Annotated in this window: 37 protein-coding genes and 1 riboswitch; of the genes, 24 read left to right on the plus strand and 13 right to left on the minus strand. The window is 37.5% G+C overall.

Going from position 1 to position 49,136, the window contains the following annotated elements:
* The first annotated feature begins 196 nt into the window (after positions 1–196).
* Positions 197–310: riboswitch (SAM riboswitch) on the plus strand.
* Positions 311–407: 97 nt separating this feature from the next.
* Genes I215_RS12550 through I215_RS12570 form a run of 5 tightly spaced genes read left to right on the plus strand, consistent with a single transcriptional unit; the run spans position 408 to position 7,095 of the window.
* On the plus strand, positions 408–1,421 hold the full coding sequence (locus I215_RS12550; RefSeq protein WP_008992351.1) for a homocysteine S-methyltransferase family protein: 1,014 nt from the start codon (positions 408–410) through the stop codon (positions 1,419–1,421).
* Between the two features lie 43 nt (positions 1,422–1,464).
* Positions 1,465–4,167: a methionine synthase gene (gene metH, locus I215_RS12555; RefSeq protein WP_008992352.1), complete on the plus strand. Its 2,703-nt coding sequence runs from the start codon at positions 1,465–1,467 to the stop codon at positions 4,165–4,167.
* Between the two features lie 38 nt (positions 4,168–4,205).
* Positions 4,206–5,159 (plus strand): methylenetetrahydrofolate reductase [NAD(P)H], encoded by a 954-nt coding sequence (metF, locus tag I215_RS12560; RefSeq protein WP_008992353.1) that lies wholly within the window; start codon positions 4,206–4,208, stop codon positions 5,157–5,159.
* A gap of 60 nt (positions 5,160–5,219) precedes the next feature.
* Positions 5,220–6,302 (plus strand): acyloxyacyl hydrolase, encoded by a 1,083-nt coding sequence (locus I215_RS12565; RefSeq protein WP_237738965.1) that lies wholly within the window; start codon positions 5,220–5,222, stop codon positions 6,300–6,302.
* 1 nt (position 6,303) lies between these two features.
* The gene (locus I215_RS12570) at positions 6,304–7,095 is read left to right on the plus strand and encodes a head GIN domain-containing protein (RefSeq protein ID WP_008992355.1); all 792 of its coding nucleotides are present in this window, start codon (positions 6,304–6,306) and stop codon (positions 7,093–7,095) included.
* A 34-nt stretch (positions 7,096–7,129) separates the two neighbouring features.
* Here the strand turns inward: I215_RS12570 and I215_RS12575 are convergent, their stop codons facing one another.
* The 7 genes from I215_RS12575 to I215_RS12605 all read right to left on the minus strand — a co-directional run bounded on the left by I215_RS12575 (position 7,130) and on the right by I215_RS12605 (position 15,477).
* On the minus strand, positions 7,130–9,199 hold the full coding sequence (locus tag I215_RS12575; RefSeq protein ID WP_040460401.1) for an amino acid carrier protein: 2,070 nt from the start codon (positions 9,197–9,199) through the stop codon (positions 7,130–7,132).
* Between the two features lie 356 nt (positions 9,200–9,555).
* Positions 9,556–9,996: a universal stress protein gene (locus I215_RS12580; RefSeq protein ID WP_008992357.1), complete on the minus strand. Its 441-nt coding sequence runs from the start codon at positions 9,994–9,996 to the stop codon at positions 9,556–9,558.
* A gap of 101 nt (positions 9,997–10,097) precedes the next feature.
* Positions 10,098–10,994, minus strand: a complete 897-nt coding sequence (gldA, locus tag I215_RS12585) for a gliding motility-associated ABC transporter ATP-binding subunit GldA (protein ID WP_008992358.1) — start codon at positions 10,992–10,994, stop codon at positions 10,098–10,100.
* A 183-nt stretch (positions 10,995–11,177) separates the two neighbouring features.
* A complete protein-coding gene (locus I215_RS12590; protein WP_008992359.1) occupies positions 11,178–12,092 on the minus strand; it encodes a helix-turn-helix domain-containing protein in 915 nt (304 codons plus the stop codon).
* Between the two features lie 74 nt (positions 12,093–12,166).
* On the minus strand, positions 12,167–12,910 hold the full coding sequence (locus I215_RS12595; protein WP_008992360.1) for an SDR family oxidoreductase: 744 nt from the start codon (positions 12,908–12,910) through the stop codon (positions 12,167–12,169).
* A gap of 166 nt (positions 12,911–13,076) precedes the next feature.
* Positions 13,077–14,264, minus strand: a complete 1,188-nt coding sequence (gene pncB, locus I215_RS12600; RefSeq protein ID WP_008992361.1) for a nicotinate phosphoribosyltransferase — start codon at positions 14,262–14,264, stop codon at positions 13,077–13,079.
* Between the two features lie 346 nt (positions 14,265–14,610).
* Positions 14,611–15,477 (minus strand): DUF4412 domain-containing protein, encoded by an 867-nt coding sequence (locus I215_RS12605; protein ID WP_008992362.1) that lies wholly within the window; start codon positions 15,475–15,477, stop codon positions 14,611–14,613.
* A gap of 506 nt (positions 15,478–15,983) precedes the next feature.
* Between I215_RS12605 and I215_RS12610 the strand changes: the two genes are divergently transcribed.
* The 12 genes from I215_RS12610 (at position 15,984) to dnaG (ending at position 28,948) form a co-directional block, all read left to right on the plus strand.
* Complete coding sequence (locus I215_RS12610) at positions 15,984–16,811, plus strand: prephenate dehydratase (RefSeq protein ID WP_008992363.1); 828 nt, start codon at positions 15,984–15,986, stop codon at positions 16,809–16,811.
* Entirely contained in the window at positions 16,808–17,959 is a 1,152-nt protein-coding gene (locus I215_RS12615) for a pyridoxal phosphate-dependent aminotransferase (RefSeq protein WP_008992364.1), read from the plus strand. The genes I215_RS12610 and I215_RS12615 overlap by 4 nt, the downstream gene beginning before the upstream one ends.
* A 34-nt stretch (positions 17,960–17,993) precedes the next feature.
* Positions 17,994–18,854 (plus strand): prephenate dehydrogenase, encoded by an 861-nt coding sequence (locus I215_RS12620; protein ID WP_008992365.1) that lies wholly within the window; start codon positions 17,994–17,996, stop codon positions 18,852–18,854.
* A gap of 10 nt (positions 18,855–18,864) precedes the next feature.
* Complete coding sequence (locus I215_RS12625; protein WP_008992366.1) at positions 18,865–19,947, plus strand: bifunctional 3-deoxy-7-phosphoheptulonate synthase/chorismate mutase type II; 1,083 nt, start codon at positions 18,865–18,867, stop codon at positions 19,945–19,947.
* 78 nt (positions 19,948–20,025) lie between these two features.
* Positions 20,026–20,973, plus strand: a complete 948-nt coding sequence (rsgA, locus tag I215_RS12630) for a ribosome small subunit-dependent GTPase A (RefSeq protein ID WP_008992367.1) — start codon at positions 20,026–20,028, stop codon at positions 20,971–20,973.
* 31 nt (positions 20,974–21,004) lie between these two features.
* Positions 21,005–21,457 (plus strand): D-aminoacyl-tRNA deacylase, encoded by a 453-nt coding sequence (gene dtd, locus I215_RS12635; protein WP_008992368.1) that lies wholly within the window; start codon positions 21,005–21,007, stop codon positions 21,455–21,457.
* A gap of 89 nt (positions 21,458–21,546) precedes the next feature.
* Positions 21,547–21,876 (plus strand): nucleotide pyrophosphohydrolase, encoded by a 330-nt coding sequence (locus I215_RS12640; protein WP_008992369.1) that lies wholly within the window; start codon positions 21,547–21,549, stop codon positions 21,874–21,876.
* Between the two features lie 26 nt (positions 21,877–21,902).
* Positions 21,903–23,132 (plus strand): 3-phosphoshikimate 1-carboxyvinyltransferase, encoded by a 1,230-nt coding sequence (locus I215_RS12645; protein ID WP_008992370.1) that lies wholly within the window; start codon positions 21,903–21,905, stop codon positions 23,130–23,132.
* Between the two features lie 446 nt (positions 23,133–23,578).
* Complete coding sequence (queA, locus tag I215_RS12650; RefSeq protein WP_008992371.1) at positions 23,579–24,628, plus strand: tRNA preQ1(34) S-adenosylmethionine ribosyltransferase-isomerase QueA; 1,050 nt, start codon at positions 23,579–23,581, stop codon at positions 24,626–24,628.
* Positions 24,629–24,780: 152 nt separating this feature from the next.
* The gene (gene rlmN, locus I215_RS12655; protein ID WP_008992372.1) at positions 24,781–25,824 is read left to right on the plus strand and encodes a 23S rRNA (adenine(2503)-C(2))-methyltransferase RlmN; all 1,044 of its coding nucleotides are present in this window, start codon (positions 24,781–24,783) and stop codon (positions 25,822–25,824) included.
* An 82-nt stretch (positions 25,825–25,906) separates the two neighbouring features.
* Entirely contained in the window at positions 25,907–26,884 is a 978-nt protein-coding gene (locus I215_RS12660; RefSeq protein ID WP_008992373.1) for a polyprenyl synthetase family protein, read from the plus strand.
* 60 nt (positions 26,885–26,944) lie between these two features.
* On the plus strand, positions 26,945–28,948 hold the full coding sequence (dnaG, locus tag I215_RS12665) for a DNA primase (RefSeq protein ID WP_008992374.1): 2,004 nt from the start codon (positions 26,945–26,947) through the stop codon (positions 28,946–28,948).
* Positions 28,949–29,452: 504 nt separating this feature from the next.
* Here dnaG and I215_RS12670 read toward each other — a convergent pair.
* From I215_RS12670 to I215_RS12690, 5 genes are all read right to left on the minus strand, one after another.
* Positions 29,453–30,523, minus strand: coding sequence for an alkaline phosphatase family protein (locus tag I215_RS12670; RefSeq protein WP_008992375.1), 1,071 nt, complete (start codon positions 30,521–30,523; stop codon positions 29,453–29,455).
* A 45-nt stretch (positions 30,524–30,568) separates the two neighbouring features.
* Complete coding sequence (locus I215_RS12675; RefSeq protein WP_008992376.1) at positions 30,569–32,053, minus strand: SusD/RagB family nutrient-binding outer membrane lipoprotein; 1,485 nt, start codon at positions 32,051–32,053, stop codon at positions 30,569–30,571.
* Between the two features lie 20 nt (positions 32,054–32,073).
* The gene (locus I215_RS12680; RefSeq protein WP_008992377.1) at positions 32,074–35,496 is read right to left on the minus strand and encodes a SusC/RagA family TonB-linked outer membrane protein; all 3,423 of its coding nucleotides are present in this window, start codon (positions 35,494–35,496) and stop codon (positions 32,074–32,076) included.
* A 72-nt stretch (positions 35,497–35,568) separates the two neighbouring features.
* Positions 35,569–36,492, minus strand: a complete 924-nt coding sequence (locus I215_RS12685) for a FecR family protein (protein ID WP_040460395.1) — start codon at positions 36,490–36,492, stop codon at positions 35,569–35,571.
* Between the two features lie 99 nt (positions 36,493–36,591).
* Entirely contained in the window at positions 36,592–37,167 is a 576-nt protein-coding gene (locus I215_RS12690) for an RNA polymerase sigma factor (protein WP_008992379.1), read from the minus strand.
* 639 nt (positions 37,168–37,806) lie between these two features.
* Here I215_RS12690 and I215_RS12695 point away from each other — a divergent pair.
* From I215_RS12695 to I215_RS12720, 6 genes are all read left to right on the plus strand, one after another.
* Positions 37,807–41,121, plus strand: coding sequence for a SusC/RagA family TonB-linked outer membrane protein (locus I215_RS12695; RefSeq protein WP_008992380.1), 3,315 nt, complete (start codon positions 37,807–37,809; stop codon positions 41,119–41,121).
* A gap of 18 nt (positions 41,122–41,139) precedes the next feature.
* Positions 41,140–42,876, plus strand: coding sequence for a RagB/SusD family nutrient uptake outer membrane protein (locus I215_RS12700; protein ID WP_008992381.1), 1,737 nt, complete (start codon positions 41,140–41,142; stop codon positions 42,874–42,876).
* Positions 42,864–43,862: a sugar phosphate isomerase/epimerase family protein gene (locus I215_RS12705; RefSeq protein ID WP_008992382.1), complete on the plus strand. Its 999-nt coding sequence runs from the start codon at positions 42,864–42,866 to the stop codon at positions 43,860–43,862. Before I215_RS12700 ends, I215_RS12705 begins: the two co-directional genes overlap by 13 nt.
* A gap of 24 nt (positions 43,863–43,886) precedes the next feature.
* On the plus strand, positions 43,887–44,972 hold the full coding sequence (locus tag I215_RS12710) for an SGNH/GDSL hydrolase family protein (protein WP_008992383.1): 1,086 nt from the start codon (positions 43,887–43,889) through the stop codon (positions 44,970–44,972).
* A gap of 24 nt (positions 44,973–44,996) precedes the next feature.
* Positions 44,997–46,172, plus strand: coding sequence for an Sb-PDE family phosphodiesterase (locus I215_RS12715; protein WP_008992384.1), 1,176 nt, complete (start codon positions 44,997–44,999; stop codon positions 46,170–46,172).
* Between the two features lie 64 nt (positions 46,173–46,236).
* Complete coding sequence (locus I215_RS12720; RefSeq protein ID WP_008992385.1) at positions 46,237–47,091, plus strand: phosphodiester glycosidase family protein; 855 nt, start codon at positions 46,237–46,239, stop codon at positions 47,089–47,091.
* Between the two features lie 106 nt (positions 47,092–47,197).
* Here I215_RS12720 and I215_RS12725 read toward each other — a convergent pair whose 3' ends face one another.
* Positions 47,198–47,446: a hypothetical protein gene (locus I215_RS12725; protein ID WP_008992386.1), complete on the minus strand. Its 249-nt coding sequence runs from the start codon at positions 47,444–47,446 to the stop codon at positions 47,198–47,200.
* Between the two features lie 141 nt (positions 47,447–47,587).
* Here I215_RS12725 and I215_RS12730 point away from each other — a divergent pair, with 141 nt between their 5' ends.
* A complete protein-coding gene (locus I215_RS12730; protein WP_008992387.1) occupies positions 47,588–48,934 on the plus strand; it encodes an FAD-dependent oxidoreductase in 1,347 nt (448 codons plus the stop codon).
* Positions 48,935–49,136: the final 202 nt, after the last annotated feature.

The raw sequence follows: 49,136 nt of genomic DNA on the forward strand, positions 1-49,136 counted from the left end.
AAAAAAGAAGTGGTTAAAAGTATCGTTTAACCCAACAATACATTTATAAATTTATAGGGTATATTAAGGTTGTTATTCTTGATATACCCTATAAATTTTATAGCGGTTAAGGCTAGGGGGTTTTAAATCAAACTCAGCTTGGTTACCACTAAAATCTGCGTTATATTTGCACCTCATAAGTTCCTAATTGTACTGTGTGTTATCAAGAAAGGTGAAGGGATAGACCCGTAGAAGCCTTAGCAACCCTTTGTTTTTCCAACGAAAAATTAGAGAAGGTGCTACATTCTACCACATAGTGGAAAGATAACTAAAAGACTTCTGTTTTTTTCTTGATACTTACCGCGTAATTTACAATAACATTTTAAAGGGACTCTTAAGCTTAAAAGACAATTTTTAACAGAAATGATATGGAAAAGGATATTGAAAAGGCGTTAGAAAAACGAATCTTGGTATTAGATGGGGCGATGGGAACCATGCTGCAACGTTATAAATTTACCGAGGAAGATTTTCGTGGCGAGCGATTTAAAACCTTTGAGTATCCACTACAAGGAAACAACGACCTCCTATCTATTACCCAACCTGAAGCAATTGCAGAAGTACACGCCAAATATTTTGAAGTGGGTGCTGATATTGTTGAAACCAATACATTCTCCAGTACCCGTATTGGTATGGCCGATTATCACATGGAGGATTTGGTATATGAACTAAATTTTGAGTCTGCAAAAATTGCCAGAAAGGTGGCCGATGAGTTTACAGCTAAACAACCAGAAAAACCTCGTTTTGTCGCTGGTGCAATGGGTCCGACGAATCGTACTGCGAGTATGTCACCTGATGTCAATGACCCAGGGTTTAGAGCTGTTACCTTTGATGAATTACGTCTAGCTTATACCGAGCAAATCGAAGGGTTGATCGATGGAGGTGTTGATCTGTTACTAGTTGAAACCATATTTGATACCCTAAATGCTAAGGCAGCATTATTTGCCATAGAAGAAGTTAAAGCAGCACGTGGTTTAGATATTCCTATTATGGTTAGCGGAACAATTACTGATGCCTCTGGGAGAACACTTTCGGGTCAAACTGCGGAAGCATTTTTAATTAGTATCTCCCATATACCTCTACTGAGTGTCGGGTTTAACTGTGCGCTCGGTGCAGATCAATTATTGCCTTATGTAAAACGATTGTCCAATCAATCGCCTTTTTACATTTCAGCTTATCCTAATGCAGGTTTGCCGAATCACTTTGGGGAATACGACCAAACTGCAGAAGAAATGCAAGATTTGATTCGAAATTACCTAGAAGAGCATGTGGTAAATATCATAGGCGGTTGCTGTGGGACAACACCCGAACATATTGGCTTAATAGCAGAAATCGCCGCTGAGTATACCCCTAGGAAGGTGCTAGATTCAAGCCTAGCGAATTAAAAAATATCACCCCGAGCATTAATGATCTTTGAAGTAGAAAAAAATGATTGACCAACAAGATATAGAAGAGCGAAGTAAACGATTGCCATTGGCCTTATCTGGATTAGAGCCACTAATTATTGATGAGAATACAAACTTTGTAAATATTGGAGAGCGTACCAATGTAACGGGATCTCGAAAATTTCTTCGACTCATTAAAGAAGAAAATTACGACCAAGCTTTAGAAGTTGCCAGAGCCCAAGTAGAAGGAGGTGCCCAAATCATCGATGTAAACATGGATGAAGGGATGCTTGATGGTAAGTATGCAATGGTGAAGTTTTTAAATTTAATCGCAGCTGAGCCTGATATTGCGAGAGTTCCTATAATGATAGATAGCTCCAAATGGGAAATCATTGAAGCGGGATTAAAAGTCGTTCAAGGGAAAGGAATTGTGAATTCGATCAGTTTAAAAGAAGGGGAGGCTGAATTTATACATCACGCTAGACTTATTAAACGGTACGGGGCAGCAGTCATTGTTATGGCCTTCGATGAAACAGGCCAAGCTGATAATTATCAACGAAGAATCGATATATGTAAACGCTCCTATGACATTCTTGTCAATCAGGTGAAGTTTGCACCACAGGATATTATATTTGATCCTAATATTTTCCCGGTGGGAACAGGTATGGAAGAACACCGTCAAAATGCGGTTGATTTTTTCCGTGCCACAAAGTGGATTCGCGAGAACTTACCCCATGCACAAATTAGTGGTGGCGTCAGTAATGTATCGTTCTCCTTCCGTGGGAACAATACAGTACGCGAGGCCATGAATGCCGCATTTTTATACCATGGAATTAAAAATGGTATGACCATGGGTATAGTCAATCCAGAAATGCTGGAGGTGTATGATCAAATCGATAAAGAGCTTCTTATATATATAGAAGATGTACTTTTGGATCGTAGGGACGATGCTACAGAACGCCTCTTGGATTATGCTGAGACCGTACAAGGAAATTCCAAAGAGAACCTGAAACAACAACAGCAGTGGAGAAGTGGAAGTCTACAAGATCGAATCACTCATGCGCTGGTTAAAGGTATCTTAGAATTTATCGAAGAAGATGTAGAGCAGGCCCGTCAATTAGCAGAGAAACCTATTGAAGTCATAGAGGTTAACTTGATGAACGGAATGAATGTGGTAGGTGATTTGTTTGGAAGCGGTAAGATGTTTTTACCCCAAGTGGTAAAATCTGCCCGAGTCATGAAAAAGGCCGTTGCTTATCTACTTCCTTTCATTGAGGCTACTAAAGAGGATGATTCCAGATCTGCAGGTAAAATTGTAATGGCCACAGTTAAGGGTGATGTGCACGATATTGGTAAAAATATTGTCGGTGTGGTATTGGCATGTAATAATTATGAAATCATTGACCTTGGGGTAATGGTTCCACCCGAGAAAATTATTCAAACTGCTTTGGATGAAAAGGCGGATATTATAGGGCTGAGCGGATTGATTACACCTTCTTTGGATGAAATGGTTTATCTGACCAAGGAATTAGAAAAGCTCAATTTAAGTATCCCTGTGATGATTGGTGGTGCCACTACTTCAAGAGCGCATACAGCTGTGAAGATAGCCCCGGTTTATTCCAAGACAGTGGTCTATGTTAGTGATGCTTCCAGATCCGTTAGCGTTGCTGGGAATCTATTAAATCCAAAGGTAAATCAGCAGTATGAAGCTGAATTAAAACAGGAGTATGACACTGTAAGAGCTGGGTTTTTAAAACGAACTCGTATAAAAAATTATTTAACCATCGATCAAGCCAGAGCCAATAAGATGCAACTTGATTGGGATCAGTACTCTGCGCCCAAACCTAGTTTTATTGGGGTTAAACAAATCGAACTCGATTTAAAAGAGCTATTGCCTTATATCGATTGGACCCCATTTTTTAGATCCTGGGAGCTTCATGGAAAGTATCCTAAGATTTTGACTGATGAACTAGTAGGTGAAGCCGCAACTAAACTCTTTGAAGAAGCTACTCAAATGCTCAATCAGATCATTAAACAGAAATGGCTTACTGCTAAAGGTATATTAGGTATTTTCCCTGCAAACCAAGTAAATGACGATGATATTCAACTCTATTCAAAGAGTGGAGAGGAGCTTGAAAAATTCCTAACTCTGCGTCAACAATCACAAAAAACCAAAGGAGCACCAAATATTGCCTTGGCTGATTTTATTGCTCCTAAAGATAGTGGGCAACAGGATTATATGGGCGCTTTTTGCGTCTCCACAGGATTTGGTGTGGATGAGATCTCTGAAAAATTTGTCAAAAATTTAGATGATTATAACTCTATTATGATCAAAGCCTTAGCAGATCGATTAGCAGAAGCGTTCGCGGAGTATCTTCACAAAAAAGTACGTACCGAAATATGGGGGTATGACCAAAGCGAACAACTCACCAACGAAGAATTGATTAAAGAGTCTTATAAAGGAATTCGACCAGCGCCTGGATATCCAGCATGTCCAGATCACCTAGAGAAACGAACCATTTGGAGTTTGTTAAAAGTCGAAGAGCGAATAGGAGTTAAACTAACCGATAGCCTTGCCATGTGGCCAGCCTCATCCGTATCTGGTTATTATTTTGCCAATCCTAAAAGCCGATATTTTGGATTAGGTAAAATAAAAGAAGATCAAGTGGCAGATTATGCAAAACGTAGAGGAATTCCTGTAGAGGAGGCCGCTAAATGGTTGAGTCCGAACATTGCAGATTCTTAAAATTCCATTTCTTGTAAACAAAACCAACAAAAAGTCTCATGAAAGTAACAGAACATATCGAAGCTGCTCAAAATAAAACCTTATTCTCTTTTGAAATCGTTCCACCTCAAAAGGGTAAAAATATTCAAGAACTCTACGATAACATTGATCCATTGATGGAATTTAATCCACCCTTTATTGATGTTACCACCTCAAGAGAGGAGTTTGTGTATCTAGAAAAGGATGGGTTATATGATCGAAAAGTAACTCGAACAAGGCCTGGAACTGTCGGTATTTGCGCTGCCATAAAGCACAAATATAAAGTAGATACAGTCCCTCATGTTTTATGTGGTGGGTTTACTAAAGAAGAAACGGAGTATATGCTTGTGGATTGTCAGTATCTAGGTATTCAAAACGTGATGGCCCTACGCGGTGACGCCATGAAGCATCAACGATATTTTGAAGCAACCAATGGGGGACATACCTATGCCTACGAATTGGTCGAGCAAATTAGAAATATGTGTCAGGGAAAGTACTTACACGAAACCCTAGAGAATAGCAATACAGACGATTTTTGTATTGGGGTGGCAGGATATCCTGAAAAACACCTTGAGGCGCCTTCTTTGGAGTTTGATCTGAAAAAACTCAAGCAAAAGATTGATGCGGGAGCAGATTATATTGTGACTCAGATGTTTTTTAATAACAGCAAATACTTTGAGTTTGTTGAAAAAGCACGTCAGGCAGGTATTACAGTGCCTATTATTCCAGGAATTAAACCTATAGCTGTTAAAAAGCACTTACAATTACTGCCTCAGGTGTTTAAAATTGATCTTCCAGAAGATTTAATTTCTGCGGTAGATGCATGTAAGAACAACAAGGAAGTACGTCAAGTCGGAGTAGAGTGGTGTATTGCTCAATCCAAAGAACTAAAGGAAGCTGGTGTACCTGTATTACATTATTATTCTATGGGTAAATCCGATAACATTAAGAATATTGCTCAAGCGCTATTTTAAATTATTAAGTTTACTTTAGCATTTGAAAAATAACCGATGCGAAACCTAATTATAGTATTGATGTCGATATTTTGTTTGGGGTTAAGCGCCCAACAAAACGACAAGGCACATACTTCTTATATTGATCTGAGCTACTTTTATGGTAATATAAGTAAGCACAATAATGACATTTTACATTTAGTTACGGATCATCCAGAGGGTTATCTACTTAGTTGGAATAGAAAAACCTATGGGCATAAAGAATGGGAACAATTGTATAATTATCCTGACTACGGTGCCTCTATGATTTATCACAACTTCAAGAATCCATATATGGGAAGTAATACGGCCTTTTACGGGCATTATAACTTCTACTTTTTCAATAGAAACTTGATGTTTAGAGTAGGACAGGGGGTTGCCTTTGCAGAAAAGCCATATGATAAAGAGGACAATTATCGAAATGTTGCTTTTGGGTCTACTCTTTTAAGCAGTACCTATCTGATGTTAAACTATAAAAAGGAGCGAATTTTCAATAGATTTGGACTGCAGGCTGGACTAACTCTTATCCATTATTCCAATGGAAATACCAAAGCGCCAAACACAAGTATTAATACCGTTAACTTTAATATTGGTTTGAATTATAATCTGGAAGCTACCCAGCCAGAGTATATCAGAACAGCAGGACTTAGCAGCGCCTTTACCGAGCCAGTACGTTTTAATTTTGTATTTAGAACAGGGATAAACGAAAGTGATGTGATTGGAAGTGGACAATTTCCATTTTACGTATTTTCGGTATATGCCGATAAACGACTCTCTAAAAAGAGTGCTATTCAACTGGGAACCGATGTCTTCTATTCTAATTTTTTAAAAGAATACATACGCTATAGTAGCATTTCCTATCCAGAGCGAGGGATTGATGGATCAGAAGATTTTAAAAGAGCAGGTGTATTTATCGGACATGAACTTTTTTTGAACCAACTCTCAGTGGTTGCTCAAGCTGGATATTATCTATATTACCCAGTAGATTATGAGGGGGAAGTTTATTTAAGAGGTGGATTAAAAGGCTATCTTACAAAGAGTAAAAAACTCTTCGCCGTGATTACTGTAAAGGCACATGCAGCTCAAGCAGAAGGGGTTGAAATTGGAATTGGTTATAGATTGTAGTATGAGACACTTGGATTTATTACGGCTAAAAAAATATATAATTGCTTTGCGCTATTGGACTGCATTGGTCTGTTTTTTCTTCCTTATAGGGTGTGATGATAAGAGTGTGAATGATTGTATACAATCCGCTGGAACGACTATTGAGCAGCAGGTAGAAGTAGCTCCGTTTGATCGTATACTTATAGAGCGGAATCTCCATATGGTTTTTACTCAGGAGAATGAAGCTAAGGTGGTGATTAAAACGGGTGAAAATTTGTTGCCAGATATTAAGGTTCAGGTTGTTGATGGACAATTACAATTAAGAAATGAAAACCAGTGCAATTTTTTTAGAGATTATGGACTAACGACCATCTATGTATCTAGTCCGGATATCTCAGAAATCCGTAGCTCTACACAGGGAGATGTTCGCTCACAAGGAATTATTACCGTAGATAAATTAAGAGTGTATTCCGAAAACTTTAGAAACAATGAGTACCTAACAAGTGGAGAATTTTACTTAAATGTACACGCCAATGATTTTCAGTTAGTATTCAACGGAGTATCAAATATGTATATTCAAGGGCAGTCTAAGCAATTGAATATCACGATGGCCTCTGGAAATGGGAGATTTGAAGGGCGAGATTTCGAGGTTGAAAACGCCAACATCTATCACCGAAGTTCCAATGATGTCATCGTAAATGTTACCGGTCACTTAAAGGCGGATCTCTATGGAACGGGAGACCTTATAGCAGTGAAGCCTCCTGCGAGCAAAGAGGTGAATCAGCACTATAAAGGCCAATATATACTCGAATAATAAGGTTAGGATATAGCAGCCTTAGCTAAAAAAATTACTTTTTATCGGGACGGGTATAAAGTTCTCCGTTTTTCAATTTTCTATTGTACTCCTTAAGGTCTTTTTTCACTTCCCCTATTAGAATATACATACCGATCATATTTGGAAATGCCATGGTAATAATCATCATGTCTGCGAAATCCAATACAGCACCAAGCCCAACTGATGAGCCTACCACAACAAAGAATAAAAACATGACCTTATAGACCAGTTCTACAGTATTGCTTTTTCCAAATAGGAAAGTCCAGGCTCTCATGCCGTAATAGGACCAAGATATCATGGTGGAAAATGCGAATAATAAAACCACTATTGTTAGTACATATGGAAACCATGAGATTATCGTTGAGAAAGCAGCCGAGGTGAGTTGAACACCACCAACTCCTTGAACTTCGTGCATACCTGTAAAAATAAGCACAAGGGCCGTTAATGTGCAAACCACTACTGTATCGATAAATGGTTCGATTAAGGCTGCATACCCCTCCGATACTGGATGATTTGTCTTTCCAGCACTATGCGCAATGGCTGCAGATCCAACTCCTGATTCACTTGAAAATGCTGCTCTTTGAAATCCTACAATCATAACACCTATAATACCTCCTTTTAGGGCTGATGCATTAAATGCTCCATCGATAATAGCGGATACTGCCGCGCCTAGATTTTCGATATTTACTCCGATAATAATAATAGCCGCGAGAGCATAAATTCCTGCCATTACCGGTACAATACGACCAGTAACTTTTCCAATACTCTCAATACCTCCAATAATCACTGCCCCGACTAGAAATGCTAAAAAGAGACCAAAATAAAGCCCTTTCCCTTGCATAAATTCAAATTGACTGGCTAAAATTTCAAAAGACTGATTGGCTTGGAACATGTTTCCCCCACCCAAAGTGGCTCCCACACAAAGTACTGCAAAGAGCACTGCTAAAACTTTACCTAACTTCTTGGCATTTCTTTTCTCTAGACCATGTTTAAGATAATACATTGGCCCACCAAAAATCTTACCATCAGAATTGATTGTTCTGTATTTGATCCCTAGGGTACATTCAGTGAATTTAGAGGCCATTCCAAGAAGACCAGCAAGAATCATCCAAAATGTAGCTCCAGCACCTCCAACTGAAATTGCAATGGCAACACCAGCGATATTTCCAAGTCCAACAGTTGCCGACACGGCCGTGGTCATGGTTTGGAAATGGGTGATTTTACCTGGAGCATTAGGATCATCATATTTTCCTTTTGCTAGATCAAATGAATGCCGAACTCCTTTAAAGTTTATAAAACCTAATCGAATGGTAAAGAAGAAAGCGCCAAAAATAAGCCAAATTACAATTAAGGGTATGTTACTAGTTTTGGGATCACCATTAAGGTGTCTCACTAGCACAGGTTGGTCAAGCTTGATCTCTGCAAGATTATGAGCTCCAATCTCTATTACATGTGCCTTATTGTCAGCATTGTAAATAACCTCGTTCGGATCGTTTAGATGTTTGAGTGTTCCTGCGGCATTTGCATAAACATTTAAATCCCCTTTTTGGTAAGAACTCACCACTGCGATAAGGTCACCTGATTCCACGTGCTTACCTTCTTCAACCTCCCACTGTTTAAGTACAAAATGATCATCAATACCTGCTGTCCATCCTGGAATAGGAACCTTCTTAATGTCTGCGTAAACCTTTGGATCATAAAGTCCAAAGGCAGTAAAAGGGTCCCAAAATAATACTTTGTACATTTGATTTACCAAGGGTACAGCAGTACCGTTAAGAAACTCTGGAATATTCTCCGATTTAATCTTATAGCTATGTTGAACACTTTTTCCCTGACTATCTGTGATGGTCACCGTATAGGGAATCCCCTCGGTAAGTCCTATTGCGGTATCAGAATCTAAAGGTGTATTTTGATTAGACCACTTATAAGTATAGGGAGGAAGACCACCTTGGACCTCTAAGGAGATATATCCATCATTGATAATCTTTGATTTATTACCTAAGGTTTCTTTTACCACTAAATCCTGGCTCTGAAGAGAAAGAAATGAAATGGTGAATAGTAGGGTAAAAAGATATTTAATCATAATGTTTGCTATCGTTTCCACTTTTGGATAGGAATGTTTTAAAACCAAATGCATATCTACAGTATTTCAAGACTACTTTAAAGAGCAGCCCTTCTGTTAAATTATAACAACTAGTAAATTTACTAAAGTGAATAAATCAGCTTTAGCATAAAAAGCTGTTAGGTCATACCCTTTAAGCTATAAGTAAATTTAATCGAAATGTGAAGATAAAGCATATAAAGCTCCCGTAACCGCCGAGAAGAAAAATAATTTAGTTTATAGAACCATCCTATTTTTAAAATCCGTTAAAAATTAAGCAACAAATATAATAGATTTATCTAGCATGACCAGTGATCTTCTAATTAATTTGCTTGTAATTAGTGTAATGGAACGGCAAGAAGAGGGACATTTAATTCGTCCACAAGGTCCTTTTTGTTATTAGCGGTAAAGAGATTGTATAAAAAATCCTTTCTTCGATGTCCTGCTATAACTAAATCGATATTAAACTTATCGACCTTTTCCCTGATAACTTTTGAGACAGCACCCTGAACCAAAATGCTTTCGGCTTCGATATTGTGGTTTTGAGTGATCGCTTGTGCTAAATTTTGAATAAAAGCTGCCTCTTTTTTGCGATTCTCCGCTCTTTGATCATAGATGAATTGTGGTCCAGATTCTCTGCCAATTAACGAATCAGGATCTGGTGTAGCCACGTGAATAATCCAGATTTTTCCGTTTGAATAGCTTGCGAATTTAACAGCTTGAGCAATAAGTTTTTCTGCATCTTTAGTTTGACCAATGGCCACAAGAATATTTTTCATATTTGTCTTTCGGTTTAATATAGGATTAAGATACAAATATTAGTTGAACTAAGAAATCCCTCAGTCATTAAACTTTGTTCAATCAGGGCCTTGCCTGAATTCTATGACTTAGTCAGTTCGATAAATAGGCTTTCTAAATCTTTATTCTTTTGATTTAATTGTAGTGTTTTAAGTCCGTTATCATGAGCAAAATCAAACAGGGAGCCTCGCATATCTTTATCGGTATCAAAGGTGATTTGGTATACAAATCCAACCGTGTTTTTAACCTCCAATACCCGTGGTAACTGTTCTAGTAAGATGTTTTCTACGCGATAGTCAAATTCTACCTCGATCACCTGTTTTTTTGAAGAACGAAGATCTTGAAGAATTTTATCAGCGACAATCTGCCCGTCTTTTATAATGATAACGCGATCACAAATAGCTTCAACTTCTTGCATGATATGAGTGGATAAAAGAATGGTTTTTTCCCTACCTGCTTCCCGTATTAGATTTCGGATTTCGATAAGCTGGTTTGGATCTAGTCCAGTAGTTGGCTCATCTAGAATAAGAACCTCTGGATTACTAACCAGGGCCGCGGCCAGGCCAACCCTTTGCCTGTATCCTTTTGATAATGATCCTATTTTTTTGTTAGCATGATCACCCAGACCACAGTCTTGCAATACGGGTTCTATTTGATCTTTACTTACCTTATAAATCGAAGTGATGTATCTTAAGTACTCACGCACATACATCTCTAGATGTAAAGGATTGTGTTCTGGTAGGTAGCCAATGCTTCCCTTGACCTGCATGGGCTGAGTTGAGGCAGAATAATTATTTACCATCACACTTCCCTTATCTGGAGAAAGGTAGGTGGTTAGAATTTTCATTAAGGTAGATTTACCAGCTCCATTTGGACCTAATAAACCTACGATTTCTCCTTTTTTAATAGAAAACGATATGTTGTCAAGAGCTTGTTTATCACCATAGCTCTTGCTGATGTTTTTAATTTCTATAGACATCCTTTGTCAATTAAATGCATATGCCAACCAAAGTAAGTAATTCTGAAGTTTAATTCCAAGAATCCCTAAATATAGCGGAATTTTAATTTGGTTCAAGAGTAAAGACAATCCTAATCATCCACTAGTGCGCAGAAGTATTAGAGATTCGAATTCAACGCTCTTTTTTTAAAACCTTCTAGATTTTTAATTAAATAAACTTTTAAATTCTGAAGGAGACTGATTCGTTTTTTTCTTAAATAATTTGCTAAAAGACTGTGGATGTTCAAACCCAAGTTCAAATGCAATTTCACTAATGGATGAATTCGTAGTGCTCAAGCGAGCTTTGGCATAATGGATCATGCTACTCTGGATGTGCTGTTGCGCATTTTGCTGAGTATTAATGCGTAATAGACTACTTAAATAATTGGGAGAAATGTTTAATTCATCCGCGATGGTACTAACTAATGGCACACCGTTAATCAGTCCCGACTGGTTGTCAAAGTAACGCTTCAATATAGACTCAAATTTCTCCAATAGCTGGTAATTGGATTTTTTACGAGTGATGAATTGGCGCTGGTAAAAACGTTCTGCGTAAATAAGCAGTCGCTCTACTTGGTTTATTATTAGGCCTTGGGAAAACTTGTCAATTTGAGATTGGTATTCACCTTCAATAGTAAGTAGGATTTGCTCAATGGTATTTTCTTCATTATTTGATAAGAATAGCGCCTCATTAATGGCATATCCAAAGAAATCAAATGTTTTAATTTTTTTTGCCAATGGCGTTTGCCATAAGAAATCGGGATGAATCAGAAGTAGCCAACCACTTGGTTTTGTGTGTTGATTCTGATCGATTTCAATTTTCAGAAATTGAAGTGGTGAGATAAAACTAAGAAGCCCTTTGTTAAAATCATACACTTGCTGTCCGTAATTGAATTTGGAAGTGACATTTCGCTTAAGACCTATGGTGTAAAATTCCTGAATCCAGCTTAATTGACTTTCTTGAAAAGGGTATCTAACCTTACTGTAATCAATCAAACTGATTAGTGGATGCTCAGGTTGAGGGAGTCCACATAATTGATGGAATTCTGCGATAGACTGTAAACGAAATGTCTGTTCCATATGTAAAGGTAATTGTTTTGAGTTATAATTTGGGGTGAAAACCAAGACCGTTTTCTAATTTGTCCACCTTTAAATTAAAAAGTTTTCTGTCCCGTAGGCCTCACAACCAATTCGTTAACATCAACATCTTTTGGTTGAGAAATAGCAAAAGCTACTGCATTTGCGATAGCTTGAGCAGGTAGTAAATTCGTTCTGAACTGTTTTTTAGCGACCTTGCGTAACTCAGGATCTGAGATATGCTCAGCTAGTTCGGATTCCGTTGCTCCTGGAGCTACAATGGTTACTCGTATGTTTTCGCTAACCTCCTGACGTAACCCTTCTGAAATAGTCCTTACCGCAAATTTAGTTGCACTATAAATAGTAGAAGTTGGGCCTACCCAGCGATCAGCAACAGAGGTAATATTAATGATCTGGCCTTTGTCTTTTTCTTCGAAAACTGGGAGTGCTGCTGCAATACCGTGTAATACCCCTTTGATATTTACATCGATCATAGCATTCCATTCGTTGATTTTATAATCGTTGATCATCGATAACGGCATGATTCCAGCATTGTTTATAAATACATCCAAAGAGTTGAATTCTTCTATGGCATATGCTATAAATGCTTGAACTTGCTTTGGATCCGTAACATCTAATTTTTTGTAAATCACCCGGGAATCGTTATTTGAAAGCTCTTTGGCGATTTTCTCTAATCTGTCATCTCTTCTAGCGCCTATTACAACATTTGCTCCTAAAGCGGAGAGATGTCGAGCAATTGCCTCTCCGATTCCGCTACTTGCTCCTGTAATTGCCACTACTTTTCCTTTAATGTTTTCCATCTTTTTATTGATTTAATTTGTGTAGTACAAAATTGCTTTAAGAGGAAATCTTATGCGTGTTCAAATCAATAAAAACTGTGTCCAAATCGTGATTATACCATAAAATGGGTTTGTTTCTATGGTAAAAGAATCACCTCATGGGTGTTATAGGTCGTAAAAAGAAAGATCAATCAATGCGAAGTAGTTTTTGAGCTAGGCTAATCATCTCTGGATCACCAGTATGTTTGTTGGGTTCATCAGAAATCTTTACCGTTGGTACCCAACTCTTATTACTGGTTAGAACCTCGGTGAGTTTAATAACGATATTCATAGGTTTAAGACCCACATCATTGGTAAGATTGGTCCCAATACCAAATGAAAGTCCGATTTTTCCTTTACATGCCTTGGTTATGGCTTCTACTTTTTCTGGATTTAATCCATCTGAAAAAATGATGTATTTGTACAGCGGATTAATCCCGTGTTTGTTGTAATGCTCAATGGTCTTTTCTGTGAACTCGTAAGGATCTCCACTATCATGGCGTACACCATCAAATAGTTTAGCAAACTTGGTATCGAAATGTCTAAAGAATACATCAGTGGTGTAGGTGTCTGATAAGGCCACACCTAAGTCTCCCCGATAAACATCCACCCAGTGTTCCAATGACATGGAATTAGCCATTTTAAATCCGTACTCTGCGGCGTGATACATAAACCATTCGTGTGCGTGTGTCCCGATAGGTTTAACGTGATGGATCATTGCCATATGAACATTGCTAGAACCAGTAAAAATATCACCTTTGTAGGTTGAAAGCGTATTCATAACAACTCTATGGGTTCTATAGGAATGTCTTCTTCTGGTTCCAAACTCTGCAAATTTGACCTGTAGTTCATCATAGAGTTTGATTTTCTCTAGGGTATTGGCTACAATTTTTTCATTACTCCATGCTTCTTGATCAGTTAACTTATAAAAGAGTTCACTAATTAGTGATAATAAAGGTACCTCCCAAAGAATGGTACGATACCAGTAACCTTGAACACTGACTTTTAAATCCTCACCATCTTGTTGTATGTTTACCTCAGAAGGGTCATAGCGATAACCTTCTAAAAAATCAATATAAGCAGGGTTGAGATATGGACAATTTTCAATTAGAAATTGTTTTTCATCTTTGGTCAATTGCAGCTGTGTCATCTGATTGATCGCAGTTCTCAATGCTTGATCAAAACCTCTGGGGAATTTATGCTCCCCGCGATTTATGAATTGATACCTAGACTGTATTCTGGGAAAAAGTTTCACAACAGCACACTGCATAGTGAATTTATAAAAGTCGTTATCTAATATTGAATTAAATACAGCGAATTGAGTATCCATAAGCATTCCAAGCTTTGTAATTTTTTTCGAAAGTTACTATTTATTTTTCTAAAATAGTATTTTATGACTTTGATCAACGGAGGATTTTAAGGGGCAAATTTTTAAAAAAGGCGACCTTATATATGCGTATTTGTGTTTTGCTAAGCCAAATACTTAGCAGAATTGAAATAAAAGGGATAATAGGTTAAATACTTAGAATCTTTTTTTTAGTAAAATTGACCTAGCACTCAAGTCAAAATAGCTAATATTGATATCCAAACCGACTAATTCTGCCTAAGACACTAACAGATGGGATGGGTTTTGAAAATAAACTACCCTTATGGATTTATGGTTTTGTTAATATTAATCTATATTAATATTCTAACATCGATTTATAATCAGCTTTACTAACGCTCATATTTTCTTTAGAAAACTCAATACATTTCATGCTATAGGTATCAGCATTTTTTTTGCTAGGTATAAATTCCATCTCCATCATCATTGATTTTCCATCCATTGGAATGAAGGTGTTAGGGAGACTGTTGTCTGTATTAAAAAGTCCACTGTTAAACCCTACAGGTGTTTGATCAGTTACCCAAATTTTTGAAACACCGTCTTGTGTGGTGAATTCATATCCTTTGCAATGATAGCCTAAGATGGTTTTGCTTTCTATTTCTACAAAGTCAATATTCTCAGGTTTTGATTCTTCTTCAGCATTTTCAAGTATCTTTTTAAATAATTGATTATCGGTTCGCATAGGCATTATTAATCTTTGATCATCCGTATGCATAAACATGGTCATGCTTTGGTTGTCTAAATCTAGTACCGTAAGGTTGTCTTCGCCGGTCTGGGTTATTTTCGTCCCAAAATAACGTACATCAGGTTCAAGCCAATATTCCAATTGATTTTTATCATTTTTGGAGGTGATTTCCATTACCGCCTTATAAGAGAAACTATACTGATCAGGAATGTTATCGATATTTCCGCCACCAAATAAGGATTGAATGCTTTGTTGCATATTCTTAGAATTCTGATCCGCCTGGTTTTCATCCCCCTGAGATTCTATCATTGAGTCAATAGCATCATCTGTAGCTTCTGATACTTCTTTTTCTGTTCTATTTAAAACGGTTTGTTCAACGGCTTCTCCAGCTTTCTTTTTCAGCTTTTTCAAAAATTGCGCCTCAGTAGGGGTCACAAAGCACAAAAGAATTAATACGGTAAGGAATTTAATTGATTTCATAACTTTTGGAATTACTAATGATCTTTTAAAGTTAACAACATTATGTTTAAATTGCTTTAGAATCCGTGAGTTACCATTGTTATTCGGTGAATGGTATTAAATAACTCTCCAATAAGACCTAATTTAAGCACTTCTAAGTGTTTTGGTTGTTTTGTAAAGACTCAATAGAGGGAGTATTAAGGAACTGTATTACCGAGAAACATTTTAAAGTCGCCCTATATTCGTATTTAAAGGTTGCTTTTGAAATCAAATCGTTAAAAAAAGTTATATTTTATCAGAAAATGAAAAAAATTGAGGGACTAGGGTTTTATATTTCAAATTAATAGTTACTTTAGCACCACAGACATCAAGAGATCATGTTTACAAACGCTTATAACTGGAACTTTTATTTTTTCTTCTTTTACTTTTTTAAGAGAGGAACGGGACTGTTGTAGGTATTTGTAATAAAAATAATATGTTAGTCCCGGAAGAAATTTCGGGACTTTTTTTATGATATAAACTCAGAAATGAATAGGAAAATTGCAATACAAGGAATATTAGGATCTTTTCACCATCAAGTGGCTCAGGAATACTTCGGTCAAGATGCTGATGTAGATGAATGCTTGTCATTTGACGCCTTAGTTGATAGTCTGATGAGTAAGAAAAGTTCAGTAGCAGTGATGGCTATTGAAAACTCCATCGCTGGTTCTATTATTCCAAACTATGCCCGCATTGATGACAATGACCTGCATATTATCGGGGAGCACTACATTAGTGTACACCACAATTTATTAGCCCTAAAAGGACAATCTATCTCAGATATTAAAGAGGTTTATTCTCATCCTATGGCTTTACTACAATGTAAGGCTTTTTTTAGGCAATATCCCCACATAAAATTAATTGAAGATGTGGATACGGCAGAGGTTGCAAGAAGAATACACCAAGGACAATTAAAAGGAATTGGAGCCATTGCAAGTAAAGCAGCCGCTTCCATTTTTGAATTGGACATCCTAGCAGAGAGCATTCAGACAATGACTAATAATGCGACCCGATTTGTGATTGTTCAAACGCAGAATTCTGTAATTCCTATTGAAGAAATTAATAAAGCATCCGTAAAGTTTGAATTAGGTTCCAAACGAGGAAGTCTCGCTACAGTTTTAAATGTAATGAGTGATTGTAAACTAAATTTAACCAAGATTCAATCCTTACCGAAAATTGAAACCCCTTGGCGGTATTCATTTTTCGTGGATGTGACCTTTGAGGATTATGCAGATTTTCAAAAAGCGAAATCTTTATTAGCCATTATGGCATCAGAATTTAAAGTTCACGGAGAGTACATAAATACAATGCGATGATAAAAGTAGCAGATCGTTTAAAAAGCGTCGAAGAATATTACTTCTCTAAAAAGTTAAGAGAGGTAGGTGGTTTAATTGCTCAAGGCAAACCGGTTATTAATATGGGGATTGGTAGTCCAGACCTAGCGCCAGCTGACCAAGTACTAGAAGCACTTGTGAGTTCACTGGGAGATGAGAAAGCACACCAATACCAATCCTATCAAGGATTGCCAGAACTAAGAAAAGGAGCATGCTCGTTTTATCAGCAGTATTTTGATGTGAGTTTAGATAGCAATACTGAGGTGTTGCCCCTTATGGGTTCTAAGGAAGGGATCATGCATATTAGTATGGCTTTTTTAAACCCGGGTGACCAGGTCTTAATACCGAATCCAGGATATCCTACCTATACTTCTGTGACTAATTTGGTCGGGGCCGTGGCAAAGTATTACGATTTAAGTCAAGACTCGAATTGGTTACCAGATATCAAAGCGTTGGAACAAACAGATCTTTCTAAAGTGAAGATTATGTGGTTGAGTTATCCACACATGCCTACAGGAGCAAACGCTAATGTGGAAATCTTTAAAGAATTAGTTGACTTTGCAAAACGAAATGATATTCTTTTAGTGAATGACAATCCATACAGTTTTGTTCTAAACGAAAATCGATTGAGTTTGCTTTCAGTGGATGGAGCTAAGGATGTTGCATTGGAACTTAATTCCCTGAGTAAAACTTTTAATATGGCAGGCTGGAGAGTTGGATTTGTTTTTGGAAGTACCGATCATATAGGAGCTATTCTAAAGGTGAAAAGCAATATGGACAGTGGAATGTTTTACGGATTGCAAAAAGGAGCCGTTAAGGCATTGGAATTATCCAAGGACTGGTATGCAAATTTAAATCAAGTGTACGCCCGCCGTAGAGAGCTTATCTTTCAATTGGCCGATAAATTAGGTTGTACGTATGATACAAGTGCCTCTGGTATGTTTGTTTGGGCTAAATTACCAGAAGGAATTCACTCAGCTGAAGAATTTATTGACGGTGTACTTTACGACAAAAGCATATTTATTACTCCTGGAACCATATTTGGAAGCCAAGGGGAAGGATATATTCGTTTTTCTTTATGTGTCAAAGAAGCACAAATTCAACAAGCGATTCAACGATTTAAAGCTTAAACTAATTCTGATAAATGAAAAATAGAAATTCAAAATGAAAGTACTGGTAATAGGATTAGGACTCATAGGTGGATCAATGGCCATCGATTTAAGAAGCACTAGAAAAGATGTAGTGCTTTTGGGATATGATGCCAATGAACAGCATCTAGATGCAGCGCTATCGCTAGGATTAATCGATCAGAAGGCAGGTTTGCAGGATGCTGCTTCAGTTGACGTTGTTATAGTAGCTATACCAGTAAATGTGTCTTTAAAGGTGATTCCTAGTGTTTTGGACATCGTAAAAGATGACACATTGGTCTTTGATGTTGGCTCAACAAAAGCAAATATTTGTAAGTTGATAAGTGAGCATCCAAACCGAAGAAATTTTTTAGCTGCTCACCCTATTGCAGGTACTGAGTATTCAGGACCACAGGCTGCTATAAGAGGCTTGTATAAGGGTAAAACAAATATTGTTTGTGAGGTAGAAAAAACGGCGTTCAAAGTACAGGAACTTGCCATGGATATTTTTAATGATCTTGGGATGCGAATTCGGTACATGGAACCAAAGGCTCACGATCGCCATATTGCCTATGTGTCACATTTATCTCATATCAGTTCTTTTATGCTGGGTAAAACCGTGATTGATAAGGAGCGAAATGAGCGCGATATATTTGATATGGCGGGAAGTGGATTCGAGAGTACGGTACGTTTAGCCAAAAGTTCACCTGCTATGTGGAGTCCAATATTTGAGCAAAATAAAGATAATGTAATAGAAACTCTTGAGGAGTATATTGTGAATCTCCAACGATTTAAACAGCTCATGGAATCAAATGACTTTGAGGCCATTTACAGAGAGATGGAGGACACCAACAGGATTAAAGAAATATTAGAAGGAATAACAATCAAATCATCATAAGTATTTTAAAATGGAAAATTCAGCAACGTTAAGAACATGGTTAGATGATATGAACCTGTCGCACCCTTTGGTGATTGCAGGGCCATGTAGCGCAGAAACAGAAGAGCAAGTGCTAAAGATTGCACACGAACTAAAAGGAACGGATGTCAATTACTACCGTGCAGGTATTTGGAAACCTAGAACACGTCCAGGAAATTTTGAAGGTGTTGGAGCTTTAGGATTAAAATGGCTGCAAAAGGTAAAAGAAGAGACAGGTTTAAAAACAGCTACTGAGGTAGCTAACAAAGCCCACGTAGAATTAGCATTGGAGCACGATGTGGATTTGTTGTGGATCGGAGCGCGTTCTACTGTGAGTCCTTTTATTATACAGGAAATTGCAGATGCTTTACACGGAACCGATAAAATTGTTTTAGTGAAAAACCCAGTGAACCCTGATCTGTCTTTATGGTTAGGTGGGATAGAGCGTTTGTACAGTAGCGATATTAAAAATCTAGGTGTGATTCACAGAGGGTTTTCCACTTATGAAAAATCAAAATACAGAAACAATCCTGAGTGGCAATTAGCCATTGAGCTTCAGAATAAATTTCCGGATCTTCCGCTGATATTGGATCCTTCGCATATTACTGGTAAGAGAGATATGATATTTGATGTTTCTCAAACAGCATTAGATTTAAACTATGACGGTTTGATGATTGAGACCCATACCGATCCAGACAATGCATGGAGTGATGCTGCGCAACAGGTGACTCCAGATTCTCTCAAACAAATCATGAGAGATTTGAAAATCAGAAAGGAAACTGATCAGGAAGCAGATTACAATAATAAGCTTACAAATTGCCGTGCTCAGATAGATGTGATTGATAATGCACTTATCGAGATGCTCGGTAAGAGAATGAAGGTGTCCGATCAAATTGGTGAATTGAAAAAGCAACGTAACGTAGCTGTTTTACAATCAAAACGATGGAATGAAATCCTAGGTAATATGGTTTTAGAAGGTGATCAAGTTGGACTGAGTGAGGAATTCATCCTTCGCATCTTTAAGGCGATTCACCAAGAATCGATCAACCATCAACAGAAAATTGTACAGCAATAAGGAATTATTGGAAGTCAAAGGTGCTCCTAGAGGTTGGGCAACTTCTAAATTCGTACTTTTGACTTCTAATTTTTCACTATGAAAGGAACGGTTTATAAATCTACTGGTAGCTGGTATTATGTAAAGGCCCAAGATGGAAGCTTTATCAATTGTAGGATAAAGGGGCGTTTTCGCATACAAGGTATTAAGAGTACTAATCCTGTGGCTGTAGGTGATGTTGTTGAATTTGAAATTCAAGACAAAGCTGGGGAGCAAGTTGGAGTGATCACTGATATACACGATCGTAAGAATTACATCGTCAGAAAATCAGTTAATCTTTCTAAACGCACCCATATTATTGCCGCCAATGTTGATCTTGCCTTTATGCTAGTGACCTTAAAGGATCCAGTAACCTTTACTGATTTTATCGATCGTTTTTTAGTTACTTGTGAGGCCTACCATGTCACGCCCATACTGGTTTTTAATAAAATAGACCAGTATACAAAGCAAGAGTTAGTGCTGGTGAAGAATCTCATTGCGCTCTATAGCGATATTGGATATCAGACCATTGAAGTTTCTGCTGCCACCGGAAAGAATGTCGAGGAGCTAAAATCAATGATAAAAGGGAAAACCAGTATTTTCTCTGGTCATTCAGGAGTTGGTAAATCAACTTTAGTCAATGCTTTAGAGCCTGGATTAAACCTTAAAACAGCAGAGATTTCACAGCAGCACAAACAAGGCCAACACACCACCACCTTTGCTGAGATGTTTGACTTGAGTTTTTCAGGACAAATTATTGATACCCCAGGGATAAAGGGCTTTGGGATTGTGGATATGGAAAACAGTGAGATCGGAGATTACTTCCCAGAATTCTTTGCCATTAAAGGTGATTGTAAATTTCATAATTGCCTTCATTTGGACGAGCCAAAATGTGCGGTAAAACAGGCAGTGGAACAGGGAACTGTAGCATGGAGTAGATATAAGAGTTACTTGCAGATAATCCAAGGTGAAGACGAAAATTATAGAACAGACCTTTACGCAGAGTAAAAGGTAGTTAGCCTAATGAATTTGAGGATACATGAAAGTTGTTATACAGAGAGTAAAACAATCAGCAGTACATATAGATGGAGCTGAAAAAGCAAAAATAGGCCAAGGACTCCTAGTTCTTGTGGGAATAGAGGAGATTGATGGTCAAAGTGATATTGATTGGCTGTGTCGTAAAATAGTGGGTTTACGAATTTTTGAAGACCAGGACCAGGTTATGAATCGATCGGTACAGGATATTGACGGGGAGATTATAGTGGTGAGTCAATTCACCTTACAGGCCTCTACAAAGAAAGGTAACAGACCTTCTTATATAAAGGCAGCCAAACCAGAGGTCGCGATTCCTTTATATGAAGCTTTTGTAAAATGCTTGGAGCAAAATATAGGAAAAAAAGTAGGGACGGGTACCTTTGGAGCTGACATGCAAGTTTCACTTATCAATGATGGCCCTGTAACCATACTTATTGATTCTCAAAATAGAGTATAGCTGAAATCAGCTTTAAAATACAGATTGTTAAAGCTTCTTGAAAAAGAGGAGATATATTTTAAATCACAGTAAAACTTAAAGTCAATCGTATGGATTTAAAAAATGCACAACTCGAGGTAGACAAGTGGATTAAAGAGCACGGAGTCCGCTATTTCAATGAACTTACCAACATGGCTCAGTTGACAGAAGAAGTTGGAGAAGTCGCACGTATTATCGCTAGAAGGTATGGCGAGCAGAGTGAGAAAGAGAGTGATAAAGACAAGGATTTAGGTGAAGAACTCGCAGATGTTGTATTTGTGGTACTTTGTCTAGCCAATCAAACTGGGATCGATTTACAAAAAGCCTTCGATGCTAAAATGGATCTTAAGTCAAAAAGAGATCACAACCGTCACCATTCAAACCAGAAGTTAAAATCCTAAAAAATTACCCTTAAGAATTCAGGAACATGAATATTCGAATACAATCCAATCAAACCAAATTTCAAAAACAAATTACTATAACTGGCTCCAAGAGTGAGAGCAATCGCTGCTTATTACTTAGAGCGTTGTATCCAGGTTTAACCATTGAAAATCTTTCTAATTCAGATGATTCTGTGGTTATGGAAAAAGGACTTGAGATTACTAGCGGAACAGTGGATATTCATCATGCGGGAACGGCGATGCGATTTTTAACAGCGTTTTTCGCTGTCAAACCAGGTGCTGAAATTATTCTTACTGGTTCTAAACGAATGACCGAACGTCCGATCGAAATTCTTGTTGATGCTCTAAGACAGTTAGGTGCTGAAATCTCCTATGAAAATAACCAAGGGTATCCTCCTATAAAAATAAAGGGGAAACAAATTATCCAAAACAAAGTCACTTTAGCTGCAAATATCAGTAGTCAATACATCTCCGCCTTATTGCTTGTAGCGCCCTCTCTTGAAAATGGTTTAATACTTCAATTAGAAGGAAAAATAACCTCAGTTCCCTACATCAGGATGACACTTTCCTTATTGGAAGAGCTGGGAGTTCAAACTAACTTTGAAGCAAATACCATCACGGTTAAACCTTTAGATGATTTACCAATGCAACAATTGGTTGTAGAATCTGATTGGAGTTCAGCTTCCTATTACTACAGCATAGTGGCCCTATGTGAGGTAGGAACTACAATCACGCTTTCAAGTTATAAGCAAAACAGTCTTCAGGGAGATAGTGTGCTTCAAGAAATATATAAAGAATTTGGTGTGGAATCTTCTTTTAAGGGTCATGATCTTCTGCTCTCAAAAGTTAAGGATGTTTCTAAGGATACTGTGATTAATCTTGATCTATCCAATGCGCCTGACATTGCTCAAACTATAGCAGTAAGTTGTTTTGGTTTATCAATAGGGTGCGAACTTAAAGGACTACACACTTTAAAAATTAAAGAGACTGATCGTTTAGAAGCCCTAAAGGCAGAACTCGGAAAATTAGGGGCTGATATATCTGTAACTGATAAAACCTTGTCATTAAAAGCTACTTCAGAAATCAAACCAGAGGTCGCCATCGATACTTATGATGATCACCGCATGGCAATGGCTTTTGCTCCCTTGGCACTTAAAGTACCAATTTTAATTAATGATGCAGAGGTTGTTAGTAAATCGTATCCAGATTTTTGGAAAGATCTTAACTCTTTAGGTTTTCAGATAGAAGACTTATAGTGTAGGATTGCTAGTTTAGGATCCTTGCTGGAAAAATATTTAGATCAATAGTTATGTTGACCGCTAAGGTTATTAGATAGAATAAATATAGCGTCGATATACCCTTGATGGTTTTGAAACTATCCTAAAATAATTCGAGAAGTTAATCCTAGTTTTTGGTTTTCAAAATATTGATAAAAGACTTTTTTAACTGCATAATTGCTTGAATATTAAAATAATTGATGATTTACTTGACAACGGCTATCTGGGGGTCGTATATTTGCAATTCGTAAAAATCTATTTTGAGATAAAGGTTTTTATAATCGAATAATACACAGAATATATAACGGATTTGAATCTATAATCATTTAGAACTATTGCCGATTTTTCTATGCTCTTTAAAAAGAGTGATAGTGCGTCGGTTTTTTTTTGTGATGTGCATAGGTTCCTTGAAAACAAAGAAATACATGAAATTATCTAATTTTAATTTTGAACTTCCTAAAGAATTATTAGCTGAATATCCTTCTGAGGATAGAGATGAAGCTCGTTTGATGGTATTACATCGTAAAGAGCAAAAAATCGAGCATAAGCTTTTTAAGGATGTGATTGATTATTTTGATGAAGGAGATGTTATGGTCCTTAACAATACCAAAGTTTTTCCTGCTAGATTATTTGGTAATAAAGAAAAAACTGGTGCTCGTATCGAAGTTTTCTTGCTTAGAGAACTTAACGAAGAACAACGCCTTTGGGATGTTTTAGTTGATCCAGCTAGAAAAATCAGAATTGGAAATAAATTGTATTTTGGAGACGATGAGAGTCTAGTAGCTGAGGTTATAGATAATACAACTTCAAGAGGACGTACACTTCGTTTCCTTTATGATGGATCTTATGAAGAGTTTAGAGATAAATTAAATGAGTTAGGTGAGACTCCACTTCCTAAATATATCAAAAGAGATGTTGAGCCAGAGGATGAAGAGCGTTACCAAACCATTTATGCAAAAGCAGAAGGAGCTGTTGCAGCGCCTACTGCAGGGCTTCACTTTTCAAAACATTTACTAAAGCGTTTAGAGATTAAGGGAATTGATTTTGCGGAACTTACCCTTCATGTTGGTCTAGGTACTTTTAACCCTGTTGAGGTTGAAGATCTTTCTAAACACAAAATGGATAGTGAAGAATTGTTCATTGATAACAAGGCAGCTTCAATAGTAAACAACGCTAAAAACGGAAAAAGAAAAATATGTGCCATTGGTACAACTGCGATGCGCGGATTGGAGAGTTCTGTATCTTCAAACCATATGCTAAATCCTTATGAAGGATGGACTAATAAATTTATCTTTCCTCCATATGATTTCAGTATTGCCAATTGTATGATCACCAATTTCCATACACCAAAATCTACACTTTTGATGATGATCTCTGCTTTTGCAGGTCATGATTTTGTGATGAAAGCTTATAAAGAAGCCATTAAAGAAGAGTACAAGTTTTACTCTTATGGAGATGCGATGTTGATTTTATAATAAGCATCCCAGGTTTAAATAAAAATAAATAAAAAGGAGTCCTATTTGATTTAAGTGGGACTCCTTTTGAAAAATACCACAATATTAAATAGAAGGCTATTAGAAATGTTAGCATGGCCTTTGAATTGTAATTCATACCCTACCTTTGTAGCATGCAAAATTCGAAAAAAGACATACGCGCTCTAACCAAGGACCAACTCCGAGACTTTTTTGTCTCTAAGGGAGATAAGGCTTTTCGTGGTAATCAAGTCTATGAGTGGTTATGGGGAAAAGCTTGTTATTCTTTTGAAGATATGACCAATCTTTCAAAACAAACAAGACAGCTCTTAGATGAGAATTTTGTCATTAATCACATTCGAGTGGATCAAATGCAACGAAGTTCAGATGGTACCATTAAAAATGCCGTACAGCTTCATGATGGATTAATAGTAGAATCTGTACTTATTCCTACACCTTCAAGGACCACGGCCTGTGTATCTAGTCAAGTAGGATGTAGTTTAGATTGCAAATTTTGTGCTACTGCAAAACTCAAAAGGATGCGGAATTTAAATCCTGATGAGATTTATGATCAAGTAGTGGCAATAGACAATGAAAGCCGTTTGTATTTTGATCGCCCCCTTTCAAATATTGTATTTATGGGAATGGGTGAGCCGCTGATGAACTTTAATAATGTCCTTTTGGCTATTGATAAGATAACGGATCCAGAAGGTTTAGGGATGTCTCCTAAACGTATTACTGTTTCCACTTCGGGTGTTCCTAAAATGATTAGAAAATTAGCAGATGATCAGGTGAAGTTTAAATTGGCCGTTTCGCTACACTCAGCTATTGATGAGGTAAGAACTAGTATTATGCCATTTAATGCCACCTTTCCATTGAAAGATTTAAGAGAAGCCCTTGAATACTGGTACCAGAAAACAAAAAGTAGGATTACATATGAATATGTGGTGTGGAAGGGAATTAACGATCGACAAAAAGATGTGGACGCATTGGTGCAGTTTTGCAAATTCGCTCCTTCTAAAGTTAATTTGATCGAATACAATCCTATTGGCGATCAGATGTTTGAACAAGCAGAGGAAAGTGCAATTCAGATGTATCAAACTAATTTACAGCGCAATAATATAACTGTAACAGTGAGAAGATCAAGAGGAAAGGATATCGATGCAGCCTGTGGTCAATTAGCTAACAAAACAGCATAATTAAACTTTTCTAACAAAAAGTTAGTTTAAAAGGCAACTAATTTTTTTATCCACTTAATATAATATTATCTTTAAAACCTCAATGAAGGTAGTAGAACAAATTAAAGAGCCAATACGCCAAGAGATGGAACTTTTTGAACAGAAGTTCCACGATGCCATGTCTTCTAAAGTGGCGTTGCTCAACCGCATTACCTATTATATTGTTAACAGAAAAGGGAAGCAAATGCGTCCTATGTTTGTGTTTCTTGTTGCTAAAATGATATCAAAAGGAGAGGTAAACGAACGCACCTATAGAGGAGCTGCGGTTATAGAATTGATTCATACAGCTACACTTGTTCACGATGACGTGGTTGATGATAGTAATCGTCGCCGTGGTTTTTTCTCCATCAATGCATTATGGAAAAATAAGATTGCGGTATTGGTAGGTGATTATTTGTTATCCAAAGGATTATTACTTTCCATTGATAATGGTGATTTTGATTTGCTAAAGATCATCTCTGTTGCCGTAAGAGAAATGAGTGAAGGTGAGTTGTTGCAAATTGAAAAGGCCAGAAGACTTGATATCACCGAAGAGGTGTATTATGAAATCATACGCCAAAAAACCGCTACGCTAATTGCGGCATGTTGTAGCCTAGGAGCATGTTCTGTTGCACCAGAGTCCCAAGAGGTAGAGAAGATGAGGAAATTCGGCGAACTCATTGGAATGGCTTTTCAAGTAAAAGACGATTTGTTCGATTATACTGATGGACCTATTGGGAAACCTACAGGAATAGACATTAAGGAACAAAAAATGACGCTTCCCCTTATTTACGCTTTAAATCAAAGCGATAAAAGCGAGCGAAAATGGCTCATTAACTCTGTTAAAAGGCATAATAAAGATAAAAGGAGAGTTCGTGAGGTTATACAGTATGTGAAACAAAAAGGAGGCATGGAGTATGCGGAATCCAAGATGTTGGATTTTCAACAACAAGCCTTAGCCATACTAGAAGATTTTGAAGAATCCTCCTATAAAGCTTCGTTAAAACAAATGGTGAATTACGTGATTGAAAGAAAAAAATAGTATTTTCATTTACGTGGTACATTTCTACATCGTAATTTTAAAAATTAAAACTAGTTCAAATTGATTTCCAAAAGCACCATAGATAAAGTTTTTGAAGTCTCCCGAGTTGAGGAGGTTATTGGTGATTTTGTACAACTCAAAAAATCTGGATCTAATTTTAAAGGACTCAGTCCATTTACCGATGAGCGAACTCCCAGTTTTATGGTTTCTCCGGTAAAACAGATATGGAAAGATTTTAGTAGTGGGAAAGGAGGGAATGTAGTAGCTTTTGTGATGGAGCACGAACATTATACCTACCCTGAGGCTATCAGATATCTAGCTCGAAAATACAATATCGAAATAGAAGAGACCGAGCAAAGCGAAGAGTCAATAGAAAAGACCAACGAGCGAGAGAGTATGTATGTAGTCTCTGAGTTTGCTCAAGAGTATTTCCAAGATAATTTGAAAAATTCAGAGCTTGGGAAAGCTATTGGAGGCTCCTATTTTAAGGAACGTGGCTTTACCGAAAAAACTATAGAAACATTCAAACTTGGTTATAGTCTTGATCAGTGGGATGCTTTTACCAGGGCTGCCATGCTTAAGGGGTATAAGCTGGAGTTTTTGGAGAAGACAGGTTTAACGATTGTCAAGGATGAGCAGTCTTATGATAAAAAACGAATGTATGATCGTTTTAAAGGTCGTGTAATGTTTCCGATACATTCTTTGAGTGGTCGCGTACTAGGTTTTGGGGGGCGTATTTTAACTTCAGATAAAAAAGCAGCCAAGTATCTTAATTCACCAGAGAGTGATATCTACCATAAGAGCAAAGTTCTATATGGTATTTTTCAAGCTAAGCAGTCTATTGCAAAGGAGGATAATTGTTATTTGGTAGAAGGCTATACGGATGTGATTCAATTCCATCAAAATGGTGTTGAAAATGTCGTTTCCTCAAGTGGAACTGCATTGACCTCAGAACAAATTAGACTTATTCGTCGGTTGACTAAAAACATTACCGTTTTATTTGATGGGGATCAGGCTGGGATACGGGCATCAATTCGAGGAATCGACTTGATTTTAGAGCAAGGAATGAATGTTAAGATTTGCACTTTCCCTGAGGGTGAGGATCCTGATAGTTTTGCCAAGAGTCATAGCGAAGAAGAATTAAAACAGTTTCTAGAGGAAAATGCCACTGATTTTATACAGTTTAAAGCTTCTTTACTAGCTAAGGAAAGTCAAAATGATCCTATTCAAAAAGCTGAAACAATTCGAGATATCATCAATAGTATCTTTAAAATTCCAGATCGCATTCAGCAGGAAGTTTACATTCAGGAGTGTGCTAGGATTATGGATATTTCTGAAGAAGTACTCTACAGTACTTTGGCCCAAATGGGTCGAAAGGAGATTGCTGATGCAGATAGAGATTACCGCAAAAAACGACAAGAAGAAACCATGAATGTGGTGAAAACTCCACATGGTGGTGTTGGTCGCAAAGTGAATCTTCTTGATGAGCTGGAAAAAAACATTATAGCCATCTTGCTTTTCTACGGTGCTAAAGAAGAGCGGTTTAATGATACCGTATTACAGGAAAATGAAGAAGGGGAGGTTGTTGAACAAGAGGTTCAGCTTGATCAAAAGGTTTACGAAAAGATTTTTCTTGAGCTTCAGTCCGATGAAATTGAATTCAGCAATGAGGCATTCCATGAAATTTATACCAACCTTATAGATATCTACAACAGAGAAGGAGAGGTTCAAGTTGATAAATTCCAACAACTGTTGACTCAAGAACAGAGTAAGTTGGTAGTGGATATATTGATGAATGAAGAGAAATACAGCTTATCTAATTGGGAAAGTAAGGATATTTTAGTGAAAACCAAAGAGATGTCTATTGGATTGTTGGTCTTCCAAACAATCGCGATGTTACGCCTTAAATTACTCAATAATCTAGTAGATCAAGTGCACGCTGAGATTGGTGCAAACAATAATGCTACTGCTCAACAGCTTGAGGATATCAAAAATTACTGGGAGCTTCGTAAAATGCTTTCCTATAAATTTGGACTAGTCACCAATACAACATTCTATAATTAATTATTCTCCATTGAATTTTTTGTCTACCATGTGGGTTATGGACAATCAGATCAAAATTTTTAGAAACATCCCTGACTTTGTTACAATATTTCGATAAAACACCCCTTGCTTTATTACAAAAAACACTTTAAATATTTAGTAATAAGTAGTTTAGGGGTATTTTGCAATTGGTTAAATAATGGTGAGAGAACTAGGGTTCAAAATATTGGCCTGGTGGTTATTTATTTGTAGGATAATAACAATGAAATTTAGACTTTATCTAGTTAATATAAAGAATAAAAACAACTAACATTCTGTTTATAGTCTTGTGGATTATAGATTGTGATACGTCCGAACGATTGGAGATGTATTACTATATGAAAGGAGAGACCATCCTTTTAAGGATAGCCTCTTTCTATTTTTTATTCTGCATATTAACCCAATGCCTGTGTAAATTTTAAGATCAAGAAGACCTCAAAAAGTAAATGAGTTCCTTAAAACTATATCATTAACAATAGATTAAGATTACAATTCAAGCGGTTCTGTCATATATTCTTTCTGAGAATCCTCCAAGTCGAAAAGTTTTAAAATAGTCGGAGCAATTCCAGTGGTATATAGTTGTTCTTTAGACTTTATCTCACCCAATGGCTTTACATCTTTTCCGAAGGCTATAAACCAAACCTCTCTAGCACCTTCAATATCGCTCCCATGGCTTTTCCACTCTTTCAGAGGCTCTGTTCCTCTGCCATGATCAGTAGTCATTAGAATGGTTGTTTGTCCCTTATAAAATGGATCACTCTCTATAAACTCCCATAAATCTTTAAAGAAGGCATCAGTGTTTTGAGCTGAATTTAAATAAGCTGCATAATCACCTCCATGGGCAAAATCATCAGTTTCACCATAGGCAATGTGGACCAAATTTGGATGATATTTTTTCATAGTCTCTATCGCGTAGTGATGTGTAAAGGCATCCAAGCGAACACTTGACCAAGGGCTTGGTATTTGAGATTGTAATTCATTAAGGAATTTTTCCTTGTCTGTAAGATCCTCACCTTTCGCTGTTTCAAACCCCGCATTTACCGGTACGCCACTTCGCTGCTCGTTAATAATAAAAGGGAAGACATCCCAACTACCAAACGAAAAGACCTTATCCTTAAATTGAGGAACATTGTTTATTATTTCTAATACAGTGGTATTAACATTGTTTGTTTTGGAGTTGCTATTAATGCGCTCATCATCCGCTCTTCCGGTAAAAATCTCATTATACCCAGGATATGAAAATAACATATTATTTGTCAAGTCCACTTTGCTTCCTAAGACCCTATTGCCGTGTATCTGACCATTTTTAGCAATATAGCTCCAAACAAATGGCATTAAAACTTGCCTTCTTTCCTCTGGTGTATTACGCCAGAATTTCTCTTTAAGACTTTCATTACCACGATAGTCTTTGTTGGCTACTAATTTTTCATCAGCCCCAGAGAAAAGCTCTTGCCAACGTAGTCCGTCAAGGGTAATCAAAATTATTTTTTGATCTGTGTTTTGAGCCTTCAAAAACGGTCCAATACAGATTAGTATGAATAAAAATACACGTTTCATAGATTTGTTATTTGAATTAAATTTATCAATTTTAAGTTTATTATATTATTGTAGCCACCACGGGATTTGACGAATTCCATCATTTCCTGTTCCATACTGACTTTCTATAGCCTTTGCTACATTAGCCTGATTACGTAAATATTCGCTTTGAGGATACATCCATCTCGTTGGTGGAGTTGCATCTTGGTTATGTACAAATTCAGGATACCCTGTTCTTAAATGTTCGAAATACATTCTTGAACCTGATTGTAAAAATGAGGTGAAATACTTTTGAGTAATAATCATCTCAATTTTTTGTTCAAGGGTGATTGCGTTGGAGAAATTTACCATTGTTCCTGATAAGTAAGTGTCAGCGTCAGAGGATTTAACGTATTGATCTAAACCATCCTTTGCATAGGTGTTGTAGAACTCAAAATTTGCTCTTACGCCTTTTTCATAATGTGCATGAGCATCTCCATTTATCCATCCACGTACAATAGCTTCCGCCAACAAAAATTCAACCTCTGAATAACTCAATAGATTATGGGGTTCAGTAGTCGGATCAGTGGTGTAGCGGAGGTTTGGTTTAGAGATTTCTCCTGCCGCTGCTTGATCATTGATCTCCGCATATGGTGCCAAGGGGTTGCCGCCATTATACGCATCAAAATCATCTTTGGCTAAACCTGCCTCTAACGCATTGCGGGTTCTTCCACAAAAAATGAAAAGTCTAGGATCCTGATGTTCCTGGAGCATATCTATAAAGGTGCCATCCATATATAAACCTGATCCATATGAACTTTCGTTAAACTCAGTATATTGACTGCCTTCTTGATCGATAAATGTCAAGGCACCACTTTCAGAGTTAGATGCGATAATTGGCTGATTGTTTACTATGGAAGCGAATGTTGCTGCTACCTTGAAATCTGAATCTGAAGTTTTGTTTGACAAGGTCATTAAAACCCGTAGTCGAAAGGAATTAATAAGTTTTCTCCAGGCTAATGGATGACCATCATAAATGATATCCCCATTCATAATTTCATCAGTATGTGATAGAATATCGTTAGCCTCTTCTAATTCTTTTAGTATTCCCATAAATACTTTCTTTTGACTGTCGTATTCAGGTGTATATACTTCTTCGGTTTCTCCTTTTACAGCCTCACTATACGGTATATCGCCAAAACTTAGAGTTAGCTTATAAAAATAAAAAGCCTTAAAGAATTTAGCAACTGCCAAATAGGTTTCATTTTCAGTCCTTTCGGATTCTTCCATCATTTTGTTCACATCCCTAAGGCGGTTGTAATTGTCAAAACTTCCCCGTTGCCAGTTATAATATTGACCACTATTTTCACCATCTGTTTGTACAATCATTCTTGCGGCGTACAGGATACCCTTCCCTTCAACTGAAAATGCTTTATGCGACAGTTCGGTCAATAGGAGTTGAGGGTGAGTCTGCTCGACATTGTTAGGATTTTCATTGGTTTCTGAAAGATCAGTGCAAGAGGAAAAAAACAGTGCTATAATGGTGTTTAAACATATAAATATACGTCTCATTTCTGTTCGATTTGTTTTGTTTAAAATTTTAGGTTGAATCCAAGTCCTATATACCGTGAGGAAGGGTCTTGTAAATTATCGTCATTGCCAAAGTCAGGATCTATGATATCTGCCTTTTTAAGTACAAGTAAATTGTACCCATTTAATGTGATATCGGCATACTTAATGCTGTCTATGTTAAGTATATCTGTGATATTGTATTTAAAAGTAACGGATCTTAATTTCACAAATGTCCTATCAAATACGTTCGCAAATTTTTCACTTTCTTCTTCGGTAACTCGGGCCTGATAAGGGTAGTTTTGGCTCCAGGTTTGCCAACTTACCGCTGTGGTGTTAGGTGCAAAGGTTCGACTGTCAGAAATAATTTCGCCATTGACATCCTGAATTAACTCTCCACCAGTCACCACTACCCCAGGGTGCACATAAACAGGTTTACCTGCAGCATACTCAGCATCTCTATACTCAGTTGAATTAGGGTGTTTACCACCCCACCACATTTTTTCTACAGTTAATGAACGCATTAATCCTCCCCATGAACCATCTATTCCAATATCTAAACTCATGTTTTTATATTTAAAACTGTTTTGCAGGCCGAATACCCAACTTGGATCATGGTGGCCAATATTCTTTTTGTAATTGTCATGGATAGGCAATCCATTATTGTTTAAAATAAGAGCTCCTTCGGGAGATTTTTGCCATACATTAGCATAAAAGGCATCCGCACGGTCATTGAGCTTTAAGTCACCAAAACCTTCTTGTTTGTCATATATTTCAGTCAAACGATTCACTCTTCTACTCCAATTTACATTCGTGTTCCATTGGAAATTTTCACTTTGAAAAGGGATTGCCCCAAGTACGACTTCAACCCCATTGGTGGTGTACACATTTCCATTGACCTTTCTACTGTTAAAACCAGAAGCTTCCGAAATAGGTAAATCAATAATTTGATTACTGTCCTGAACATTATAATAAGTGACACCGGCTTTTATCCTTCCATTAATAAACGAGAGTTGAGTACCCAATTCATAAGAATCTGAACGAGCTGGTTCAATATCAGGGTTAATAATACCAGAAGGATATGTCAACTTAGGAGAGGAACCATAAATTCCGCTATTGTTGTAATAAGAAGTAATTTGATACGGATTTAGATCAGAGGAAACTTGTGCCCAAGAACCGTATAACTTTAGAAAATCAAACCAATCGGGAAGCTTGATATAATTGGAAGCAACAGTGCTTATTGATGCTGATGGATAAAAATAAGATCTGTTTTCCAAGGGTAGTGTAGAGGACCAGTCGTTACGCCCTGCAACGTTTAGAAACACAGCATCGAAGAGGTCAACACCTAATGTCGCGTAAATGCTTTGAGTGGCACGTTTATCAGTATGGGTAGTTGCTCTGAGGTTCCCTTGTGAGTTGTTCAAACTATATACATTGGGAACGATGAGTCCATCTGTGGCATTATACTCTTGTTGGTATTTGCGATAATATGAAGACGCTCCAAGATTGATATCAAAAGCAATATCCTCAGTTATCTTTCTGTCATAGGTGAGTAAGGCATCATAATCTACGGTTAAACGTTCACTATTCCACGTTTGAAAATCACCACGAGAGCGATCATAGTCCATATAGGATTTTGGTGTTTGCATATCCTGGTATAGATCACGAATTACTGCGGAACCTCTAACTTGAAAATTTAGATGGTCCGATATACTGTAATTAAGTTTTAATTGGCTATTTATTAAGTTCGCATCATGAACCTGGTTGAGTTCATGGGTAGCAAAGTATACGTTGTTATACCAAGCGTAATTCCAGTTTGCTTGTATATATCCTTCATCTCCAGGTCGGTACATATGTCTTTCTAAGTCATGTCCATTGACATCGTCACCCATCCAGATCAATATGGTATACATGTGATTCCTAGGCCCATAACCGTGTCGTGGGTAATTAGGAGAATACACTTTGTTATAGGCTAGCTTACTATCAAGCGTTAATCGATCGCTTAACTTGGTTGTTGATCTGAAACTTAAGCTTCCTGTCTTTAGGCTCGAATTGGGAACTCTTGATTTTTGATCGGAATACATCCCTGAGATTCTAAAAGAACCCTTTTCACCTCTATGAGCAATTGAAAAATCTGTAGTCATAACATGACCCTGTTCCAGATAGTTCCCTAAATTGTCATGATATTCCCATGGAGTTGGAACCCGAGAGTAACGGGAACGATCATTATATTGAGTACCCACTAAATCGCCCCACCATGGAATGGTTTCCCCAGTGACATTGTCATATATGGGACTATTCCATTGTGGGAGTTTTATTCCTGTTCCAAATTTTGGTCCCCAAATCATATCGCCATCGGAAGTACCCCCATCGCGTCCATCCCAAAACTCATATTTTCCGTTTGAGCCGTTCCCGTATTCGGTTTGAGTTTTCGGGAAGGCTGTAAAACCAGCGGTGTATAGCGTATTGTGGGATACAGTGATTTCCATGTCTTCTGAGGTAGCTGTTTTGGTGGTAATTAATACTGCACCATTTCGTCCACGTGATCCATATAGCGCAGAGGCAGTAGTCCCTTTAAGGACATTAATATCAGCGATATCACTAGGAGTAATATCGAAAAAGTTAGTCTCAACAGGAATCCCGTCAATGACAATTAGAGGAGTTTTTCCTCGCAAGGAAAATGTAGGTGCTTGAAATAATCCTGTAGGGTTGGTAACGGTAAGTCCTGCAACCTGACCTGTAAGTAAATTACCGACATTGGGAGCATTTACTTCTTCTATAGCAGCTAACTTCACTTCCTGAGTGGCGTAGCCTATTTTCTTTTCCTCACGCGTAATACCCAAGGCTGTGACCACTACTTGATCCAAGCTTTGAGCGTCTTCCTCCAATTCAATGGTCAAATTTGTTGTTTTTTGGGATATAGGAACTTCCTTTGAAATGAAGCCGACATAGGAAGCTATTAGAATTACATCATCACTGAATACTGTGATGTTGAATTCTCCATCAAAATTGGTTGCTACTCCGTTGTCCTTTCCTTTTTCGACTACACTCGCGCCCATAAGTGGTACGCCCATTGCATCTACTATTTTTCCGGAAATAACCACTTGTTGTTGCTGTAGTTTATCCTTCTTTACTAAAACCGTTTTATCTATAATATCATAATGGACCATTGCCTTTTGAGCTAAAACATCCATGATTGTTTTAATGGTGACATTATGGACATCTAATGAGAATGTACGAGTGTCCATAATAATGTCTTCGCTATAATTAAAATAGTAATCGGTTTTGTTTTCCAAACGGGAAAAAATAGTGTTTAACGTAGCATTTTCGATCGAAACACTTATATTTGAGTTGGTCGTGTCTCCACCATTTGCATAAGCAGCGGTCTGCATAAGGGCCAGTACGATCACAAATACTGATAGTGGTTTTAAAATATTAAATTTCATAGGGTTAAATGACTTTTTTTAAAGATTCGTTTAATACTGCCCGAACTTGTAGCAGCAGGTTCGGGCTTTTAATCAGTTAGATTTCGATACCTTTATTACATTAGAATTAATTTTTAGGTTATACTTGGTTATATAATTTAATTTAGAAATCACCTGCTCCACATTTTCTCCTTTTAAAATGGATACCCTTACCTTACTACTTTTTAGTGAGGTATCCTGAAATTGGAATGGGGTTCCAAAACGCAATTTCATAACAGTTGACAATTCACTTAAGGTGATGCTACCATAATCCATATTTTGGTTCATCCAATTAGAATAAAGTTGTGCATTTACCCTTTGCTTGTTCAAACCTATCTCTTTAGTAAATAAGGCTTGTTCATTAGCAATAAGGGATAAACTCTGTTGTTTTGAACTTACCATTACTTTTCCTGATGCCACGGTGATATTTATTGAAGAATCCTGTTTGGAAACATTGAAAGTGGTACCTAAAACCCGGGTTGTAATACCATCAGAAATCACCGAAAAGGGCCTGTCCTCATCATGGGCTACTTTAAAAAAAGCGCTTCCTTTTTTTAATTCCACCGTGCGGGAATTATCACCAAATTGTTGAGGATAAATTAGGGTTGTATATGGACTCAAGTAGACGGTGCTACCATCACTCAATTTTAAGGAGTCCTGAGTCATACTTGTTTTAATACTTAGGTTTTCACTATTGAATGTTGTGGATGATGGCCAGAAAAGGAGGCATAAACAAGCCGCAATAGACGCCATAGCCATAAGAGCAATATGGCTTCTCCTTTGCTTTTTTCTTTGGAGCTCGGGTAATTTTTTTTCAATACCTCCAAAGAGTTGTTTTTGTTTTTTATTACTTAGCAAAGGGGTGGGCCCGTTTTGCTGTAGCTGGTCAAAAAACTGTTCTATCCTTTTGGTTTCACCATCGCTGGTTTTCCCTAGTTGGTATTTCTCCAATAAAGCCAAAAATTCTTCTCTATTCAAAATCAAGTCCTTTTAAGGTAAGTGTCAAAAATGTATATGTACACTTAAGCTCAAAATGCGGTTTAACGATTCGGTAAAATAGAAGGGAAGAAATTTACTTTATAGAAAGATTGAGATAACAATAATGATCAAATAAAGGGATTCATCCATTTGTGATCGAAGCTGCTTTAATGCATGACTAATGTGAGTTTCAACAGTTCGTATTGAAATTTTGAGCTGAGTAGCTATTTCTGCATTTGTTTTATGTTGAAATCGGCTCAACACAAAAACCTCCCTGCACCTTATAGGGAGTGCAGTAATTTTTGTATTGATTTCTTCTTCAAATTCTTGGTATTCTAGAGTGTTCTCAATTGTACTCCCTTCGGAAAGGGAACTCAAAGTTTCTGGTGAAATACTCTGGAAATTGAGACGGTTAACATGTTTGGAAACTTGATACTTAATTGCCTTAAACAAATAAGCTTCTAAATTCAGAATTACCACATGTTCCCTATTTTCCCAAAGGGAAACAAAGAGGTCTTGAACACAATCATCGCATAGATCAGAATCTTGATAAATTTTGTATGCATAGAAGTAGAGCCGTTTCCAATAGCGATTAAAAATAACTTTAAATGACTGGCTGTCATTTTGTTTAATTCGTAGAAGTAATTCATCGTCTGCTAAGTCGAACGTATTCATAACTATAGGTCTGGTGGTTGACTAGGCAAAGTAAATGAACAGAAATGTTCTAATATTCATGAGGGGTTTAAGTTTATGTTAACAAAAGGAGTGTTTACATAACCCTTGTTTTTTAAAGGGATTCGGAAGAGTTTAGCTTATGTTATCGAAAAATTAAACTGCAAACTCTTGACATAAATTTAAAAATAACTTACATTACGAAATGTTAAATATTAAGCGGCCATTGGAATTAAGTTTAGGATTTGAGCATGATTGATCAAGCGTAGGGCCAGGATAAGTCCTAAAAATACAACCCCCTCCAATTACAAGTTTTAGCTGTAAAGCTTTTATAATCCGAATAACAACGCCCCCTTCTACAAAACTGTAAGACGAAACAGTAAGTACTTAGAAATCATAAATTTATTTTTTTCGAAATATATCAGTTTACAGTAAGGTAAATTACGGTTAACCCCAATTTAATAAGTATCAATAGAAACAGTCGTAGTTTTGCACCGAAATTTATTATGGAAATCCTCAATACCACGGCGTATGTAAGAAAACGAAAAATAATTCCGATACCATCTTAAATCAAAACCGCAATTGCTGCGAACAATTGCGGTAGATAAAATTAAGCATTGTGCAATCAATTACTTAACATTTATGTATTTTAAAATTAATCAAAAAAAGCCAAAAAATATAATCTTTGGATTATCTGCGATTCTCCTATGTCAAACGGGCTTTGCCATAGGCGCAGAAGAGAGTAGAAATGAAGTTTATATAGCTGCTCAAACAAATCAGCAACAACCCATAAGTGGAACTGTTACTGACGACACCGGAATTCCTCTACTTGGCGCCTCTGTTGCTATTAAAGGAACAAGCACAGGTGTTACCACAGATTTCGATGGAAAGTTTACCATTGAGGCCAGACAAGGTGATGTTCTTCAAGTTACATACGTTGGATTCGAAACTTATGAGGTTACCATTGACGATCAAAGTGTCTTAACGATTCAAATGAGTGCTAACACTTCTGTTTTGGATGAGGTTGTAGTTGTAGGGTATGGTACCCAACGAAAAGGGAACCTAACTGGAGCAGTAGGTAATATTGATGCTGAAGATATCGCCTTACGTCCAGCACCAGATGTTACAAGTGCACTGCAAGGTTTACTTCCAGGATTAAATATTCAAATGAACTCTGGGGACCCTACAGCAACTCCAGATATAAACATTCGTGGATTTAATTCCATAAATGGAGGATCTCCATTGGTATTAATTGATGGTATCGAAGGAGATATTACCAATCTTAACCCTCAAGATATTGAAAGTATTTCTGTTCTTAAAGATGCCGCCTCTGCTGCTATTTATGGTGCAAGGGGAGCATTTGGGGTTATCATTATAACGACCAAAACAGGTAAGTCTGGGGATTTAGTGATTAACTATACCAATAACTTTAGTTATACTACTCCTGCCACAAGAAAAGATTTTATTTCCGATCCTTACCTATATGGAAAAACCGTGGACGCCGCCATTTACGGTTATAATGGGACAACTTACACAGGTTATAATGAGCAAGATTGGAATACCATCAAAGGTGTTGCTAACGGAAGTATTGCCCCTCATCATCAGTTGCAACCAGATGGAAGTTATAAGTTTTTCTACAAGACTGATTGGTACGACTATTTGTTTAAAAAATGGCAACCTTCTAGTATGCACAGTATTTCAGTCTCTGGAGGAAGTGAAAAGCTAAAAGCATACCTTTCAGGAAGAATCTACGAGCGTGAGACAATCAATAATATTCAAGATTCAGAAACCTCCAGAAACAATTTAAAGTCCACCATTACTTTTAAAGCCAATGATTGGCTGGAGTTATCAAATAACATTCTATTTAGTCATGAGCAAAGTAAAGAATACGGTGGCTATAGAACTGGATATGGTGGATTATTCAGCACTACCACTTGGTATGACTTAATGGCTTTCTATCCCAATTTTATCGATGGTGTTCCAACTGAAGTTGGCCGTGGAGGTACAGGTGGCCAAGGGGGCGCTGCTGCGATGGAAGCTGGTGGAAACTGGCTAAATTATGACACCGAAGAATTCACCAATACCTTTGGCGCGAAATTAACGCCCTTGGATAATCTGGTGATTAACCTTAATTATAGTAATAGATTTACCAATACTGCGAATACATATCGTTACAATGAATTTGATTACCTAAGTACGGATAAACTAACACCGACTACTGCAGGACTCAATCGTCTAACAGAATATCGTTGGAAAGATAAATACAAGGTACTTAACCTCTATGGTACCTATAGGTTGGATTTAGCCGATTCTCATAACTTCAAATTAATGTTAGGATATAACCAAGAAGAATTTGACAGAGATCGCGTTTCAGCACAACAGGGTGGATTGCTTGTCCCTGATCTAGCTAATCTTTCCTTAGGTACAGAAATAATGGGAGCGAACGGATCTGCACTACTATGGTCTGTTCAGGGCTATTATGGCCGTTTTAATTATGATTATAAAAATAAATACCTATTGGAGGTTAACGCCCGATACGATGGGTCTTCACGCTTTCCCTCTGATAGTAGATGGGGATTTTTCCCATCAGTATCAGCAGGTTGGCAAGTCAATAGAGAGTCATTTTGGGAGCCTATAGAGGATATCGTTAGCTCATTTAAGCTAAGAGCGTCTTACGGGCAATTAGGTAACCAAAGTGTCGGTGTAAATACCTTCCAACAAATTATGAATGCCGGTAGATCATCATGGCTTGATAACGGAGAACGAATTAACTACGTCAGTGCACCAGGATCACTTCCAAGAGTAGTGAGTTGGGAGACCACCTCTACTCTAGATTTTGGAGTCGATATAGGATTCTTAGACAACAAGCTTACCGCCACATTTGATTGGTATGAAAAGAATACGGAAGATATGTACCTTCCAGGGGAGCCCTTGCCAGCAGTATTCGGTGCTTCTGAGCCTAGGGAGAACTTAGCTTCTTTGAGAACAAGAGGTTTTGAACTAGGTATCGGTTATCAAGACTCCTTTAATGTAGGGGGACATCCATTAACGATAAATGCCAGTGCAAGTGTGACCAACTTCAAGGGAATTATTACCAAATACAAAAACCCAGAAGGGTTGATGAGTACCTATTGGGAAGGTCAAGAATTAGGTCAGATTTGGGGTTACCATGTCGATGGACAATTCCAATCAGACGAAGAAGCGTTGGCTTACCAAAATTCATTTGAAAATCCAAGTAATAGCCTTGGAAATGTCTACAACTTTATTTTGAACATCGCTCAGAATAACCAGTGGAATAAGTTAAGAGCAGGTGATATCAAATATGTAGACGTAGATGGAGATGGTAGAATAGACAAAGGAAACTATACTCTTGAAGACCATGGAGATTTGCGTCCAATTGGAAACGCTATGCCTAAGTTTCCTTTTGGATTTAATATTAGTGCAAATTGGAATCGCCTAGATCTTTCCATAGCAGGAGCAGGGGTAGGGAAACAAAATTGGTATCCCACAGGTGATATCTATTGGGGTACTTACCAACGTCCTTACCTTTCATTACTTAGAAAAGATTTGGTAAGCCAAGCATGGACTCCAGAGGGACGAGGAAGATTTCCGCAAATCGATCGGGGATACGCCTCTTTAGGGACAGGTCGTTCTTTATATGAGATGAATGACTATTATCTAGAGAATGTTGGGTTTTTGAGAATTAAAAACATTACCCTAGGTTATACCCTTCCACAAGAAGTCACTCGAAAATTCCATGTAGAACGTCTACGAATATATTTCAGTGGAGAAAACCTAATTACATGGCGTTTTGGAGATCTTTCCAGATACATAGACCCAGAAGCTGCCGGTTCTGCCATTGACTATTCCAACCCAGGTGATGCGGTAGGAAGAGCAGATCTGAGATCATATCCAATAGGGAAAACCTTTTCACTAGGCCTTAATGTTACACTTTAAAACGATAACAAAATCAATATGAATACGAAGTTTTTATTCAGTTTTTTAATAGTGTCAAGCTTGTTTATAAGCTGTGATGACGATATTCTTGACCTTCCGCCAGAGGATCAACTCACGACAGATCAATTTTTTAACACTGCCAAAGACTTGGAGGTTGCTACTAACGATTTCTACACCATGTTGCCTACAACGGGGACCTATACAGATGATTCTTCATCTGATAACATTATGTCCTTGACGCCAGCGGCTCGAATTAGAGGCGGTCGAATAGTGCCTACAGAGCGTGGTAGTGGTGGATGGAACTGGTCTCGACTAAGAGATATAAACTTTTTTCTTCAGCATTACAAACAGGTTGAAAGTCTTGATGCCCAAAAACATTATGGAGGAATAGCTCGTTTTTTTAGGGCCTATTTTTATTTTGATAAAGTAATGCGATTTGGTGATGTGCCATGGTATGGTGAAGTTCTTGAGGCAGGAGATGAGGGACTCTACAAAGCAAGAGACTCACGAGTGCTAGTGATGGATTCCATTATGGCTGACATCGACTATGCAATTGAGAATATTCCAGCTGAAGTTGAATTAAATAGGATTACTAAATACACCGCACAAATTCTTAAAGCCAGAATTGCACTCTTTGAAGGAACCTTTAGAAAGTATCACGGAATAAGTGGAGGTGAGGACTTCTTAGAAGAAGCTGCTAATACTGCAGAAGACCTGATGAGCTCTGGAGCTTACAGTTTGTATACAGTGGGAGGACCTGATGAGGCTTATAGAGGGTTATTCTCTCGTAATAATCAGGATGCTGTTGAAACCATTCTTGCTAGGGATTTTGATCAAGAATTGGAAACGCACAATTTGGGATATTTGATGACCGCTCCTACTATGGGAGGTTGGGGAATGATGAAGGATGCAGCGAATAGTTATTTGATGGCAGACGGTACACCTTTTACAGATATTGCTGGTTATCAAACCATGGGATTCTATGATGAGATGCAAAACAGAGATCCAAGATTAACACAGACCACAGCTGGTCCTGGGTTTACAGTACTTGGATCAGATGATCCAGAACCAGTTTCTTTAGAGTCTTCTACAACAGGATACAGAATTATCAAAGCGCTCCCAGATAGAAGCCAATGGAGTTCTGCTTATTTTGATGTGATTATTTTTCGTTATGCTGAAGCCTTACTTATCTATGCGGAGGCCAAAGCAGAACTCGGGAACCTCACACAAAGTGATTTAGATATCAGCATTAATTTACTTCGCGATCGTGTTGGTATGCCTCATCTAAATATGGCACAGGCCAATGCCAATCCTGATCCCTATCAAGAATCTTTTTATAAAAATGTGGATCAAGGAGCAAACAAAGGTGTTATTCTTGAGATTAGAAGAGAACGAAGGATAGAGCTGTTTAATGAAGGTCTTAGATGGGAAGATCTCATGCGATGGAAAGAAGGGAAGAAACTTGAACAGCCCATGTTAGGGATTTATTTTCCAAGTTTAGGAGCACATGATTTTGACAATGACGGCATAGCAGATGTGTACTTGCACCAAGGGGATCCTTCTGGGGCTCCAGAGGGTATAACGACTTTTATAAATGTGCTTCAACGGCCACTTACCCAAGGGACTTCTGGAAATATGGATCCTTTTAGCGATGGAGGGGAATTTGATGAGGCGAAAGATTATTATTATCCAATACCTATTGAAGATCTACAATTAAACAAACAATTAGAACAGAATCCTAAATGGGAACATTAAGAATTACGCCTCTACTTTTAGGGGTAGGGTTAGGGTGTGTGTTATTCCTGCATAGCTGCAGGAATAACAACCGCTCCACACCTAAAGAGGATCAAACCGGTAAAATCCAGACCACCAAAATCAGTTCAGAAAAGGAGCCTTTAGAAGTAGGATTTGCTATTAGTTTAACTAAGATCACAAAGGATACCCTATTGTTGGCAAAGGAGGCTGGCATTGATCATATAGAAGTTTCAGGCTTAGGTATGTTTGTAGATAAGGATCGGAATTTTAGGAAAACCGATCAAGAAATTATTGAAAAACTAAACCAAGTTAAAGCAGCAGCCGATAGTGCAGGGATTAACATATGGTCGATTCACATGCCATTTGGATCTAAGATCGACCTTTCTATTACTGATGAAAGTCAGCGTGAAGAAGTTGTTCAGATGCATCAAAGGTTACTGCGTCACCTAAGGATATTAGCTCCCGAAGTAGTGCTTTTCCATCCGAGTTACTATTTAGGACTACAGCAAAGAGAAGAGCGGGAAAACCAACTCATTGCATCCTCTTCAACACTAGTGAAGGATGTTCAAAACATCGGAGCTATGATGGTTATTGAAAATATGCTAGGGCCTGAACTGTTGGTGGATCAAGATAGAGAACGACCCTTAATGCGAAGTGTTGAAGAATCAGTGGAGATATTTTCTAAATTACCTAAATCCATTGGATTGGCTGTGGACACCAACCATATTCTTCATGCCGAGGAACTCATTTTAGCCTTAGGTGATCGATTAAAAACACTTCATATTGCCGATGGAACTGGACAGGCAGAAAATCATTGGTTTCCATGTGATAATAAAGGAAAAAATAATTGGGATAAGGTTCTCTCGGCCCTAGAACAAGTGAACTACCAAGGCCCATTTATGTATGAGAGCCAGGCAAAAGAATTGCAGCAGTATAATGCTTGTTATAAGGAGCTGTATGCTCATTATAAAGAGCAGAAAGGCTAATAATAAATTAAATAAGCCATCGCGATGCACCGTAAAACCATACGACTCCTTTTATTTATTCAGTTGTTAAGTTTGATAACTTTTGGGCAAGACAAACAGCTAACATATTACCCTGCGACTGACTTTGGGATTCGCGGGCAAGCTAAGGAAATAGCTTCCCAAGGCTTTACGAGAATTGATTCTGTATACCATAAGAACTTATCAGAATCCTTGCAAAATCTATCTAAAAACACCGCTGGATTGTATGTGGAATTTCAAACTAATTCAAGTTTTATTGATTTGAAATGGGAATTGGAAACCTATAAGGTTTTACCGAACATGACACCATTAGCAGTTAATGGATTTGATTTGTATGGATTAAAGGATAATCGCTGGCAGTATGTTGCTTCAGCACCACCTAGGGGCCAGACAAATAAGGTTCGTGTAATCAAAAACTTGAGGTCTTCTTCACAGCGATTTAGACTTTATTTCCCTTTGTATTCACAGGTTAAAACATTGCTTATAGGCATTGATGAAAAGGCAGATATTGCAGCTACTGAACTTATAGAAGCTAGACCAAAGATCCTAATTTACGGATCTAGCATTACCCAAGGAGCGTCGGCCTCCCGTCCTGGGATGGCCTTTGCATCGATATTAGGTAGGTCACTGGATGCTGAGGTTTACAACTTTGGTTTTAGTGGATCGGGAAAAATGGAATCTGAAATGGCCGAAATCCTTCAAAAGGTTAAAGCGGATGTTATTATTTTGGATTGTGTACCCAATCCTTCCCCTGAACAAATTTCTCAGCGGACGATTCCATTTGTAGAACTACTACGTAAAAGACAACCCAATGTTCCGATTTTGATGGTTGAGAGTGTATTTAGGGAAGCAGGGAACTGGGATGAAAAACTTGGGCAAAGAGTACGGAATCAGAATAATGCGTTCCATAACAGTTATGAGCAGCTTCTTAAAAAAGGGTATGTGCAATTATATTACATCGAAAGTGATCAGCTTATCGGAAGTGATCACCAGGCGACCACTGATGGTGTTCATTTTTCAGATTTAGGACACTATCGAATGGCTAAGACTTTAGAAAAGCAATTAAGAACAATACTACATACGACAAAGTAGTAAGTAGAAACTAAAATAAAAAAAATGACAAATTTAAAAATTACATTAAGACTATTATGGTGTTCCTTGCTATGTGCAGGTACTTTAGTAGGACAAGAAACTAAAGAGAGGAACACCAAGATACAACTTCCAGATATCCCTGGTTATATCACACTAAAAGCAGATTTTCACTTGCATACTGTTTTTTCAGACGGTCATGTCTGGCCAAGCTTTAGAGTAAGAGAAGCACAACGCGATGGACTCGATGTTATTTCACTTACCGAACACATAGACTATGAAGGTTTCCCAGATCAAATTCAGTACGATAGAGAAGCCGGTTTTGAGATTGCTAAAAAGCGGGCAGAAAAAACAGATGTACTAGTGATCAGAGGTGTAGAGATATCTCCTAGAGTACCGCCATATCACAACAATGCATTATTCCTTACCAATGTGGATAATCTGCCATATGATTATATGAAGGATACTCAATCCACCTTTGTGATGAAGGACAATATAAAGAAAAAAGAGCTGATGGCTCCGTTTTTAGAAGTAGAAAAGCAAGGAGGCTTTGTTTTCTACAATCACCCATCTTATAACTGGTGGGATAAAAAGGATAAGGAACTCTTTACCGATATTCATAAGGAGCTACTCTCTAAAGGAATTTTGGGAGGTGTTGAAGTGGTCAATTCTGGGCGCTATAATCTGATAGGACATAGGATGGCTGAAAAATACAATCTTACTCTTATCGGAAATTCTGATGCGCATTATGAAATTGAAGGTTCATTTAAAACGCATCGTCCTATGACGTTGGTTTTTGCAAAACAGAAGACGGAAGCTTCCATAAAAGATGCGCTTTTAAACAGGCGTACGATGGTTTATTTTGATAATTTACTGGTTGGGAGAAAACCCGAGGCTGAACCTTTTTTTCAAAATGCAGTAAGCGTTACTACCGAGAAAATAACAACGGGTAAAGCGCCAAGACTTAAGGTAAGTATTACCAATAATTCAGATATCCCTTTTGACTTAACATGTACAACGGATTATATTGCAACCAATATGCCATTGGGAAAGATAAAAGTGCCCGCTAAAGAAACTGCTTCTTTTGTTCTTTTTCCAGTTTGGGAATATCCCGAAAAATTACATATCAAAACCACTGTGGAGAATATTTTGATATCCCCAGAAGAGGTTCTTAAAACAGAGTTAATCGTTGATATAGAATGATTTGAATATTCAAATTACTATCTTTAAAAATTAAAAATAAAGGTGAAAAATAAAATTTGTCTATATGCTTAAATATATTTTACTAGGATTGTTTTTAAATTTTGGAGCCTTCACTACTCTCCAAGGACAAAATGAGGCTTCAGAAGTAAATAAAATTGCAAATGCTCCATGGGAAAGTGAAGAGGTATCTGAGGAAATCGTGTGGAAATATCATCAATTTGAAGATTTGTTTAATTCTAGACAAAGCATAACCGTATTTGAAGTGGACCTTTCTAAAGAAACTATAGAAGTGGCATTGCCACATGTAGAATCTGGATTTGTATCCACGAGTGAATTTGGGGAACAAGTTGGTGCAATTGCGGCTATTAATGGCTCGTTTTTTAATACCAAAACTGGTGGATCCACCGTTTTTTTAAAGGAAAACGATAGCATCTACGCAAAAACGGGTGAAAAGTTTACATCTTACAGAGAAAATGCTGGTTTTGCCATTAGTCAACATGGAGATATTTCTGTGATAAAATGCCCAGATCAAGGATGGGAGTCTCTAGTGGAGCATTCTTCAATTCTGGCCTCGGGCCCATTATTATTGGATAGGGATCAAATGGTGGATCAAAAAGATCAGGCCTTTAATACCAACCGTCATCCTCGTACCGCCATCGGAATTACAAAAGACAATAGGCTAATTGCAGTGGTTGTCGACGGAAGAAATACCAATGCTCATGGCGTTAGTATTAAGGAGCTTTCCATCATTATGAAAGCCTTGGGATGTACAGATGCTATGAATTTAGATGGTGGTGGCTCATCCACAGCTTGGGTGAAAGGTCATGGCGTAGTGAACTATCCCAGTGATAACAAAAAATTTGATCACAAGGGAGAGCGTGCCGTAGCGAATGCTCTTTGTTTCAAGTTAAAAAATTAGATGCCGCCCCAAGTAGCATATTTACATATATTATTGAAATCACAGAAGTAAAAACGGGTATTTAGTAAACTCAGCTACTTCTGTGATTTGTTTTATAAACCTAAAATTATTCGAACTGTTGAGAAAGTTTGTTAACACGAATCTGATATTCTTCTATAGCTTCTCTAACCATATCCACATTATCAGAAGCCTTTTGATGTGCATCTTCCATGACTTTTTCCAACTTAGAATCAGGTTGAGAAAACAAGTCTGTGATAACATGATTTATTTTGTCAATGCAACTTTCTTGCGAATTTTTTATATCCTCTAGCTTGTTTAAAATTTTTCGCATGTGCTCTAATTTTTCCTCACTCATAATATTAAAGTTTTGATTTGTAACAAAATACGAAAAATTATTGAGTTCTCTTTGGTGCTAGGGTAAAGTCAACTATTTGAAATTTCTTAACTTTGAGCGATTTCCCGTAACTTCACGGGAATTTTTATACTTAATTTACCCATGCAAACACCTAAGAAAGTAGGGATAACTGGAAGTGGACTTGTCGGTAGTTTATTGGCTATCTATTTAAAAAGACAAGGTCACCATGTCGATGTTTATGATAGGAGGCCTGATATTCGCAATATGGAATTCTCTGGAAGATCCATCAACTTAGCAGTATCCACAAGAGGATGGAAGGCTTTGGAGTATGTAGGGATCAGAGAAGACATCCAAGCATTAGCCATACCTATGGACAAGCGTGCAATTCATGTTCAAGGTAAACCTGTGTATTATCAATACTACGGTAAAGAAGGAGAAGCTATTTACTCCATTTCAAGGGGAGTTCTCAATAAGAAAATGATTGATTTGGCTGAACAAGCTGGTGCCAATTTTATATTTAATTCTAAGGTGTGGGATGTATCACTATCTGAAGCAATATTATATACTGGAGGTAGCGAAAAAGAATCATGGGAACCGCAGGAGTACGATTTAATTTTTGGTGCAGATGGTGCCTTTTCCAGGATCCGACATAAGATGCAACGTAGTAGCATGTTCAATTACAGTCAAAAGTTTTTGAAAACCGGATATAAAGAATTGTCCATACCTGCAGGGGCAGGTAACACCCATAAAATGGATAAAAATTCACTTCACATTTGGCCAAGAGGTGAGTTTATGCTCATTGCTCTTCCTAATTTAGATGGTAGTTTTACCTGTACCTTGTTTATGCCATACCATGGAGCCTGCTCGTTTGAGCAATTGGATACGGAATCAAAGGTTACTGAATTTTTCAAAGCCCATTTTGATGATGTCATAAAGGATATGCCTGAATTACTTACAGAGTTTTTTAAAAATCCCACAAGCTCCCTTGTGACTATTAAGTGCGAGCCTTGGACAAGTTTTGATAAGGTGGCATTAATTGGAGATGCTGCGCACGCTATAGTCCCTTTTTACGGTCAGGGAATGAATGTAGGATTTGAAGATATTACCGTGTTGAATCAATTCATAGAGAAACATGGTGACAATTGGAAAGCCATATTTGAGAATTATCAAAGCGAGCGCAAACCAAATGCTGATGCTGTAGCAGAACTTAGTTATCGAAATTTTATAGAAATGAGCTCCAAAACTGCGGATGAGAAATTTATATTAAGAAAGAATATTGAAAAACGATTTGCAGCTAAGTATCCAGATAAGTGGATGCCTTTATATAGCAGGGTTACCTTCTCAACAGATCCTTATTCCCATGCATTAGAACAAGGTGATTTTCAGAAATCGATCATGGATAAGGTTATGGAAATGGATGACATTGAGCAAATATGGGATAGTCAAGAAGTTGAAAATAAAATACTTCAGGAGCTTCAGACGAAGTAACATAGCACGTATCAATTTTGTCAACTGTCCGAATTTGGTCGATTGCTAAACTAGAATCATCCGAGTTTTTGAAAGCCTGACAAAATCAGAAATTGAAAATTGTAAAGCAGTGATAAAAGAAACCTTTGTTGACTAAAAAATAAAGTTTGATGCTTAACCATCCAACTACTAATAGGTACTGTGTTAAAAAACAAGTTTTTTG

The organism is Galbibacter marinus (genome assembly GCF_000300875.1).
GTDB lineage: Bacteria > Bacteroidota > Bacteroidia > Flavobacteriales > Flavobacteriaceae > Galbibacter > Galbibacter marinus.

Bases quoted from the DNA above. Each gene is read 5' to 3' on its own strand.
- I215_RS12550 (WP_008992351.1), top strand. From the start codon at position 408: ATGGAAAAGGATATTGAAAAGGCGTTAGAAAAACGAATCTTGGTATTA.
- metH (WP_008992352.1), top strand. From the start codon at position 1,465: ATGATTGACCAACAAGATATAGAAGAGCGAAGTAAACGATTGCCATTG.
- metF (WP_008992353.1), top strand. From the start codon at position 4,206: ATGAAAGTAACAGAACATATCGAAGCTGCTCAAAATAAAACCTTATTC.
- I215_RS12565 (WP_237738965.1), top strand. From the start codon at position 5,220: ATGTCGATATTTTGTTTGGGGTTAAGCGCCCAACAAAACGACAAGGCA.
- I215_RS12570 (WP_008992355.1), top strand. From the start codon at position 6,304: ATGAGACACTTGGATTTATTACGGCTAAAAAAATATATAATTGCTTTG.
- I215_RS12575 (WP_040460401.1), bottom strand. From the start codon at position 9,199: ATGATTAAATATCTTTTTACCCTACTATTCACCATTTCATTTCTTTCT.
- I215_RS12580 (WP_008992357.1), bottom strand. From the start codon at position 9,996: ATGAAAAATATTCTTGTGGCCATTGGTCAAACTAAAGATGCAGAAAAA.
- gldA (WP_008992358.1), bottom strand. From the start codon at position 10,994: ATGTCTATAGAAATTAAAAACATCAGCAAGAGCTATGGTGATAAACAA.
- I215_RS12590 (WP_008992359.1), bottom strand. From the start codon at position 12,092: ATGGAACAGACATTTCGTTTACAGTCTATCGCAGAATTCCATCAATTA.
- I215_RS12595 (WP_008992360.1), bottom strand. From the start codon at position 12,910: ATGGAAAACATTAAAGGAAAAGTAGTGGCAATTACAGGAGCAAGTAGC.
- pncB (WP_008992361.1), bottom strand. From the start codon at position 14,264: ATGCTTATGGATACTCAATTCGCTGTATTTAATTCAATATTAGATAAC.
- I215_RS12605 (WP_008992362.1), bottom strand. From the start codon at position 15,477: ATGAAATCAATTAAATTCCTTACCGTATTAATTCTTTTGTGCTTTGTG.
- I215_RS12610 (WP_008992363.1), top strand. From the start codon at position 15,984: ATGAATAGGAAAATTGCAATACAAGGAATATTAGGATCTTTTCACCAT.
- I215_RS12615 (WP_008992364.1), top strand. From the start codon at position 16,808: ATGATAAAAGTAGCAGATCGTTTAAAAAGCGTCGAAGAATATTACTTC.
- I215_RS12620 (WP_008992365.1), top strand. From the start codon at position 17,994: ATGAAAGTACTGGTAATAGGATTAGGACTCATAGGTGGATCAATGGCC.
- I215_RS12625 (WP_008992366.1), top strand. From the start codon at position 18,865: ATGGAAAATTCAGCAACGTTAAGAACATGGTTAGATGATATGAACCTG.
- rsgA (WP_008992367.1), top strand. From the start codon at position 20,026: ATGAAAGGAACGGTTTATAAATCTACTGGTAGCTGGTATTATGTAAAG.
- dtd (WP_008992368.1), top strand. From the start codon at position 21,005: ATGAAAGTTGTTATACAGAGAGTAAAACAATCAGCAGTACATATAGAT.
- I215_RS12640 (WP_008992369.1), top strand. From the start codon at position 21,547: ATGGATTTAAAAAATGCACAACTCGAGGTAGACAAGTGGATTAAAGAG.
- I215_RS12645 (WP_008992370.1), top strand. From the start codon at position 21,903: ATGAATATTCGAATACAATCCAATCAAACCAAATTTCAAAAACAAATT.
- queA (WP_008992371.1), top strand. From the start codon at position 23,579: ATGAAATTATCTAATTTTAATTTTGAACTTCCTAAAGAATTATTAGCT.
- rlmN (WP_008992372.1), top strand. From the start codon at position 24,781: ATGCAAAATTCGAAAAAAGACATACGCGCTCTAACCAAGGACCAACTC.
- I215_RS12660 (WP_008992373.1), top strand. From the start codon at position 25,907: ATGAAGGTAGTAGAACAAATTAAAGAGCCAATACGCCAAGAGATGGAA.
- I215_RS12670 (WP_008992375.1), bottom strand. From the start codon at position 30,523: ATGAAACGTGTATTTTTATTCATACTAATCTGTATTGGACCGTTTTTG.
- I215_RS12675 (WP_008992376.1), bottom strand. From the start codon at position 32,053: ATGAGACGTATATTTATATGTTTAAACACCATTATAGCACTGTTTTTT.
- I215_RS12680 (WP_008992377.1), bottom strand. From the start codon at position 35,496: ATGAAATTTAATATTTTAAAACCACTATCAGTATTTGTGATCGTACTG.
- I215_RS12690 (WP_008992379.1), bottom strand. From the start codon at position 37,167: ATGAATACGTTCGACTTAGCAGACGATGAATTACTTCTACGAATTAAA.
- I215_RS12695 (WP_008992380.1), top strand. From the start codon at position 37,807: ATGTATTTTAAAATTAATCAAAAAAAGCCAAAAAATATAATCTTTGGA.
- I215_RS12700 (WP_008992381.1), top strand. From the start codon at position 41,140: ATGAATACGAAGTTTTTATTCAGTTTTTTAATAGTGTCAAGCTTGTTT.
- I215_RS12705 (WP_008992382.1), top strand. From the start codon at position 42,864: ATGGGAACATTAAGAATTACGCCTCTACTTTTAGGGGTAGGGTTAGGG.
- I215_RS12710 (WP_008992383.1), top strand. From the start codon at position 43,887: ATGCACCGTAAAACCATACGACTCCTTTTATTTATTCAGTTGTTAAGT.
- I215_RS12715 (WP_008992384.1), top strand. From the start codon at position 44,997: ATGACAAATTTAAAAATTACATTAAGACTATTATGGTGTTCCTTGCTA.
- I215_RS12720 (WP_008992385.1), top strand. From the start codon at position 46,237: ATGCTTAAATATATTTTACTAGGATTGTTTTTAAATTTTGGAGCCTTC.
- I215_RS12725 (WP_008992386.1), bottom strand. From the start codon at position 47,446: ATGAGTGAGGAAAAATTAGAGCACATGCGAAAAATTTTAAACAAGCTA.
- I215_RS12730 (WP_008992387.1), top strand. From the start codon at position 47,588: ATGCAAACACCTAAGAAAGTAGGGATAACTGGAAGTGGACTTGTCGGT.